48 protein-coding genes, 2 tRNA genes and 1 pseudogene (2 of these 51 only partly in view) are annotated in these 57,671 nt (G+C 62.4%); 26 read left to right on the top strand and 25 right to left on the bottom strand.

What is annotated here, in order from left to right; all coding sequences use genetic code 11:
- From HSR122_RS10640 to HSR122_RS10665, 6 genes are all read left to right on the top strand, one after another.
- On the top strand, positions 1-1,694 hold the 3' portion of the coding sequence (locus HSR122_RS10640) for an ATP-binding protein (RefSeq protein ID WP_229109768.1). Its footprint begins 1,654 nt before the window's first position; 1,694 of the gene's 3,348 nt are visible here — the last part of the coding sequence; the start codon falls outside the window, past its left edge; its stop codon occupies positions 1,692-1,694.
- On the top strand, positions 1,691-2,302 hold the full coding sequence (locus tag HSR122_RS10645; protein WP_229109770.1) for a DUF7680 family protein: 612 nt from the start codon (positions 1,691-1,693) through the stop codon (positions 2,300-2,302). The genes HSR122_RS10640 and HSR122_RS10645 overlap by 4 nt, the downstream gene beginning before the upstream one ends.
- 6 nt (positions 2,303-2,308) lie before the next feature.
- A complete protein-coding gene (locus tag HSR122_RS10650) occupies positions 2,309-5,206 on the top strand; it encodes a DUF1156 domain-containing protein (RefSeq protein WP_229109772.1) in 2,898 nt (965 codons plus the stop codon).
- Positions 5,207-5,218: 12 nt separating this feature from the next.
- Positions 5,219-9,112, top strand: coding sequence for a helicase-related protein (locus tag HSR122_RS10655; protein ID WP_229109773.1), 3,894 nt, complete (start codon positions 5,219-5,221; stop codon positions 9,110-9,112).
- A 168-nt stretch (positions 9,113-9,280) separates the two neighbouring features.
- On the top strand, positions 9,281-10,387 hold the full coding sequence (locus HSR122_RS10660) for a hypothetical protein (protein WP_229109775.1): 1,107 nt from the start codon (positions 9,281-9,283) through the stop codon (positions 10,385-10,387).
- Positions 10,380-11,321 (top strand): hypothetical protein, encoded by a 942-nt coding sequence (locus HSR122_RS10665; protein ID WP_229109777.1) that lies wholly within the window; start codon positions 10,380-10,382, stop codon positions 11,319-11,321. Before HSR122_RS10660 ends, HSR122_RS10665 begins: the two co-directional genes overlap by 8 nt.
- Positions 11,322-11,396: 75 nt before the next feature.
- On the opposite strand, the gene HSR122_RS10670 is transcribed toward HSR122_RS10665, so the two are convergent.
- Positions 11,397-12,455 (bottom strand): competence protein CoiA family protein, encoded by a 1,059-nt coding sequence (locus tag HSR122_RS10670; RefSeq protein ID WP_229109779.1) that lies wholly within the window; start codon positions 12,453-12,455, stop codon positions 11,397-11,399.
- 482 nt (positions 12,456-12,937) lie between these two features.
- On the bottom strand, positions 12,938-14,695 hold the full coding sequence (locus HSR122_RS10675) for a DUF7845 domain-containing protein (RefSeq protein WP_229109782.1): 1,758 nt from the start codon (positions 14,693-14,695) through the stop codon (positions 12,938-12,940).
- Between the two features lie 832 nt (positions 14,696-15,527).
- Between HSR122_RS10675 and HSR122_RS10680 the strand changes: the two genes are divergently transcribed.
- Both HSR122_RS10680 and HSR122_RS10685 read left to right on the top strand, forming a co-directional pair.
- Complete coding sequence (locus tag HSR122_RS10680; RefSeq protein WP_229109784.1) at positions 15,528-16,040, top strand: hypothetical protein; 513 nt, start codon at positions 15,528-15,530, stop codon at positions 16,038-16,040.
- 72 nt (positions 16,041-16,112) lie between these two features.
- A pseudogene (locus tag HSR122_RS10685) lies at positions 16,113-16,224 on the top strand (IS5/IS1182 family transposase); the annotation flags it as partial.
- Between the two features lie 27 nt (positions 16,225-16,251).
- Here HSR122_RS10685 and queC read toward each other — a convergent pair.
- Genes queC through HSR122_RS10705 form a run of 4 tightly spaced genes read right to left on the bottom strand, consistent with a single transcriptional unit; the run spans position 16,252 to position 18,826 of the window.
- Positions 16,252-16,944, bottom strand: a complete 693-nt coding sequence (gene queC / locus HSR122_RS10690; RefSeq protein WP_229109786.1) for a 7-cyano-7-deazaguanine synthase QueC — start codon at positions 16,942-16,944, stop codon at positions 16,252-16,254.
- Entirely contained in the window at positions 16,941-17,579 is a 639-nt protein-coding gene (folE, locus tag HSR122_RS10695; RefSeq protein WP_229109787.1) for a GTP cyclohydrolase I, read from the bottom strand. Before folE ends, queC begins: the two co-directional genes overlap by 4 nt.
- 12 nt (positions 17,580-17,591) lie before the next feature.
- On the bottom strand, positions 17,592-18,362 hold the full coding sequence (locus HSR122_RS10700) for a 7-carboxy-7-deazaguanine synthase QueE (RefSeq protein ID WP_229109789.1): 771 nt from the start codon (positions 18,360-18,362) through the stop codon (positions 17,592-17,594).
- Positions 18,362-18,826: a 6-pyruvoyl trahydropterin synthase family protein gene (locus HSR122_RS10705; RefSeq protein ID WP_229109791.1), complete on the bottom strand. Its 465-nt coding sequence runs from the start codon at positions 18,824-18,826 to the stop codon at positions 18,362-18,364. Before HSR122_RS10705 ends, HSR122_RS10700 begins: the two co-directional genes overlap by 1 nt.
- A 124-nt stretch (positions 18,827-18,950) precedes the next feature.
- On the opposite strand from HSR122_RS10705, the gene HSR122_RS10710 reads away from it, so the two are divergent.
- Positions 18,951-19,682: an aspartate/glutamate racemase family protein gene (locus tag HSR122_RS10710; RefSeq protein ID WP_229109792.1), complete on the top strand. Its 732-nt coding sequence runs from the start codon at positions 18,951-18,953 to the stop codon at positions 19,680-19,682.
- A 162-nt stretch (positions 19,683-19,844) separates the two neighbouring features.
- Complete coding sequence (locus HSR122_RS10715) at positions 19,845-20,198, top strand: hypothetical protein (protein ID WP_229109794.1); 354 nt, start codon at positions 19,845-19,847, stop codon at positions 20,196-20,198.
- An 85-nt stretch (positions 20,199-20,283) separates the two neighbouring features.
- On the opposite strand, the gene HSR122_RS10720 is transcribed toward HSR122_RS10715, so the two are convergent.
- From HSR122_RS10720 to HSR122_RS10745, 6 genes are all read right to left on the bottom strand, one after another.
- The gene (locus HSR122_RS10720) at positions 20,284-22,023 is read right to left on the bottom strand and encodes a sensor histidine kinase (RefSeq protein WP_229109796.1); all 1,740 of its coding nucleotides are present in this window, start codon (positions 22,021-22,023) and stop codon (positions 20,284-20,286) included.
- Positions 22,024-22,099: 76 nt separating this feature from the next.
- Positions 22,100-22,170, bottom strand: a tRNA-Pro gene (locus HSR122_RS10725).
- A gap of 65 nt (positions 22,171-22,235) precedes the next feature.
- Complete coding sequence (locus tag HSR122_RS10730; protein WP_229109797.1) at positions 22,236-23,105, bottom strand: RNA-guided pseudouridylation complex pseudouridine synthase subunit Cbf5; 870 nt, start codon at positions 23,103-23,105, stop codon at positions 22,236-22,238.
- Position 23,106: 1 nt separating this feature from the next.
- Entirely contained in the window at positions 23,107-23,685 is a 579-nt protein-coding gene (gene cmk / locus HSR122_RS10735) for a (d)CMP kinase (RefSeq protein WP_229109799.1), read from the bottom strand.
- 81 nt (positions 23,686-23,766) lie between these two features.
- Positions 23,767-24,651, bottom strand: a complete 885-nt coding sequence (locus tag HSR122_RS10740; protein ID WP_229109800.1) for a DUF106 domain-containing protein — start codon at positions 24,649-24,651, stop codon at positions 23,767-23,769.
- 27 nt (positions 24,652-24,678) lie between these two features.
- Positions 24,679-25,326, bottom strand: a complete 648-nt coding sequence (locus tag HSR122_RS10745) for an adenylate kinase (protein ID WP_229109802.1) — start codon at positions 25,324-25,326, stop codon at positions 24,679-24,681.
- A gap of 124 nt (positions 25,327-25,450) precedes the next feature.
- Here HSR122_RS10745 and hemE point away from each other — a divergent pair, with 124 nt between their 5' ends.
- A complete protein-coding gene (gene hemE / locus HSR122_RS10750) occupies positions 25,451-26,458 on the top strand; it encodes a uroporphyrinogen decarboxylase (protein ID WP_229109804.1) in 1,008 nt (335 codons plus the stop codon).
- Between the two features lie 499 nt (positions 26,459-26,957).
- A complete protein-coding gene (locus tag HSR122_RS10755; protein WP_394355525.1) occupies positions 26,958-28,238 on the top strand; it encodes an NAD(P)/FAD-dependent oxidoreductase in 1,281 nt (426 codons plus the stop codon).
- A gap of 81 nt (positions 28,239-28,319) precedes the next feature.
- On the opposite strand, the gene hemH is transcribed toward HSR122_RS10755, so the two are convergent.
- The 3 genes from hemH to trkA form a co-directional block, all read right to left on the bottom strand.
- Entirely contained in the window at positions 28,320-29,390 is a 1,071-nt protein-coding gene (hemH, locus tag HSR122_RS10760) for a ferrochelatase (RefSeq protein ID WP_229109809.1), read from the bottom strand.
- A gap of 77 nt (positions 29,391-29,467) precedes the next feature.
- The gene (locus HSR122_RS10765; RefSeq protein WP_229109810.1) at positions 29,468-31,006 is read right to left on the bottom strand and encodes a TrkH family potassium uptake protein; all 1,539 of its coding nucleotides are present in this window, start codon (positions 31,004-31,006) and stop codon (positions 29,468-29,470) included.
- An 80-nt stretch (positions 31,007-31,086) separates the two neighbouring features.
- Entirely contained in the window at positions 31,087-32,418 is a 1,332-nt protein-coding gene (gene trkA / locus HSR122_RS10770) for a Trk system potassium transporter TrkA (RefSeq protein ID WP_229109812.1), read from the bottom strand.
- Between the two features lie 250 nt (positions 32,419-32,668).
- Between trkA and HSR122_RS10775 the strand changes: the two genes are divergently transcribed.
- From HSR122_RS10775 to HSR122_RS10795, 5 genes are all read left to right on the top strand, one after another.
- A complete protein-coding gene (locus tag HSR122_RS10775; protein ID WP_229109814.1) occupies positions 32,669-33,115 on the top strand; it encodes a universal stress protein in 447 nt (148 codons plus the stop codon).
- On the top strand, positions 33,112-35,508 hold the full coding sequence (locus tag HSR122_RS10780) for an amino acid permease (RefSeq protein WP_229109815.1): 2,397 nt from the start codon (positions 33,112-33,114) through the stop codon (positions 35,506-35,508). The genes HSR122_RS10775 and HSR122_RS10780 overlap by 4 nt, the downstream gene beginning before the upstream one ends.
- Before the next feature lie 68 nt (positions 35,509-35,576).
- A complete protein-coding gene (locus HSR122_RS10785) occupies positions 35,577-36,263 on the top strand; it encodes a potassium channel family protein (RefSeq protein WP_229109816.1) in 687 nt (228 codons plus the stop codon).
- Positions 36,260-37,813: a TrkH family potassium uptake protein gene (locus HSR122_RS10790; protein ID WP_229109817.1), complete on the top strand. Its 1,554-nt coding sequence runs from the start codon at positions 36,260-36,262 to the stop codon at positions 37,811-37,813. The genes HSR122_RS10785 and HSR122_RS10790 overlap by 4 nt, the downstream gene beginning before the upstream one ends.
- Positions 37,810-38,010 carry a hypothetical protein gene (locus HSR122_RS10795; RefSeq protein ID WP_229109818.1) on the top strand — a complete coding sequence of 67 codons (201 nt, stop codon included), beginning with the start codon at positions 37,810-37,812 and terminating at the stop codon, positions 38,008-38,010. Before HSR122_RS10790 ends, HSR122_RS10795 begins: the two co-directional genes overlap by 4 nt.
- A 25-nt stretch (positions 38,011-38,035) precedes the next feature.
- Here the strand turns inward: HSR122_RS10795 and HSR122_RS10800 are convergent, their stop codons facing one another.
- A complete protein-coding gene (locus tag HSR122_RS10800; RefSeq protein WP_229109819.1) occupies positions 38,036-39,844 on the bottom strand; it encodes a formate/nitrite transporter family protein in 1,809 nt (602 codons plus the stop codon).
- Between the two features lie 302 nt (positions 39,845-40,146).
- Between HSR122_RS10800 and cysE the strand changes: the two genes are divergently transcribed.
- From cysE to HSR122_RS10815, 3 genes are all read left to right on the top strand, one after another.
- Entirely contained in the window at positions 40,147-40,788 is a 642-nt protein-coding gene (gene cysE / locus HSR122_RS10805) for a serine O-acetyltransferase (RefSeq protein ID WP_267491237.1), read from the top strand.
- A 100-nt stretch (positions 40,789-40,888) separates the two neighbouring features.
- Positions 40,889-41,089 (top strand): hypothetical protein, encoded by a 201-nt coding sequence (locus tag HSR122_RS10810; protein WP_229109821.1) that lies wholly within the window; start codon positions 40,889-40,891, stop codon positions 41,087-41,089.
- A gap of 178 nt (positions 41,090-41,267) precedes the next feature.
- Positions 41,268-42,443 (top strand): Cdc6/Cdc18 family protein, encoded by a 1,176-nt coding sequence (locus HSR122_RS10815; protein WP_229109822.1) that lies wholly within the window; start codon positions 41,268-41,270, stop codon positions 42,441-42,443.
- Here the strand turns inward: HSR122_RS10815 and HSR122_RS10820 are convergent, their stop codons facing one another.
- The 3 genes from HSR122_RS10820 to HSR122_RS10830 form a co-directional block, all read right to left on the bottom strand.
- On the bottom strand, positions 42,444-43,418 hold the full coding sequence (locus tag HSR122_RS10820; protein WP_229109823.1) for an ROK family protein: 975 nt from the start codon (positions 43,416-43,418) through the stop codon (positions 42,444-42,446).
- A gap of 136 nt (positions 43,419-43,554) precedes the next feature.
- Positions 43,555-44,763, bottom strand: a complete 1,209-nt coding sequence (gene metX / locus HSR122_RS10825) for a homoserine O-acetyltransferase MetX (protein WP_229109824.1) — start codon at positions 44,761-44,763, stop codon at positions 43,555-43,557.
- A 2-nt stretch (positions 44,764-44,765) separates the two neighbouring features.
- On the bottom strand, positions 44,766-46,055 hold the full coding sequence (locus HSR122_RS10830) for an O-acetylhomoserine aminocarboxypropyltransferase/cysteine synthase family protein (protein WP_229109825.1): 1,290 nt from the start codon (positions 46,053-46,055) through the stop codon (positions 44,766-44,768).
- 183 nt (positions 46,056-46,238) lie between these two features.
- Here HSR122_RS10830 and HSR122_RS10835 point away from each other — a divergent pair, with 183 nt between their 5' ends.
- Positions 46,239-47,804: an Hvo_1808 family surface protein gene (locus tag HSR122_RS10835; protein ID WP_229109826.1), complete on the top strand. Its 1,566-nt coding sequence runs from the start codon at positions 46,239-46,241 to the stop codon at positions 47,802-47,804.
- Here the strand turns inward: HSR122_RS10835 and HSR122_RS10840 are convergent.
- Positions 47,801-48,088, bottom strand: coding sequence for a DUF7545 family protein (locus tag HSR122_RS10840; RefSeq protein ID WP_229109827.1), 288 nt, complete (start codon positions 48,086-48,088; stop codon positions 47,801-47,803). The two genes, HSR122_RS10835 and HSR122_RS10840, sit on opposite strands and share 4 nt — an antisense overlap.
- A gap of 57 nt (positions 48,089-48,145) precedes the next feature.
- On the bottom strand, positions 48,146-49,195 hold the full coding sequence (locus HSR122_RS10845; protein ID WP_229109828.1) for an NAD(P)/FAD-dependent oxidoreductase: 1,050 nt from the start codon (positions 49,193-49,195) through the stop codon (positions 48,146-48,148).
- Between the two features lie 372 nt (positions 49,196-49,567).
- On the opposite strand from HSR122_RS10845, the gene pyk reads away from it, so the two are divergent.
- Positions 49,568-51,319 (top strand): pyruvate kinase, encoded by a 1,752-nt coding sequence (gene pyk, locus HSR122_RS10850; protein ID WP_229109829.1) that lies wholly within the window; start codon positions 49,568-49,570, stop codon positions 51,317-51,319.
- A gap of 227 nt (positions 51,320-51,546) precedes the next feature.
- Here pyk and HSR122_RS10855 read toward each other — a convergent pair.
- Positions 51,547-51,619: transfer RNA gene (locus HSR122_RS10855), tRNA-Pro, on the bottom strand.
- A gap of 73 nt (positions 51,620-51,692) precedes the next feature.
- Here HSR122_RS10855 and HSR122_RS10860 point away from each other — a divergent pair.
- Positions 51,693-52,472: a sugar phosphate isomerase/epimerase family protein gene (locus HSR122_RS10860; RefSeq protein ID WP_229109830.1), complete on the top strand. Its 780-nt coding sequence runs from the start codon at positions 51,693-51,695 to the stop codon at positions 52,470-52,472.
- Between the two features lie 3 nt (positions 52,473-52,475).
- Here HSR122_RS10860 and trmY read toward each other — a convergent pair whose 3' ends face one another.
- On the bottom strand, positions 52,476-53,069 hold the full coding sequence (gene trmY, locus HSR122_RS10865; RefSeq protein ID WP_229109831.1) for a tRNA (pseudouridine(54)-N(1))-methyltransferase TrmY: 594 nt from the start codon (positions 53,067-53,069) through the stop codon (positions 52,476-52,478).
- 68 nt (positions 53,070-53,137) lie between these two features.
- Positions 53,138-53,842, bottom strand: a complete 705-nt coding sequence (locus HSR122_RS10870; protein ID WP_229109832.1) for a TOBE domain-containing protein — start codon at positions 53,840-53,842, stop codon at positions 53,138-53,140.
- Between the two features lie 64 nt (positions 53,843-53,906).
- Here HSR122_RS10870 and HSR122_RS10875 point away from each other — a divergent pair, with 64 nt between their 5' ends.
- Genes HSR122_RS10875 through HSR122_RS10885 form a run of 3 tightly spaced genes read left to right on the top strand, consistent with a single transcriptional unit; the run spans position 53,907 to position 56,750 of the window.
- Positions 53,907-54,836, top strand: a complete 930-nt coding sequence (locus HSR122_RS10875; protein ID WP_229109833.1) for an extracellular solute-binding protein — start codon at positions 53,907-53,909, stop codon at positions 54,834-54,836.
- A 40-nt stretch (positions 54,837-54,876) separates the two neighbouring features.
- Positions 54,877-55,686 (top strand): ABC transporter permease, encoded by an 810-nt coding sequence (locus tag HSR122_RS10880; protein WP_229109834.1) that lies wholly within the window; start codon positions 54,877-54,879, stop codon positions 55,684-55,686.
- Positions 55,683-56,750, top strand: a complete 1,068-nt coding sequence (locus tag HSR122_RS10885; RefSeq protein WP_229109835.1) for an ABC transporter ATP-binding protein — start codon at positions 55,683-55,685, stop codon at positions 56,748-56,750. The genes HSR122_RS10880 and HSR122_RS10885 overlap by 4 nt, the downstream gene beginning before the upstream one ends.
- A 25-nt stretch (positions 56,751-56,775) precedes the next feature.
- On the opposite strand, the gene HSR122_RS10890 is transcribed toward HSR122_RS10885, so the two are convergent.
- Positions 56,776-57,671, bottom strand: the 3' portion of a protein-coding gene (locus HSR122_RS10890; protein WP_229109836.1) for a methyl-accepting chemotaxis protein. 805 nt of this gene lie beyond the right edge of the window; only the last 896 of its 1,701 coding nucleotides appear in the window; its start codon lies off the right edge, out of view; its stop codon occupies positions 56,776-56,778.

Consider the following 57,671-nt stretch of genomic DNA (forward strand, 5'->3'; position numbering starts at 1 on the left):
TCGGTACTGGAGGTTTCGAAACGGTTCCAACCGCAAATCCGGATTCAGCGTTCCCAGAAGAGCCGGCGGACGTACCGGATAGCGCCACGACGCCGACGCTTGCGATTATGCACTTCGATTCGGTCACTGTCGCTGACGGCGGCGAGAAGGTCCCGTCGAAGGTCCAAACCCTCTACGATGAAACAGCGTCCAGCCACAACGCCCCAACACAGTCACGCACATACAAGAACTACGTGCTATTCCTCGTGCCCGATCACGATCTCGTCGAGAACGGCGTCGAGAAAGCTCGGCGATTGGAAGGGCTTGAGCGGATGCGCGAAGACTCCGACCAGATCGCGCAACTGACCGACGAGCAGTTCGACGAGCTCGGAGAGCGGATCGACCGGCACAAGGGGTTACTGGGCGAGCAGGTTCGGAACGTCTACCGTCACCTGTACTATCCGGACAAGGACGGCCTCGAACACGTCTCTATCACGGCGGTCGATGCAAACGGCGATACGACGATGGTTGAAGCGGTCGAGGCGACTCTGGACGACCGCATCCTCAGAGACGACGACTCTGCCCGTGGGGAAGTCTGGTTCAAGAGTCGGCTCTGGCAACAGACGAAATCGCGGATGGACACCGAGCAACTGGCTGCTCAGTTCGCGAAAAAGCCCGGTTTACCGTACCTGTTCAGCACGAAGCCGCTCCGGAAGACGGTCGCCAGGATGGTCGACGAATCCGGCTACGCCTACTGGGACGGCGAGCGTGAGCAGGCATATTGGACCGGCGATGAAGAACCGGACGAGTGGCACTGTGACCATCCCATCAGCGAGTCACCGGACGTAGAAACGTCAATTACTTCGACCGATGTGAAGATCGGCGACGAATACGCTGTCTTTGAGGGGATCGACCCGCTAGTCGACGCCACAGACCTCGCGTGTCGTGAACCGGAGTATCGTGTCTCCATCGAAGAGACTCTTGACGAGGATACCGAATCGTTCGACGTGACCGTCGAAACCGAGTCGGCCACAAGCGGCCATCTCGTCGTGGATACGGGCAACGATACGGTAGTGTTCTCCGATATTAGCGCCGAGACGGTGACTGTGAGCGACTTCAACGACTTGACTGAGGGTGATGTCGTTATGGCGGCGCTGTACGAGTCAGAAGCGCAGGAGTCCGAACTCGCGTCCGAACGCCAGCGCGTCAAGGACGGTGGTGGCCCGCAACCGTCTTGGGAAGAGACATCCAAAACAGCGGCCGCCAAGCGTGCATTCGGATCCGTTCGAGACGATGCGCTGGCCAGTGCGTCCGACGATGCGACGCCAGGAATCGAAACAGTCGAGGTCGAAGTCGCTGGGGATTCGGTCCTCGATCACGGGTTCTTCCTCGCCCAGCGGTCGCTTGACGACTACGCCGAGCAGACGACCGCGTCGATGGACTACCGGGCAAAGGACGGAGACGGATCGACGCAGTTCACGGCCGATTTCAGAGGGGATCTCGAAGACTTCCGCAGCATCAACCAGCACCCAGAGAGTTTCTCCGATAATGACGGCCAGCGAAACGTCAACCTGATCTTCCGGGTCAACTTCGACGTGCCGGAACCGCTGGACGGTGACGATCTCCTCGCGTCGCTTCGAGACGAGCTTGACGGAACGGACATCACGGTCCAGGTCCACGCCCAAGGGCCGGCTGACGTGGAGGGCGATACATGAGTACGCCATCGCCGACTGACGCACCCGTGCCGGAGACGGGATTCGAAGACGGCACGAGCGTTCACGGTGGGCGGCCGACGTTCGGGTTGCGCCGGTACCAGGACGAGGGCCAGCCGGTCGTCGTGTTGTACGAGTTGCTTCCCGCAGAGCAGGCCCACGCACGTCGAGAGCGCCACGAACGCCGGGGTCGGCGCATAACGATCGAGGCGTTCGACGAGGTGTTCGACGACCCACCGACCGTCCACGCTCGCGGTGCGGCGTGGGACGGCTGGGCGGCGGTGAAGATCGCCCGGCTCTCAGGATCGCGACTCCAGTCGGTACTGTCGGTCATCCGTGAGGCACTCGGCGAGGCCGGGATCGAGCACAGCCCAGTGTCGAGCACGGAAGGCGGCGAGGTGTTTCTCCCGGAGCACGTCGGTGTGAAAGTCGCGCTGGCGTTCGTCGGGGTGAAGGACCTCCGACGAGTTGACCGGATGCGCGGGTTAGTTCGGGGTGTTGCGCGGATGAGTACTGAGGAATGCTATTACTGGCACGCGAAAACTCGATCTCCTTCCAGCCCAAACGGCGTCAAGGCACTGCGAACGCTACTAACTGACCACATCAACTAGACGACTATGAGCGATAACGAATCCAATCACGGCGAAGCTGACGAACAGACCCGGCCACGGTTGAAGATCGAGGACAACGTTCCGATTCGAACAGTTGGGATCGAGACTCAGCGCGAACGGAACAACTACAGCGATCTACCTCCGCAAAACTACCTCCACGTTTGGTGGGCTCGGAGGCCAACCCCGGCCTCCCGTCTGGGTATTCTCGCCTCTGTGCTTCCGGATTCCGTCGATGATGATACGCTCCTTCGGTGGATGGGGATTATCCCGGACAATAAAGATCCCGAGAGTAGCATCTCCGAGCACGTTCGACAGAAGCAGAAAACGAAAGACGACCGCGACGGGTTCGTGTACGAACACTACGGCTACCGGAAGTCGTACAAGAACTTGCCAGAAGGTGACGAATTAGAGGAACTCCACGATACTGTCCGAGAAACGTGGGGCGGAGAACTACCTACCATTCTCGATGCGACCGCTGGCGGAGGTTCAATCCCATTCGAGAGCGTCCGATACGAATTCCCTACAATTGCTAATGAACTGAATCCGGTGGCGTCGGTGATTCTTAAAGCCGTACTGGAACATCCTCGGGTTGACGGAAACTTGTCAGATGACATTCGGAAGTGGGGCGAGAGGATCAACGAGCAAGCACGGTCCGAACTAGACGAGTACTTCCCATCGCCCCCTGACGAGAAACCACTTGAATATCTGTGGGTACACACTGCAACCTGTCCAGATTGCGGTCTTGAAGTGCCATTGGCGCCGGATTGGTGGTTAGATAAAGACTCAGGGAGTGAGGGAATTGCTGCAAAGCTGAATACATCTCCTGACTCAAATCAGGTAAATTTCGAGATTGTTGAACTTCCAACCGATATCGAGAAGGCGGATTACAACCCGACAGACGGGACTGTGTCACGAGGATCAGGGACGTGTCCACGTTGTGAGGTAGCAATTGAAGGCGACGAAATCAAAGAACAGGCACAGACAGACGGGCTCGGGCATCAACTGTATGCTATCCATTACGAGAATCTCTCTAAGAACGGTGATCGCCACTTCCGGGCGCCTAGAGACGAGGATGTACAAGGTTTCGAAAAAGCAAGGGAAACCGTTGAGAAAGATCCTGACCTGGCTAACCTATTGAATGAAGAACGTTTTGTCGGGCCTGCGGATCGGTCTGCAAATTATGGCCTCACACAGTGGCGGGATATGTATTCGCCTCGTCAGCTCCTTGTTCATTACACATACTGGCAGGCATTTGAAAAGGTCAAATCAGAGATCCAGACGGAATATTCAGAGTCAATAACTGATGTGATAGTAACCTATCTCGCTATTGCAGCTGACAAGGGTCTTGATTACAATTCAAAGATGTGTAGTTGGCATAATAGCCGAGCACTAATCAGAAATGGTTTTGAGAGGCATGACTTCGCATTTAAGTGGTCGTTTGCAGAGAGTAATTTCCTTAGCGAAGGTTCAGGGTATGATTGGGTTCTTGACTCAATTGTCGAAGTATATGAAGAACTGACAGACCTAGCAGGCCATAGTGGTTCCCCTGTAAAGGTACTACAAGAAGACGCAGCGAAACTTTCTATTGACGACGAAGAAGTGGAGGCCATCGTTCTTGATCCTCCGTACTATGATAACGTAATGTACTCGGAGTTGTCTGATTTCTTTTACGTTTGGCTGAAAAAGTATCTTGATGATGTCTACCCGGGATTCTTCCAACAGGAATTAACCGAGAAACACAACGAAGCTGTGGCGAACCAGGCGAAGTTCGAAGATGTAGCGAGTGGTGATACATCCAAACGAGAGTTGGCTAAGCAGGACTATGAAGGAAAAATGACAGACATATTTGAGGAGATGCATCGCGTTCTCGACGAAGACGGCATCTTCACTCTGATGTTTACTCATAAAAAGACGGAAGCTTGGGATACTCTTACCAAGGCACTCATCAACGCTGGATTTTCTGTCAAATCTACACATCCAATTAGTACCGAAAGCCGTCTAAGCCTTCATCAGGCTGGCAAGAACGCCGCCGAGAGTACAATTCTCCTCAGTAGCGAAAAGCGAGATACTACCGACGAGCAACCCACTCTTTGGGACGATGTAAAGCGAGAGACCCGGCAGGCTGCCCGTGACCGCGCCGAAGAACTTGACGAGCAGGAGTCCGAATTCTCTAAGGTCGATATGGTCTTGGCCTCGTTCGGCCCGACGCTTCGCGTCTTCACCGAATATTACCCCGTCGTTGATGAGGAAGGCAACAAGATAACACCGCAGGTCGCCCTTGATGAAGCACGAGACGCAGTAACGCACTACCTGAACAACAAACACCTCAACGAAGGTATCAACGATTTGGATCCTCAGACAGAGTGGTACGTCCATGCTTGGTTTATGTTCGAAGCCCAGCGGTTCCCCTACGACGAAGCTCGCCGACACGCGATTAACGTCGGTGTTGACCTTGACGACCTGAAGCGATCAAACCGACTATGGCGTAAACGAAGCGGCGACGTAGTCCTCCGGCCCAGTGAAGACCGGGTCCAGAACGTGAACAAGAAGCCCGAAGACCGTTCGTCACGCAAACCAGTCGATCCCGAAGCCTTGTCGTTCACAACAGCCCTAGACAAGGTCCACGCAGCGTTACACATCTACGACAAGCAGGGCGCGACGGAAGCCTGGAACTGGATGGAACAGCGAAGTTGCGGCTCTGACCCCGAGTTCAAAGCCACGCTGGAAGCCCTCCTCCGCGTGCTTCCCCACGATCACGACGACTGGGAAATCGCACAAGACCTTGCTGCCGGCGAGACCGGCGATATGCTCGATCTGGACCTCGACGCCGACATCTTCCGCGACGAAGACGACGAAAGCGAGGACAAGCAGGGGAAGATCACCGACGACTACACGTCCGAGTAACCACCCAAGCTGATGACCTCTCTTCGACACTACGACTGGCGCGCCGTCTACGAGAGCCAGCCTAGCGACGACCGGTCGTACCTCGTCGAGGAGTTCTACCGGCCCGCCCTGGAGCGTGCGACGCAGTACGACCGTATCGCGGGTTACTTCAACAGCGGTGCGCTCGCTGCGGCCGCGAAAGGCATCGAGGCGTTTATCGACAACGACGCGGAGATGCGGCTTATCGTCGGCGCGCAACTTCAGGAACGCGATCGGCCGATACTCGAAGCCCTCGAAGACGAGTTCGACGAGCGATTTACTGACCTCGACGAATCCCAACTGGACGGCCGCCTGGAAATTCTCGCGTGGCTCCTCGAACACGACCGACTGAAGATCAAAGTCGCCCAGCCGAAGCACGGCAAATGGGGAGTCTTCCACCCGAAGGTCGGCATCTTCTACGACAGCGAGGGAAACCGCCTCTCGTTCGAAGGATCGGTCAACGAGACCAAAAGCGGCTGGACAATGAACTACGAGCGATTCAAAGTCCACCGTGACTGGCGACGCGAAGAAGCGACTTACCTTACTGCCGACGTGGAATCGTTCGACCAGCTCTGGAACGACGACCACGAGTACGTCGATGTCTACGACCTCTCGACCGCGATCGAGGAGAACATCATCGAGTGGAAATCACCCGACTCCTTCGACGGCGTCGAGAAAGCCGCCAAACGGGCACAGGGTAAGGACGAACGACCCGAGGAAAGCGAAACGGGTGAGGTGACGGCGTCCGGCGCAGCAGCGGCAACGATCCTCGATAAGGGGCCGAAGATGCCGCAGGGGCTCCATATTGCCGAGGAAGCCAGCACGATCGACCCGTGGCCCCACCAGCGTGTCGTCTCCGACACCGCCGTCAACACGTACCCGCAGGGCTTCCTGTTCTGCGACGAGGTCGGACTGGGCAAGACCATTGAGATCGGGTTCACGCTGTCCCGGCTCGGCCTCACTGACGAGATCCAAAACTCGCTGCTCCTGGTTCCGGCCGGACTGACCCAGCAATGGCAGGAAGAACTCTGGGAGAAGTTCAACCTCAACACCTATCGGTACGACCGCACGACCGGCGGTGACTACGTCTTCTACGACGCATTCGGCAACGCGACTGCGCCCCCTGGAGAAAGCGAACTCGATATCGACGCGGCCCGGCGTGCAGAGGATTGGACTGAGAGCCCGATCTGGCGGTTCGTACACGATCGTCAGGCCGACTCCGACCAGCCCGTCATCGTTATTATGTCGTGGCACACGGCACGTCTCTCCCGCTACTGGGACGATATCGCCCCTGGTGGCAAGGACAATGGCCGACAACGGGGCAACGTCCCGGCAAGCGTCCGTGGCCGCGACGCCAGTGAACGCGAGGGCGTCTGGGATACAGTCGTCGTCGACGAAGCGCACAATGCGCGCCGAACGACCAACCTCTACGGACTCCTCGAAGAGCTCCGGCCACACACTCAAACCTACTACCTGATGACGGCGACGCCGATGCAACTCCACCACGAGGAACTCTACGATCTTCTCACGTTGCTTGAGCTTCCTGACGAGTGGGACAACCGCAACCGGTTCTCGGACTTCTTCCGAACACGCCGGGCGCTCATCGATGCGCTCGACGAGAGCGGATCCGACGAGGCACTGACCGAGATCAGCACACAGCAAACGCTGGATGGGGAGTATCAAGCCGGGATCGACACGTCGCTGTCCACGTCGGAAGAGATCTACCTGAAAGTGAGCGAAGCACTCGGTCTTGAAGACGAAGCAATCGCTCGTCAGCGTCTGCTGACGGCGTGTAAGCTTGCTCGTTCGTACGGAGACTCCTACGACGGATACGTGGAAACGGTAGACGAAGCGATAGCTGCCGCCGATCTCGACACGTTCATGGGCGAAGATCGACAGCTCAAGCAACTCCTCTATCCGGAGAGTGTCGTGGCGACTGAGCCGTTTATCGTTAGTCGGTCGGACCGACGAACCGCGATCGATGAGCTCTCGGAAGACGCCTGGCGCGTCATTCAGGAAGTGCTTGACGAGGCCACACCGGTAAACGCGTTGCTACATCGGAATACTCGGGACACCCTAGAAAAATATAGCGAGGCGGATATCCTGGACGAGTCGGTCGCTGACCGAGATCCCGAGCGGAAAGACATCTCGCTGTCCGACGAAGCCGCTGAAGTGTACGAGCGCATCGACGAGTACACAACGAAGTTCTACAAGAAGGCCCAGGAAGCCGAAGAGCAGCAGACACAGGCGCTCGGGTTCGTTATGACAACCTATCGGGAGCGCCTCACCAGCAGCATCGCAGCGATTCGCAAGAGCCTCTCACACCGACTTGAGACGCTGGAGCGACAGCATAAGGCGCTCGAACGCAAGGCCGCAGTCGAAGAAGACATTGACGCGGAGGCGGCAGCCAGTCTGGCCGAGTTCTCGACAGCGGAGCAGGTCGACTTCGCCGAGTTAGAAGACGGAGGCGAAAGTATGCTCGGTGTCGATATCTCGGAAGTGGTGCCGGGCGATACCGACGAGGGCCTGTCCCTCATCGAAGAGGAGATCACTGAGCTCAGGTCATTTATCCAAGACGTTCGGCAGATCGGGCGTGACCCGAAGATCAACCAGCTGCGCGATGACCTCAGAGAACTCGACAAGCAAGGACACGACCGTGTGCTTGTCTTCACCCAATACACGGATACGCTCGACTACGTCCGGAGCCATTTGACGCAGACGCACGGAGAAAACGTAGCGACGTACTCGGGACGGGGTGGCGAGATGTACGATGCCGACGCCGATGAGTGGTATGGAGTGAGCAAAGAGCAGGTTAAGCGCGCGTTTGCAGCCGAAGAAGACGGCGTCGACGTGCTCGTCGGGACCGAGGCAGCGAGCGAAGGGCTGAACCTCCAGGAGTGTGGCGCGGTCATCAACTACGACCTGCCGTGGAATCCGATGAAAGTCGAGCAGCGGATCGGTCGTGTGGACCGGATTGGCCAGGAACACGACGAGATCACGATTTACCACTACATCTACGAAGACACGATCGAGAACGACATCTACGACGCGTTGGACGACCGGATCAATATGTTCGAAGACGTGGTCGGAGAGCTACAGCCGATCTTGGCCGGCGTGAATCAAAACATCAAGTCGGCAACGCTGGAGGGCGATGGGGACGCAGCTGCGTCTGTAAGCGAGCAGATGCAGGCCACTGGCGACCAAGATACGGTCGACGTTCGAGAGGCGTTGACCGAGGTCGAGTCCGCAACACGCGAGGAGGTCCTTGCGAATGCACGTCTCACAGCGTGGGAATCATACAGCCACCCCGACATCGAATCAGTCGGTGCTGAATCACACGATAACGTACCATTCACTACGGGTAGTGTCGAAGCCGCCTTTACGTCTGTCTTTCCGGGTATCTTGGACTCGCTCACGGTCACTCCTGTGGCAGAGATCGAAGAAGCGAGCGAAATAGACGAGGAGTATCGCGAGGCCGTATATCGGGTTACGCTACCAGATGAAGTCGAAATCTCCTGGCAGTTGGAAGAGGGGACAGTTGCATCACAAATCGCCAATAAGGAAAATACCGTTGCAGTGACGTTCGATCCGGCCTGTGCAGACGAATACCCGTCTCTTCGATTCGCCCTGCCCGGTGAACCGATCTTTGACCAGTTGGTCGATCTAGTCTGTTCTGCGACGGATACGGACAAATATGAATGGGTCCAGCTCGGGTACGACTGGACCGGCGACGACTACAGAACAGGTGGAGAGAGCTGGATTATTGGGCACTTATTTAAGGACGAAGCGGGAGTAGTTCTAGGCCCGGATGGGACGGCAGTCGAGACTCCGACCGATATGGAAAGACTAGAAGAGTGGGTGCATCTGTTTACTCAAAATAGGACGTAGCTGGCTCTACACGGGGTCAGCATAATCTGGTTGTAAGTAAGGCGTATATGCACCACTCACCGATCGGTGATTCTGTGTGGTGGTCCTATCGATCACGTGGGATCATCACACTCACAAAGGGGAAACGACTAACTTTTTGGAAAATCACATTTCACCAGATAGAGTCTCATGGCTACCTCCCAACCAATCACTAGTAGATCGGAGATGCACCGAGTTTTCGAGGATCGTCTCCAGAACGTCCACTCCGATCTGCTGGAGGATACGCGGCTCGATGTCGGGAGGAATATGCTAAAAACCGCCCTTATTGAGACGAATATCTCGCCAGCTGCGTTTCGTGAGAAGCCGGTGCTTGAGGAGGTCATCAAGATTGAAGAGGAACTTCTGATGGTCAAAACCAAGAATCGAGAGGGGGAAGGTTGGTTATTTGTAGACGTTTATGATGACCGGTTATGGTCGATTTACTCCCTAACACCCTCGACATTCTTTAAAATCGCGATCAGCGATCTATTGAACAGCGACGGCGGTGGACTAGATCGCCTCTGGTTGCCGAGCGGCCATATCGAAGAGATCGGCGACATGGGAAAATTTGAGGGAGTGAAGATGAGCTTCGAGGCAGAAAATATCTTCCCAGAAGAGTTCTTAGAGGATAACGATGGCTTGCGCTTTACCGACTTGAATATCAGCGGATCCGGCCGGAACTCACGCGACCTCTACAATATCCTCCGGCAGACGGAAGAGGTTGCCGACTACATCTCGCTTACTCGTGTCCAGATTCGTCGCGAACGAGATGGGCACTTTATCCGCGAGCGGGTAACTAACGATGGGAAGTTTACAACCCGCGGAGGTGACAGCATCAGACTCCACCTCTCTACTGTTGAAGAGATTAAAGCTCGGTATGAGCAACTTCTCACCCGTGTCGAAAATCATCATCGGATTAATGCTACGGAGAGTGACCACGGTGCCCGGGCTAGTGGCGGGCCAGTTGTGATCGAGTTCAGTCACCCAATTAAGGATGTCGAGAGATTTCTTTCACATATAGTAAATTCGAAGGAGCCGTTTCGGCTGACAGGACATATCAGACAGGTCAATGAGAACGCCTGCAAGGTCGACGCCGTCGACGGCCATAATGGCGATCGACTCACGCTTGAGGTTGCCGATGAGTGGCTACGTGTTTACCTTCACGGCGATGCCTGTGGGAATACTGCTCTTCGATTGTTCTCGAACCTTCAGCACTACTACGACCCCGCAGCAGAGTTGGTGATCCGAAATGGCTAGTCTGGATCGATCGCCACACACCCACCAAATCAACCTTTGGATTGCACTCACCCAGTTCGAACCCACATTCACAGCAACCCTCGGTGAGTTAGGCTACGAGTGTGATGTCATCGAAGACCAGTTCTACATTACCGACGCCGACGGTGCCCAGATTATCCACCCTGACGTAATTCTCACCAATATTAATACGGATCACTCACTGGTCATAGACTGTAAAAGTTCCAGTCTAGACCGTGAGCAGTTGATCCGGTACTTGGCGCTCAACGATCACGAAGAACAACTGGTCGTCCAGGATGTAATCGACGGCATTTCAGCCGGGGAGATATCGACGGAAGTCACACTTTCTTCGTTCGACGATCTTACAGACCAAGGTGTGCCGACTGATATCGCGGTCGTACACTTTGATCAAGACCCCTATAGTGGGCTTGCGATCTGGAACCCAGAGCCGCAGGAGTTTAGCCACCCACCAACGGCAGACCTGTTCCCAATTAACGTTGAGCCCGGGGAACCGTTGCCGACTGGGTATTATCCGTTTGATATATACGAGGCAGACAAAGAGGCGATGGTATCGAGCATCCTCAACTCGATTATCTCGCTGGCGATGAAACAGGGCGAATATTCGTTCGAGGAAATTCTTGACCAGGCACATCCATACTGGGATAAGATCGGCTCTGATAAGCAGGCCGAGCTGCTAGAGCGGACTGAACGTATACACGCCGAACTGTTGGATGCCGGCCTTGACGAGTATGTCGAGAAGATTGCCGGCACGAGCGGGCAAGAATGGGGACAGATATCGGCGACGATGCAAGCTATACAGGCTCGAACGGATTATTATGTGGATCGAGCATTAGATCGGCTTCCACAAAGCCGATTAGATAGTGACGCTTGGCAGTCATCCACAGGTAGCGAAGATGATGAAGAGAACCCGGTGTAAGAAGAGAAGAGTTCGTCTGACTCGATATTAAGCGATTACTATCTTGCAACTCGATCTGAAAGTAGCCGTAGACAGTCAACTACGTTCGATCTCGAATGCTCTCTCCAGTAACCTTGCAAGCTCAACCAGCGCGTGGACCGCACGGGGGCCGACAATCAAACTGACGCGGTCCGTCTCCACTTGGTGCTTCTTACCGAGAGAGATGACAAGGTCGTCATCCGGCGAGAATGAAGCGGAAAGCCACGCGGTAACGGTCTCTGTCCCAGAAAACCAGCTGGTTGTTATGTCGTGCCACTCGTCCTCACGTTTGTCACCCGACGGCGGTTCTGACTCGAACCCCTCGCGTCTAAGCCGATCCGCGAATGAACGGAGTACGTCACAGTCTCCAGGAAAGACCTGCACGGTGACGCTCTCAATATCAGCGTTGTATCCACGCCCTCTCTTGCCGAGTTGAAACGTCAGGTCCTCCCACGGAGAACGCGAAATTGTGGCCCAAGCCCGACCACGTCGTCGGAGCGTCTGTTTTGCCACTGTCAGCCATTCATCCGACTGATCGAACGACTGCCAGAACTCGCCTGGGATCGGAATATCGAGCTCAACCGCGGGCTGCTTCTCTTGGCGGAGCCATCGGATGACATCCGGATAGCCCTCTAGTCCGGTACGATCTGGGAGCGCATACGGCCACACTGTCAAAACGCCCGAAAGATCGACATCGTAATTCGAAAAGTCGTCTGGATACAGCCATGCGACGCTGAATCCCTTCTGTAAGTAATGATCGGTTACAGTCTCAATGTCCTTCCCCTCATTTCGGTACTGGACTTCAACTGCGATGCCTTTTCCGTAGGGATATCGGGGCTCGTCAAGCGAAAGGAGGACATCGGCGATACGGTCACCGAGGCGTGATTCGAGTTCCAGTGTGCCATTCTGGAAGTCCTCTGTAAGTCGAGAGTAGGCTATCGACTTCATCCGAAGATGCTGGTCGGACTCACCGGGACATTTCCCCGTCTTGCCGATATCGTCAAGCGTTATCTGGCCGCTTGTTTTCGTGAGTTCGATATCTTCCTCTTGTTTGTGGTGCCGGAAATGACGCGATACAAAGCTATCTCCGCGCTCGAAAGAAGGGATGACACTCATCGGTCCATCGCAGACCGGACAAGTCACGGTTTCATTGTCGTCGACCTGCGGTGGGATCACCCTATCGCCGTTAAGGAGTCCAAGAAACGGCATCTATTGATCTGAGATGAAGATTACTCATCGTCTGTACGATTATTGAATGGGCCGGGGTCGTCCCTGCTGGGTAGACTGGTGCAGCATACTTATCAATCAAAAACAAATACCTGTAAAATATATTTTTTGGACACCTACCGACCCCCGTTTCAAGTGCTTCACCTGGAGTTGCTGCTGAGGTGTGGGCGGTGTATTTTGGTCAGGTGGCCTTAGCCACACGACTAAGGGGGAACCGGAAGCTTGTCTTCCGGATTCCCCCTTGGTCGCGCGGCTGGGCGCGAGCAACGTGAGCGTCCCAGCCGCGCGAAACGCGGGGTTATACCTAATTACGACAAAATAAGCCGAAATAAAGTGAAAATGAGAGTGATGCCTCTAATCAGGGCACGATGCTACCCGGTGTCCCACTCGTCAGCGGGTGGACAGCCGGCGGCTTTCCACTCCTCAAAATCGAACATCTCGCGAGCTTTCTTGTTGTGCCGGGCCTCGCGTTGCTGGCCTTCAACCGACTTCTGGAAAGCCCGGTTCATATCACGGATGCGTAGCCGCTCACCGTCTGCCAGCGTCATCACGACGTGGACACCGGCGATGAACTGCTCGACGTGCTGCTGGTAGGCCGTCTTGATCTCACGAAGGATCGACTGGGCTTCGTCTCGATCTGCCGGCTGGTAGCCGACCTTCAGGAGCTTTCGGCAGTCGTTTCGGTCAACCGTGCTAATCGCATACTCGCGCCGGAGCCGGCTCCACGCGTCGCGAGCGCGCTCCTCAGCGGCGTCAGCCAAGTCCATAGCGGCACTCCCAATCTCCTGCTCGAAGCGATCTCCGGCCGCACGGATCCGTTTCAGGAGCTCCTGCTGGATCTTCTTCGACTCCAGTTCCAACTCGCCGTACGTATGGCGAATTAGCCCTTCCATCCGGCTTGTCACTTCTCGGATCGTCCGGTAGGTGTTGCCCGTCTGCTCGGCGGCCTCTTTCGGCGAGACCTTGCCACCGTCGGTTAGCAGCAACTCCGTCACGTCCCGGTCGGCCTCGGTCATATCGCCCCACAGCTGCATCACGCGGTGCTCTTGCTCGCTTTCGATCTTCGGCAGGGGGCACTGTACGATCTTCCGGGCTTCGTGGGTGTTCTCGACATCCCAGAAGGGATCGAACTCGACGAACGCGTGGCTATCGGCTGTGACCGCTAACCCGGCCCACTCTAGGGCATTCAGGATCGTCTCTTCGAGCTCGCGGTGGGCGTCGTCGAGATCGTCCCATCGGACGGTCTGCTCGGTCCGGCTCGTCTGATAGGCGACCTCGAACTTTGGATGGTAAGGTGCTTGGTCGGGTTCGTACTGTTGCGGTTCATTCGGGTAGTAGTGTTTCAGCTCTTTGCCGAGTTCGTGGCCCCGGATTAGCTCGCCAGCTTTCTCGTCTTCGACGGTGGCTGTGACGTAGTAACCGGGGATCTTCGTGTGGTCTTCGACGTGCTTGCGATAGCCCGAGCGGTCGCCCTGGATAAGCGTGTGCGCCCGTGCAATCGGACCATCAGGTGCGTGCAGTGAGCCGCTCTCGTCGCGATACAGCCGGACATAGTACGCAAGATCGTCGATGTGGCTATCTGGGTGTGGATGGTCGAAATAGCGACTCGCGATCCCGTACGCGCTCATCACGCGCTTTACGAGCGTCAAATACTCCTCGTGGGGGATGTTGGACGCCTGGACCTGGACATCGATATACGGCGCGCCGTAGTCCGGTACGGAAACAGGCTTGCCGTCGGACCGAAGATCTGGCCAGCGCGGCCGGACTGTGATCGTTCCGCCTTTGACACGCTTGTCTCGATCGGCTCGCTTGCCCTCGTAGGTAGGCGAGTCCTTTGAGACGAAGTAAAACTGGAATTCCCGGACTTGCTCAAGCTGGAAGTCCGGATTGTCCCAGGGGTCGAGTCCACTTTTCGAGTAATCGAAGCACGTAGCCCACGTCTCGCCGAGAAGCTGGATCTCTTCGGTGGGCTTGCCTTCGGTTTCCCAGCGGTCGCCCCACTCTTTGATGAGGTTGTCCATCGCGTAGTAGGGCGCGAGTCCGTGGTCAGTCACGTTCGCGCCGGGGTGGACGCCGAATGTGAACCGAACGTCGCCCTCGTGAGGCGCGGCTTTGACGTGCCGGCTCACGCGCGACACCCCATTTTATGAGGGTTGAGACTGTTAGTTTCAGGTAGCTCTCCCCGATGAACGGGAGATATTGAAGGAGTCGTCTCAAGCCTAGGCCGGGATTTGAATCCGGGCTCTCGTCCTTACCAAGGATACTCGGTTAGACGAAATAATCGTCTGAATCGATGTTGTCTGCAAGGCAATTCACCGGGTTTTTATAAGCAATTGCACCCTATATGCGACCGGCACAGGGTAAATCCCCGGAATTTGGAGGAGAAACCGAAGTCCAAGTGGATGCACGTTCGTGCGAAGGGGCGTGGCCTCTCACGGCAATGACCAGGGTTCAAATCCCTGCCGGAGCACTTTTGCGACGAACAAGTCGCGAGTCGCAAATGCGACCCGGGATTTGAGCCACGCGAGTCGCAGCGCGCGAGCGAAGTGAGCGCGACCGTCTCGCCATCGGGTTCAAATCCCTGCCGGAGCACTCCTCGTTTGTGGCGTCTGTGGATTCCCGGGTGCGAGCGACCATACAGAACCCCCTGAACGGGGGCAGCCGACTCACCGTGATCGGGCTATCCCGACTCATACGGACCGGCGTCGCAACGTACCGGTCAGAGCCAACCCCAGAGTCGGCGTTTGCCGAAAATAATCTACAACGGTCCGTGTCATAGTGGTCGCTGTACGTCTGTTCCGGGTTGACCGCACGACGACGCCCGGTCACACCGGTAGATCGTTACAGCAACCACGATCAGTGATGCGATTACAGGGATAACAGGAGGAATCCCACGACTTCAGTCGTGTGGAGGATGTCAAATGGACCAAACAGTAAGGGCCTGCCGAAACAACACCCAGTATGGACCGACAAGACGTTTTCGAGGCACTTCCATCACCAGCCACACACTCGTTTCCGGACTACTCGTTGCCGACGGGCGATCCTGTGTTACCGATCGCGATCACTGCCGACGAGCTGGAGACGCTGTTCGACCTCTACGACCGGTTCGCTGCCGTCGATCCGACCGGAATCGACGACAACCCCGTCCTGAGGGCCTCAACGGAGTTTCTCCAGCAGGCGTTCGGCGCGCCCGCCTATCGACCGGACGACCAGCTCAAAGAGGACATCGCCGCTATGCTCAATGACTTCGCTGACGGGCTCGGCGGTGCGGATATCGGCGTCGTCGACGCGACACCGAAACACCACCAGACGCTGTATTTCTTCCTGACGACGTGCAAAGGGTATCACCTCGCGCCGCATCTCCGGTTTTCGCCATCCGGGGACGGCATCGAGACGCTGTATACCGTCTATCAGCGGGTCGTCGAACAGGACGTGTATCTCAAGCGCCCACAGACAGTCTTCGAGAACGGTTGACCCGGAAGGGACGTACAACGGTCACTATGACGCTTCGACCGGACGAGCCGATGGTCGCGACGGTCAACCATCGCGATCGACACGACGTTCTTCGACCGAACACCAGCAAACCGACTGTCATCGGACGAATTACCGCGTTCAGACGCTCGAAACAACGGCTCTCGTCGATACAGAGACGCAAGCGACCGTCCCGCGTTCGTTCGAAGGGCCGTCAGCGATCGGCGTACGACGGTCGTTGCGCGTATTCGATCGGATCCCGCTCACCGAGATTCTGGAACGCCTGCAGCCGGAGCGCGCACGCGTCGCAGGTGCCACAGGCCGGTTCCTCGTCTCGATAGCAGCTCCACGTGTGCTCGTACGGCACGCCGAGTTCGAGTCCGCGTTCGGCGATGTCCGTCTTCGACCAGTCGACGAACGGCGCGACGATCTCGATCTCGGTTCCGGGCTTCGTCCCGGCGTCGACGACCCCCTGAAACGCCTCGAAGAACGCGGGCCGACAGTCGGGATAGCCGGAGAAGTCCTCGCTGTGGGCACCGATGAAGACAGCCGAACAGTCGTTGGCCTCGGCGTACGAGACGGCCATGGCGAGGAGATTGGCGTTCCGGAACGGCACGTAGGAACTCGGGATCTCGTCGCTATCGAGGTCGGCGTCTTCGACAGCCACCCCCTCGTCGGTGAGGCTGGAGGCCCCGATCGCCGCGAGGTGTTCCGTCTCGACGTGCAAAAAGTCAGCCGCGTCGACGTCTTCGGCCAGCGCCTGCGCACACTCCAGTTCCCTCGTCGCCGTATTCTGCCCGTAGGACGTGTGCAGGAAGTACGGCTCGTAGCCACGGTCGATCGCCTCGTAGACCGCGGTCGCACTGTCCATCCCGCCCGAGACCAGCACGACAGCGCGGTCGCTCATCGCGTCTCACCGTCGGTCCGTGCGATCGCGTCAGTGAACCGCTCTCGCTCCGCAGCGGTCGGCTCACCGACGATTTCCCGGGTCGTCGTGGTCGTTTCCGTCTCGATGCCGCGCATCGCTTCGCACATGTGCGTCGCCGAGATCTCGACCAGTACGGTCCCGGCGTCGAGTTCGTCGGCCAGTCCGCGGGCGATGTCCCGTGTCAGTTCCTCTTGCACCGTCAGTCGCCGGGACTGCCAGCGTACGTACCGGATCAGTTTCGAGAGGCCGACCACCTCGTCGTCCGGCCGGTACGCGACGTGTGCAGTCCCGTGGTACGGTAACATGTGATGTTCACAGAGACTGTAGACCGGAATGCCGGTTTTCACCACGAGATCGCGGTGAGTCGCCTCGAAGGTTCGCATCGTGGGTTTGGCAGCTTGCCGATCGCCTTCGGTCAGCGTTTCGAGCATCTCCGGGATGCGGCGCTGCCAGGTGTCGGTCAATCCGGCCCGGTCCGGGTCCTCGCCGATGGCGTCGAGGACGAGTCTGACGCCGCGCTGGGCTTTCTCGTGGTCGATCCCGGTGGCCGGGTCGGTCTGTATGGGGAGCGATTCGTCAGTCGAGTGGTCGTCGAGTGTCGTGTCGTCACTCATCGGTATGTGCTGTCAGGTTCCGGGGGCGTCGTTCCACAGGTCGACGTGGAGTCGCGGTGTGTAGCGGTAGCCGTACTCCATCGCCAGGTCGGCGACGGTATTTCGCGTCCGATCCAGTTCCGCTCGCGTCGTCCCTTCGGGCATCAGCAACACGTCGTCGTCGGCAACTTCGGTCGTGGTCGTCTCACGGATCCGCGAGAGAAGGCTCTCGATCTCGGCCATGTCCTCCCGATCGGTCACGACGAACTTGAGCTGGTTCGGGTAGGTATCGATCAGCCGGGAGAGTGCGCCGACGTCGATCCGTCGCTGCTCGTGTCGGTCGGCCCACTCGCCGTCGCCCTTCGGATCGCGGCCGACGGTCGGGGTGCTGCTCCGGAGCTTGGGGCTGATGCTTGCAAGGTCGATATGTGCGTCGCGGTAGATCGTGCCGTTGGTCTCGACAGTGGTGTGGTAGCCGCGGTCGCCGAGGCGGTCAAGCAACTCGACGGCCTCGTCGTGGATCATCGGTTCGCCGCCGGTCAACACGACGTGTTCGGCGTCGTAACCCGCGATTTCCTCGAGAATGTCCTCGAGGTCCATCCAGGCGTGGGTGGGCTCCCACGAGGTGTGATACGAGTCGCAGAACCAGCAGCGCAGGTTACAGCCACTGGTCCGGACGAACACCGTCGGGACGCCCGAGAGCTTGCCCTCGCCCTGGAGCGAATAGAACACCTCGTTGATCGGCAACGCGGTGTCGTGCTCGGGGTCAGCCTCGAAGGCGTCGCTGTCGGCGTTGACGGGCATCAGTCGGACGCACAGAGTTCGCTGGTCTCACAGACCTGCACCGAGACGTCGGAGACGGTGTCCGGGAACGCCTCGAGCATCTTCGCCTCCAGTTCGAGGCCCATGACCTCGGCCGTCGGCGGTCGCTCTAGCACGACGACCGCGTCCCCGTCGCCGCTCTGTTCGAAGGCGTCGACCAGCGGGTCGCCCCGCTCGAGCAGGAACTGGTGATCCCACTCGTATAATACCGAAGTAATATCGCCTTTGTCCACGACCCAGCCCTGCTCGGTGAGCTCGCCGGTGACTTCGACGACGAACTCGTAGTTGTGTCCATGGGGGCGTGAACACTTCCCGTCGTGGTCCCGAAGCCGGTGCCCGGTACTGATCCGGATCGGACGGTCCTGTCCGACGACCAGCGTTCGTTCGGCCGTGCTGGTTTCCGTGTCAGACGCAACGTTCTCTTCCGCCAAGACTCCATCAGGCATATCTGGGGATTATCTCGAGAGTACATAAGTCTGTCCAGACCACGCCGAAAGTGGTACGCCGTCAATCGGGTCGATAGCGGATCGGGGAAGGTAAGTCGATCCCGTGTGATGGGGCCACCCATCGATGGACGCGACCGACGACCTTCGGACGATCGGCGTGCTCGGCGGGATGAGCAGCGAATCGACGATTACCTACTACCGTCAGATCGATCAGGGCATCAACGACGCTCTGGGGGGCCACGCGGCGGGCGAGGTGCTGATCCGCAGTGTCAACTTCGGCGAGATCGAGCGCTTCATCCGGACCGAGCAGTGGGACACGGCGGGCGACTATCTCGCACAGGCAGCTCGAGGGCTGGAGGCGGGCGGTGCCGACTTCGTCGTGATGGCGACGAACACGATGCACAGGGTCGCCCCGGCGATCGAACGCGCGATCTCGATTCCGTTCGTGCACATCGTCGACGTGACTGCCGACGCCATCCGTGCGGCGGGCATCGAGACGGTCGGACTCCTTGGGACCCAGCCGACGATGGAGGCGTCGTTCTATCGCGACCGACTGGCCGAGCACGGCATTGACGTCGTCGTCCCGGAACCGACAGATCGGGAGGCAGTCGATACGATCATCTTCGAGGAACTCACCGACGGGATCGTCCGGGACGAATCACGGGAGCGATATCTGGATGTCATCGACGACATGGTGGCTGCGGGCGCGGACGGCGTCGTGCTCGGCTGCACGGAAATCGAATTGCTGATCGAGCAGGCTGATCGGCCGGACGTCCCCCTGTTCGATACGACCGCGCTACACGTCGAGCGGGCGATCGCTCACGGTCTCGGCGAACGGGCCTTTGACGATGAGTGATACTGGTGGCGATACCATTTCGAAATGGCCCGGCACGACGTATGCCGGATATCGTTACGAACGGATAGCCACCAGTATGAAGTGCTGATGCCGGTGGGTGCGTAGCCGGTCGCTCACACGGGCGACCCGACAATTGATGGGTCTCGTCTCCGTAGACGACCCATGGGAATACTGGATCGTCTGCGTCCGGGCAAGCCGGCAGTCCCGGCGGACGCACCCACGCTCTACCGGGCAGACATTGCGACCGACGGCGGAAACGTCCACAGCTTCTCCTACCTGGTCGAAAGCGAGACGGAAATAACGATCGTGTACAACGAGCGGCAGTTCGTCATGCCGAAAGGGGCGACGTTCGTCGTGACCGACACCGGCCAGACCGAGTGGGACGGGCAGCCGATCCACGTGAAATCGATCGCTCCGGTCCGTCCGGAGGAGGTCGCTGACGAATCGACGTACTCGCCCCCAGAGGCACTTCAGGGTGAGTCGATTCCTCCCGTGAACGCGGACGAAGCCCGGTGATGGATAGGACGAGCAGCAGCGAGACAGCAGCGACACCGTTCGCGGCTCTCTCGTTCAGTTGTCAACCTGTCGCGCATACGAGCGTTCAATCGGTTGTCGCCGACGACAGCGTTCGAGGGACCGTCACGGTGACCACGTTCCCGTCGTCGTATTCGAACGTGATCTCTCCGTCGATGAAATTCAGCGACCACGTCACGATCCACAGACCGATCCCCTGACCGTGCTGTAAGGCGGATTCCTCTGTGGACTCGAGCGTGTCGATCTCGATATCCGGGATTCGATCGTTCGTATCTCGCAGTTCGAAACGCACGGTCTCGTCGTCCGTCTCGTGGAGTCGCATCTCCGCGACCGCGTCTCTACTTTCGGTGTGTCTGATCGCGTTGCCGAGCAGGTTCGTCAATACGAGTTCGAGAATTTCCTCGTCTGTTTCGAGGTATCGCTGTGAGACCGTTGCCTCGATATCGACCGTCGCTTCGAGGTGCTGTTCGCGGACGCTGTCCGCGACGCGTTCTGCGAGCGCGACCGGATCGACAGACGACACTGTGAGGTCGCGGTCCTGTACCTGCTGGAAGTCGCGGATCCGCCGGCCGATCGAAAGCAGCTGTTCGTTGGCGTCTCTGATCGTCGCCGCGTGCGACTCGATTGCGGAGTCGGTCGTCTCAGCTTCGATGAGCTCCGCGCGACCCTGTGCCACGTTCAACTGGTTTCGGAGGTTGTGCCTGAGAACACGACCGAGGACGGACAGGCGTTGTTTCTGTCGACGGACAGTCGTGATGTCGTAGAACACGAGCATCTCACCGACGTCGGTGCCGCTGGAGTCGGTGAGCGACGTGAACGAAACGGCATAGACGCTGTTTCGCTTCGCACACTCGAATTCGCCGGTCGACCGAAGCGCGTTCAGATCGGCTCCAGTGAGCGCGTCAACTGACGACGGGAGCGTGACCGCTTCGGCGTCGAACAGCTGTTCGGCCTGCGCGTTCATGTTCACCACCCGTCCGTCCGGATCGACCACGAGCAACGGGTCCTCGAGGTCGTTGAGCGCGCCCCGCTCTGCGGCCCGCTGTGTGGTCGGATTCGTCTCGAACATGTACGTGCCTACGAACGCGTACGCATCGAGCAACACGTGCGGGAGAAACATCGCAGCCGAGAGGTTCAGCGACGGCACCGGGCCGAGTTCGAACATCCACACCCAGAACGCGCCCGCCGGCGGGACGGTACTGAGCGTGACTGCGATCGCTTCTCGCTTGTACAGCGGGCCGTAGGAAACGATCGCGCCGACAAGCAGGAGCACCCCGACGCCCGCGGCGCCGAGCGAGACGATCGCGACGAAATAGCCGATCGGTTGGAGCGTATACTCGACAGTCCGCAGGCCGAACACCGGCGCGAACTGGAACTCCTGCCACAGCAGCGAGTGATACGGACGTGTCACCCCGAGCGCGACCGCCGCGATAGCGGGGACGAACACGCCCGGAAACCACTTCGAGTAAGCGATGTTGGTCCGGCCGGTGTAGACGAGCGCAAACGATAGAAACAGCGGGCCGAGCCACGCGATTCCGATCCACATGAGCGTTTCGGCTGACGCCCGCCAGAGCGGCGCACGCAGGAAGAGTCCGCCCGTATACGCGAACACCCAAAGGGCCTGTGCACCGAGCATCGCCATGAACCACTTCGCGCCGGGTGCGTGACGGTGACGTGACAGGTACCAGATCAGCGCCAGCGTGCCGATACCCGCGGCGAGCGAGAGCAGGACGACGACCCAGCCAGTCTGAGTGATCGAGTCGAGAGGGACAACGGCGCTGGAGACAGCAAGCGCTTGCGTTGGCATCGAAGCGATTGCAATAAGACGCATACTACATAGTAGTTACCGGTCGCCGATCGGACTGGAAAGACGGAACAACTGATGGGACCGCCGTGATTCGAACACGGGTCCGACGCACCCCATGCGCCGAGGATACCGCTACCCTACGGTCCCGCACATGGATCGAATACGGTGTCGTAATTAAGGGTGTCGTTTCGCCCGACGTATGGGCTCCGATCTCAGACCAGTACGCGTTCGAGTTCGACGACGAGACCCGCGTCGGCGTCGGGATCGCCGACGAGACGGCCGAGACACACGGCCGCTCCGTCAGGCGTATAGCAGGCGACCAGTTGTCCGTCGGGAACGTGTGGACAGTCGATCACGCCAGGGGCATACACTGGAGCCCCGGTGGCGACGCTTTCGGCGGCACTCGGGGCGATCGTGACCTCGGGAACGTCCTCGAGCGCCCGCTCGGCCGGCTGGACGACTTCTCGCAGGTGTGTCGGGTCGTCGTCTTCGCGCCACCAGGCCAGCGCGTCGGCCAGGTCGTGCATCGTGACCAGCGAGCGATCGTCGAACGACCCGGTCGCAGTGCGACGGAGATCGCCCATGTGCGCGCCGATACCCAGCGCGAGTCCGATGTCGTGACACAGCTTCCGAACGTAGGTCCCGCTCTCGGACCGCACCCGAAGCAGCGCCTGCCGATCCCGGACTTCGAGGACGGCCAACTCGTGGACCTCGCGGACGCGAAGTCGCCGGGCGACGGCGCTCTTTCGCGGTGGCTTCTGGTAGATCGGAGCCTCGAATTCGGCGACGACCTCGCGCAGATTCTCCGGCGGTTCGCCGTGTAACTCGAGCACCGCAACGTACTCCTTGACGGCGTCGTCGAAGACCTGTGCCATCCGCGTGGCGTCGCCGAGCAACACCGGGAGACAGCCCGTAACCTTCGGGTCGAGCGTGCCGGCGTGGGCCGCCCGATCGAGCTCGGCCATGTCCCGCAGCCAGGCGACGACCTGATGCGCGGAGGGGCCGGGCGGCTTGTCGAGGTTGACGACGCCGAACTCGAGCAGTTCGGCCGGCGAGCGCTCGGACGGTGGGCCACGGGTCATCTCAGAGATCGTACTCGACGTCGGTGATCGGCGTCTTGCCCTCGTCGCCGGTCTCCTTGTACGACTGGACGGCGTGCAGCGTCAGGCTGAGCACGCCTTGGGGATCCCAGCGAGCGGTGTTGATCGACAGGTCGTAGATCGACAGATCGTCGAAGGCGATGTTGTAGTACTCCTTGTACCGATGAGCCTCACTCTCGCCCCGCTCGAGGGTTTCCTCGCGAGCCTGCTCGAAGGGCTTGTTCTCCCGCTGTGAGATCCGTTCGGATCGGACCTCGAGCGGCGCGGACAGCCAGATTTTCAGATCGGCGTAATCGCCGGCCATCCATCCCGCGAGTCTGGATTCGAGGATCACCTCGTCGCGCTCGCGGGCGATCTCGCGCAGTCGCCGGTCGAGATCGCGGTCGATGTCCTCGTCCTCTTCGGCCTGCTTGTTCAGTTCGAGAGGCGTCATGCCGCGCTCTTCGGCGAGATCGCGGAAGATGTCGCCCCCGGAGACGTGCTCGTAATCCAGTGCGTCGGCGAGGCTCGCGGCGAGCGTGCTCTTGCCGCTCCCGGCGGGGCCGGAGACGGTGATCAACATATCCCTACTCGGAGAGTGTGACTCAAAGAGATTGCGTCTCGGCTGCGATGCAACCGTCAAAGGACCGAAACGCGCGCTACGTCAGGTCGGCGACGTCTGGATGTTCAGCGACTTGCGAATGAACTGCGAGAGGCTCATCGAGCAGAGGACGTACCAGAAGATCCACGCCTGCATGGGCCCGATGATACCGGCCTGCCAACTGCTCACCTCGCCGATCAGCGGCATGACGATCACCGTCGAACTCCCGTCGCCGACGCCGACGCCGAGGACTTGCCAGTACACCCACAGGAAGACGGGGATCGTGAACAGCATGATCCAGGGCATCGATCGGAACTGCTGTTTCATCATCCCGAACTGGTCTGTCATCATCTCCATCTGTTCCTCGCGGATCTCATCGAGCGCTTCTTCGTCGTCCTGCTCTTTCGCACGCTGTTCGCGCTCGCGGAGCTCCTGCTGTTTCTCCTGGTAGTCGCTCATCCCGTCGAGGTTCGTCAGCCGATCCTGCAGCAGCGTCGACCAGAGGCCGGTGAGGACCGCCAGCACGAGAATCACGAGATAGAAGGGCATGGCAGCGTCGATCGGCCCGATGACGAGATCGAGGACCCCACCGATCTGGTTGCGGATCGATGGATCCCAGTAACCGACGAAAAACGCAAGCGAGCCGACCAGTGCGATCTTGTCCCAGCTCGACCAGCCGCCGTCGCCCTCTTCGTCGGCCGGTTCGGCGTCCTCGAGCGCGTCTCTGACACCGTCAGGGTCGTCGACGACGAACCCGTCGCCATCGGCGTCGACGAGGATTCCCTTCTCGATGAGACGGCCCCACTGACCGCTCGTCAACTCGTCGCTGACGTCGCTCCATTCGACGACACCCCTGTCCTCGGCGGTTTCGAGGACGGTCTCGATCGCGGCCTCCATGCTGGCGTCCTCCGCGACGAGGGAGTCGATCTTCTGTGCCGTTCGTACCATTGTGGATCTCTAATGTTCCAGCCTAAATCAGGCTTTGCGTTCGATCGCCGTCTCGATGTCGTTCCAGACCCCTTCGAGAGACTGTTCGCCGTCGATCTCGACGAAGTTCTCGCGCTCGCGATAGTGGTCGATCACCGGGGCGGTGTTCTCCTCGAAAACTTCGAGACGGTTGCGCACCGCCTGTTCGGTGTCGTCCTCGCGGTGGATCAGCTCGCCGCCGCACTCGTCGCAGACGCCTTCCTCCTCGGGCGGGTTGAATTCGACGTGATAGTTCGCGCCGCAGTCGTCACAGACGCGCCGACCCGTGAGTCGGTCGACGAGTTCCGCCTCGCCGACTGACAGCGAGATGACGACGTCGAGATCAGTCATGTCCTCGAGCTGTTCGGCCTGTTCGAGGTTGCGCGGGTAGCCGTCGAGCACGAACCCGTCGGCGGACGTGAGCGCCTTTTCGACGATCGCGTTGACGACGGCATCGGGAACGAGCTCGCCCTGATCCATGTACTCGCCGGGCGTGTCGTACTCCGTGTCCATCTCGGAGATGTCCATCTCCTTGTTCGAGCGGAGCGCGTCGCCCGTCGTGACGTGTTCGACGTCGAACTCCTCGGCGATGTTACTCGACTGTGTGCCCTTGCCAGCGCCCGGTGGCCCGAGCAGCAGCACGCGTGGCTTGCTCATGGGCGTCGCTTTCGCGTCGGTGGTTAAAGGGTTGTCCAAACGCGCCCGAAACCGGAGTAGCTGACTGTCCCCGGAAAGGGGACCGTTCGGAACGTCTTAACCGCTCGCCGCCGAATGGCGATCGATGAGTGATCTCCTCGTCCGCGCCGCCCGCGGTGAGCGGACCGAACGGCCCCCAGTCTGGCTGATGCGCCAGGCCGGCCGACACATCCCGGAGTACCGTGAGATCCGCGAGACCCATTCGTTTGTCGAGGCCGTCACCGATCCCGACGTTGCCGAGCGGATCACGCTGTTGCCCTGGGAGCGATATCGGACGGACGGACTGGTCATGTTCTCGGACATCCTGACGATTCTCGAACCGCTGGGCTTTCAGTACCACATCGAATCCGGCGTCGGACCGGTGATAGAAAACCCCGTCTCGGGACCTGACGACCTCGATCGAGCGCGCGAACCGATCGCCGAGCGACTCGACTACGTCGGCGACCTGCTGGACCGTCTCGACGATCGGGTCGGCGATCGGACCTCGCTGATCGGCTTCGCCGGCGGTCCGTTCACCCTGGCCTCGTACGCGATCGCCGGCGAGCCCTCGCGCAACCAGCTCCCCGCGCGCAAGTTCCGTCTCCAGCACCCCGAAGCGTTCGAGCGACTGCTCGATCTGTTCACCGAGGCTGTCGCCGAGTTCCTGCAGTATCAGGTCGCCCACGGGGCGGACGTCGTGCAACTGTTTGACACCTACGCCGGCATCTTGCCGCCGGCCGACTACGAGCGCCACATCGTTCCCCGCCACCGAGAGATCGTCGCGGCCGTCGACGCGCCGACGATCCTGTTCGTCCGGAACATGAACGGGCGCCTCGAGCAGCTGGCCGCGGCCGATCCCGACGTAGCCGGGCTCGACTGGACGGTCGAGATGAGCGACGCCCGCGAGCGACTCGGCGATCTCGGCGTGCAGGGCAATCTCGATCCGTCCGTGCTGTTCGCCGACCGGGAGACGATACGGGAGCGCACCCGGGAGATCATCGAGGCGGCCGGTCCACGGGGTCACGTGCTGAATCTCGGCCACGGCGTTGATCGGGAAACGCCAGTCGAGAGCGTTCAGACGTTCGTCGAGACGGCGAAGAACTTCCAATGGTGACCTGCATACAGCGACCGCAGGGAGCCGTTTCACTCGACCGAACGGTAGCGCGGTCGCTTCGCGACCGCGGAAAGCCGAGCGGCGAAGCCGCGAGGCAGTGAGGTCGAGGTCGTTTTTCCCCACGTTTTTGCGAGGAGAGGTTCCCGCAGGGCCGAAGGCCCGAGGAAACCCGACGAAGTAAAAAGTGGCGTCGAGACGGCGAAGAACTTCCAATGGTGACCTGCATACGGCGACCGCAGGGAGCCGTTTCACTCGACTGGAATGAGGGGCGTCCGAAGTGACGGTTTTGATCCGATTATGAGTGGAAGTGTGTCGGCCTAGTACGGTCTATTCTTATCGTCCGTCCAGAAACGGCCGCCAGACCTTCATCGTAGTAAATTAGTATTCAATTTCACTCCTATTCATTTCACCTGATGCTTAAGTGTATCCAACCCGTAGTCGTTAGTGTGTCAGACAAGACCGGATCGCAACTGACTGCGGATATACAACCCCTCCAATCATGTCTACTATGAACAATCGCCAGGAAAGCGGCCGATCGTACGTTATCATCGGTGATGGAATCGCCGGTAGTTCTGCAGCTGAGATCCTCGCCGAGGAGACTGATAGTGCGTCGATTACAATACTCTCGGCCGAATCCGAGCCGCTCTACAACCGCATTCTTATCAAGGAGTACGCGAAGGGCAAGCTCCCGAGAGACGTCGTCGAGATCCACGACCAGTCCTGGTACGACGAACGCGGGATCGACCTGCGTCTGGACACGCGCGTGCAGACGGTCGAGACGGGCGAGAAAACGGTCGTCACTGCCGACGGCGAGCGCATCGCCTACGACGAACTCATCGTCGCGACGGGCGGAACCCCGCGTCAGCTCCCGGTCCCGAACGGGTCGGCGGACGGCGTCACGACGTTCTGGACCGTCGAGGACGCGGCCCGGATCCGCGAGCAGGCGTCGGAGGCCGAGACCGGGGCGATCGTCGGCGGCGGGCTGCTCGGGATCGACTACGCGGCCGTCGCGGCCGCTCAGGACGTCGAAGCCCACTACCTGATCCGGGAGGACCGGTGGTTCGCGCGTGCGATGTCTCCTGCGGGCGCGGCGATCGTCCACGACGCGTTGCGCGAGCGCGGGGTCGAACCCGTCTTCGAGACGACCGTCGAGGGGTTCGAAACCGATCCGGAGGGTCGCGTGGCCGCGACCGTGACCGAGGACGGCCGCACGTATGACAGCGATTTCGTCGGCGTCGCCATCGGGACGGAGCCGAACACGGCGTTCCTCGAAGACACCCCGGTGACGCTGGACGGTGGCGTCGTGGTCGACAGCCACCTCCGGACAGGTGTTGAGTCCGTCTGGGCGGCGGGCGACGTCACGCGCTATTACGACGAACGGTTCTCGACGCACCTCTCGAATGGGACCTGGGAGAGTGCCGCCACGCAGGGCGAACTCGCGGCCAGAAACGCGCTGGCAGACGACAGTGGCGACCCCTTCGAGACCGTCCCCTCGTACACGGTCAATCACTTCCCGTTCCCGATCGCGTCGTTCGGCCATCCGTCGCTCGGGGACGCCTACGTCGAGCGGACCTACGGCGAGCGGGAGTGGCGGCGACTCGCGTTCAGAGACGGGATGCTCGTCGGCGGCGTGTTGATCGGCGACCTCGCGCCGCTCAAGCCGCTCAAAGAGCTCACTGCAAGCGGCGCACGCGTCCAGCATCGCGCACCCGCGCTGCTCGCCCAGTCGTTCGACGGCCTGACCGTCGAGCAGGCACCGACTCCGGTCTCCTCGGACTGATACAGATCGCTGGACGTCTGTTCCGTTATCGATCGCGCGCTCGGCGCGGTATACGACACTGACAGCGTCCGTTTGTCCGGGTCACTCCCAGTCCGGGTCAGGCGCGTTCAGACACATCGTGCCCGGCTTGTCCCGGCAGTGACACTGCCGGAACTGGAAGTAGCCCGGATCGAAGTCGGCGAGAAACGGCTCGGCGAGGTCCGCAAGCACCGACGGGAATCGGTCGTCGTCGTGGGGAATCGGGACGCGGTAGAACTCCTCGATTCCCGCCTCTTCGGCCTCCTCGCGGAGTTCGATATCGAGTTCCGAAAGGGTCTCGCTCTGCTCGTGCATGAAGCTGACCGGCTCGACGACGACCCGCTCGGCGTCGAGACTCTCGATGGCTTCCTCGACGTCGGGTTCGGTCCAGGCGACCTCGCTGCGGTTGTCGTGGTTCTGGAACCCGAGTTCGTAGTCCTCGAGGCCCAATATTCCGGCCATCCCGGCACACCACTCCTCGACGTACCGATCGTAGCGACTCCCCTCGTCCAGATAGTACCGGGGCGTCCCGTGGGCCGAAAAGAACAGGACAGTGTCCTCGTCGTGGAGATCGACCCCCTCGCGCTCGGCGTACTCGCGGATGTTCTCGGCGCGCAGGCGGTTGTAGGTCGGGTGGCGGTGCCAGCCGCTGACCTCGTGGAGTTCACCGTCGAAGCCGGCCGAATCGAGCCCGTCAGCGAGGTGATCCAGCGAGAGGTTCGTCGTCGAGGGGCCACAGAGGGGATAGATCGGCAGGCCGAGTACCTCGTCATGGCCGTCGGCGACGGCCCGCTCGGCGGCCTCGTCGGTGAACGGCTCGGTGTAGAGCATCCCGGTGTAGGTCGCGACGTCGTAGCCGCGGTCGCGGAGTTCGGTCTCCAGGGCGTCGGCCTGAGCGCTTGCCTGTTCGTTCAGCGGCGACCCGCCGCCAATCTCCTCGTACTCCTCGATCAGCCCGGGCGCGCGACGCTCCGCGAGCTTGCCGGCGCGTTTGCGCGCGGCCTCCGGGGTGAGATCCGGGTCCTCCTCGATGTCCATGTTCGAGTAGAAGATGCGCTCGAGGTAGTCCACGACGGCCTCGCGGTCGGCCGTCGGCGGTTCGCCGAAGTTCAGCAGGACGACGCCTGTCGACATGCCCGATCCTTACGGCCGCTTGTAAATAGACCCCGGGGTTGCGGCGAGCGCGTGGCGCGTTACGCAACCCGTTCCGCTCACTGGTTGCGGTCGAACACCGAGATGAACACCGCGAGCACCGGAACGATCTCGAGTCGGCCGACCCACATCAGAAAGATCATTAGCATTTTCGAGGCATCTGAGAAAAACAAGTAGTTCCCGAACGGTCCCAGTCGACCGAAGCCCGGACCGATGTTCCCGATTGTCGCCAGAGACGCGCTGACCGCCTCCAACGTCGTGAGTTCGATCCCGATCCGGGCCGTATCGAGAGAGATGAACACCGCCGAGAACCCGAACAGAAGGATATAAAGCAGGGTGAACGACGCGATCCCGCGGACCGCGTCCTCGTCGACGACACTCCCGCTGAGCCGGACCGGCTCAACGACGTCCGGATTGGCGGTGGTATACAGCTCGCGTCGAATCGCTTTGAACACGACCAGCCACCGGACGACCTTCACGCCGCCGCCGGTCGAACCCGCCGAGCCGCCGATGAACATCACGAAAAGCAGGAAGACCTGTGCGTGAGTGCCCCACTGAGCGAAATCCGAGGTCGCGTAGCCAGTGGAGTTCAAGAGTGAGGCGATCTGAAAGGCGGCCTGACGGAACGTGTTCTCGGTGACGCCGCCCGTGACGCCGCCGATGTCGAGCGGTGGGGCCGCCCCCCGAACGAGCAACAGCGAGAGCACTGCAGTCGTCACCGCGATCGCCCCGGCATATGCCCGAAACTCCGTGTTCTCAAGCATAACGTCGACTTCCCCTTTCAGGACGTGCCAGAACAGCGCGAAGTTGACTCCCGCGACGACCAGGAATGGGATCGCGGCCCACTGGACGGCCGCAGAGAAGTACGCGATACTTTCCGCCTGCGGGGAGAACCCGCCCGTCGGCAGCGTCGTGAACCCGTGTGCGACAGCGTTGTACAGGTCCATGTTCGGCGCGAACCCAGCCAGATGAAGGCCGTACATCACTGCGATGTACATGAGTGTGAACGCGAAGTAGATCAGCCAGAGGACGCGCGCGGTCTCGGCGATCTTCGGCGTGAGCTTCTGGAGTTCGGGCCCTGGCGCTTCCGAGGCCATCAACTGTGCGCCGTTGACAGCCACCTCGGGGAGAATCGCGATCATCAGGACGATGATCCCCATCCCGCCGAGCCACTGGGTGAGCTGGCGCCAGATGAGCAGAGCGTGGGAGTGTTGTTCCAAGCTGATCTGACCCATTACGGTCGCCCCCGTCGTCGTGAACCCGCTCATCGACTCGAAGAGCGCGTTGACGGGATCGGCGAGCGTCGAACTCGTCCCGAACCCGGCCAGCAGATACGGAATCGTGCCGACGACAGCGGCCGTGAGCCACGCCAGCGACACGAACACCAGCGCCTCCCGGGGACCGATGTCGGGATCCGTATCGATCCGCTCGAGCGCGAACCCAAGCGTCGTGACGAAAACGATAGAGAGCGCGAACACCCAGATGTCCTCCATATACACGACTGCGACGAACAGCGGCACGAACATCGTGACGGCGAGATACTTGAGGCCAGTGCCGAGAAGGCCGACACTCGCCTGCCAGTCCACTCGCCACGACATACGGGGAGGGAATCATTTCTGAGGTATCAAAGTATCGAAACGGTGGCCAGTGATGCGTACGAACTCTATCGCTTCCGGCTTCAGATCAATTCCATCGTCTCCTCGACGATCTCCTGTGCAGCAAAGACCACGATGTGATCGTCCTTCTCGATGACCGTGTCGCCACGCGGAATCACGTATGTTCCATCGCGGGCGATCGCGCCGATTACGACGCCGTCGGGGAGATCTCTGATAGACTGACTGATCGGCCGATCCAGTAGCACGCTGCCGCTATCGACTTCGACTTCGATGACTTCCGCACGGTCGTGCTCGATGATGGCGACGTTCTCGGCGTGTTGCTCTCGGGTGAACCGCGTAATCTCCTCGGCGATGGCTTCGCGGGGATTGACAGCGACGTCCACGCCGACGGCCTCGAAGAGGTCGCTGTAATCGCCGTCTTCGACGACTGCGATAGAACGAGCGGCACCGAGTCGTTTTGAGAGGAGTGCCGAAAGGAGGTTCCGCTCGTCGCTGTCGAGCGTCGCGATGGCGACGTCGACGTCACCGATGTGTTCGCGCAAGAGGAACTCCTGGTCGGTCGGATCGTTCTGTAGCACGGTCGTCTTCGGGAGGGTCTCGGCCAGATACCTGGCTCGTTCCGGGTCGGGCTCAACGAGGCGGTTCGGGGTTCCCTTCTCATCGAGGAGTCTGGCCACCTCAAGCCCGATCTCGTTCCCGCCGACGATCAACACGTCAGAGACGCCGTCGACGTCCGGTTCGATCGTCTGTGCGAAATCGCTGATGCTCCCGGGTGAACCGATCACGACCACGTCATCGTCGGTCTGCAAGCAGGTGTCACCACTCGGGATCACGACCTCGTCGTCTCGGATGATCGCCGCGAACGTTAGTGAATCGAACGTGTCGGCCTCCGCGACGGACATCCCGGTGACCGGCGTCTCGTCGGTGATCCGGAATTCCGCCATCTGGATGAGACCGTCGGCGAACCGATCGACGTCCTCGGCACCGGGGAGCCCGATCACGCGGACGATGCTCTGGGCGGCGAGCAAGTTCGTCCCGACCATGAGGTCGATCCCGAGTGCGCCTTTGGACTGACTCCAGGTGTCCAGAAACTTCGTGTTGCGGATGCGAGCGATCGTGAACGCGTCCGAGATCGTCTTGGCGGTCCCACAGGAAACGATGTTCGTCTCGTCGTCGTCCGTGCAGGCGATGAGGAGATCGGCGTCGTCGATACCGGCCTCACGAAGCGTCTTCACGGACGCTCCGTCGCCTTCGACAGCCAGGACGTCGAGCGAATACGTCAGCGTGTCCACTCGCTCGCTGTCCAGATCGATTACCATGACCTCGTGGTCACCGGCGAGACTCGCGGCGACTGACGAACCGACCTCGCCTGCACCGACGATCACGACGCGCATTGTGGGCCCCCGTATTCAGGCATTGGGTTCGCTGTAGCAGCGGATCTTACAAGTCGATTTCCCTCTCGAACGACACACCGCGATCTAGAACTGGCGCACCGAACAGTCGCGTGTTTCTCCCTACCCCGTGATATTGGGGGAGCAGACCCGGAGCCTAGTCGAACGAATTAAGAACGCCCTCAGGTAGAGTACAGATATGAGCACCGTCCGCAGGCTGCGGCAGTCGGATTCGACACACAGGTGATCTATCGTGTCTGACACACTGTTCAGTCGAGTGATCGTGCCAGTTGCCAGCATAGACGACGCACGCGCGACGACGCGGGCGCTCGCCTCCCACGTCGACAGCGTTGCCGGGACGGTCGTCGCCGTCCACGTCGTCGAGAAGGCCGGCGGTGCGCCGGACAAAGCCTCCGTCGAGCAACGCGAACGCGACACCGAGGAGATGTTCGATATCGTTCGCGCACAGCTTGAGGGATACGACGTGAACCTGGAGACGGAGATCCTGTACGGAACGGACGTCGCGGAGACGATCGTCGAAGCTGCCCACGAGATGGACGCCTCCTCGATCGTCTTCACACCGCGGGGCGGGAGCCGCTGGATTAGGCTGCTCGCCGGGGACGTCGCGCTGTCGCTGATCTCCGAGAGCGACCTCCCAGTCGTCGTCCTTCCCGACGAACCGGAGGTCGAAGACGGATGAGCGCAGGCGATCAGGAACTCGCTCGGGATCTGGGCTTTCTCGAGGCCTACACGATCGGCCTGGGGACGATGATCGGGGCTGGAATCTTCGTGCTCCCGAGCATCGCCGCCAAGCAGGCCGGGCCGGCGAGCATGGTGTCGTTTTTCTTCGGCGGAATGGTTTCGTTGCTCGCGGCGCTGTCGCTGTCGGAACTGGCGACTGGCATGCCCAAAGCCGGCGGGAGCTACTACTACGTCAACCGAGCGCTTGGCCCGTTCTTCGGAAGCATTGTCGGCTGGGGGATGTGGGCCGGGTTGACCTTCGCCAGCGCCTTCTATATGATCGGGTTCGGCCAGTATTTCCTGTCGGGACTCGGGCCCTATATCCCGTTTCTGGCGGAGAGCGAGTTCGGCATCACCGTCGCCGCGCTCGTAATGGCCGCCATGCTGACGGGCGTCAACTACTACGGCGTTAAGGAGACCGGATCGTTACAGAACGTGATCGTCCTCTCGTTGGTCGGGCTCATTCTCGCATTTCTGACGCTGGGCGCGCTCAGCGGTCCGACGATCGGGGAGTTCAATCCCTCGGGCTGGCCCGCAGTGGCCGCGACTATCGGGACGGTATACGTCTCGTTTATCGGATTCGAGGTGATTGCCACCAGCGCCGAGGAGATCAAGAACCCGAGCCGTAACCTCCCACTGGCAATGATCGCCGCCGTCGTGACGCCGACACTGATGTACGTCGGCGTCATGTGGGTCTCGACCGGGACGCTGTCGATCGGCGCGCTCGACGCCTCGAACATTCCGGTCGCTGACGTCGCCGCGGAGTTCCTCCGCGGGTTCGCGTCGGCGATCCCCTTCGTCTCGGTGTCGCCGGGTGCGCTCAGTACGGCCGGGTCGATAGCCATGATCGTCGGCGCAGTGCTGGCGACGATCTCCTCAGCGAACGCGTCGATTCTCTCGGCCGCACGCGTTAACTTCGCGATGGGGCGTGACAAGATCCTCGTCGAATGGCTCAACGAGGTCCACGATCGGTTCCGAACGCCGTACCGGTCGATCACCGCGACGGGGATCATCACGCTGGTCCTCATCGCTGTGGGAGCCGGGATCGGGACGCTCGCGGAGGTGGCGAGTTTCATGTATCTCGTCACGTACGCCCTGGTTCACGTCGCCGTCGTGGTGCTCCGGCGAGCCGAGCCGGCCGACTACGAGCCCACTTTCCAGATCCCGAGCGTCCTGTACCCGTTCGTTCCGATCCTCGGCGCGCTGGCCTGTCTCGCGGTCCTCTTCCAGATGATCGTCACCTTCGAGCCGATGGTGCTTCTCGGCGAGGGGGTTGTCGGCGTCGAGATCGCGCTGCCGTTCACGATCTCGATCGTTGGCATTATCGGTATCGGAATTATCGCCGCCGGGATTGCGTGGTATTACACCTACGCTCGCGATCGCGCACCGAGTCAGAGCCTGGTCGGCGACGCGATCGCTCCGGAGCCAGCCGCAGCCACGGGCAGCGACGGTCGCTATCGGGTCGTCGTCCCGGTCGCGAACCCCGAAACCGAGCGCGATCTCCTTCGGATGGCAGCCGCGAGTGCCCACGCCCACGAGGATGACAACGCCGAACTTATTGCGGTAAACGTCATCGAGGTCCCCCAGCAGACATCGCTCTCCCAAGACGTCGCCTTCGAGGAAGAGCGGGTCGAGCGCCAGCAGGAACTGCTGTCCGCTGCTCGTGACATCGCGGCTGAGTTGGATATCGGCCTGCGAACGCGGGCGATCGTCGGCCGCGACACCGGATCAGTGATCCTCGATGTCATCGAAGAGGAGGACGCAGACCACGTCTTCCTCGGGTGGAAGGGAAGTCGAAGCACCAGAGAGCACGTGCTGGGTTCGACGATCGATCCGGTCGTCGGCAGGGCGTCGTGTGACGCGACGCTGGTAAAACTCGGGCCGGAAGAGACGCCCGGCGAGGGCGACGTTATGGTGCTCGCAGGCGAAGGTCCCCACGCTCCGGTTGCCGCTCGCCGCGCAGCCGAGTTTGTCACCACTGCCGGCGAGGACGCGACGCTCACGCTGTTGAACGTCCAGCAACCGGAAGACGGGGACGAAGACCAGTCCCCCGAAGATCGAGGGGAGGCGTTGATCGACGATCTGGCCGAGCGGGCGGGCATCGAGTACATGCAGTACGACCGCCAGATCGTGGTCGCGGAAGACATCGAGGCGGCGATACTCGAAGCCGCCGACAACTACGACACGATCTGTGTCGGTGCGACGCGGTCCGGCCCGGTCACGCAGGCGGTGTTCGGATCAGTTCCCGAAACCGTCGGCGAAGAGGTCGACCGGACGGTCGTCATGGCTCGCGGTCCCGAGGAGTCGACGATGTCGATCCGCGAGGCGATCGCTCGCCGCCTCTCCGTGTAGTCGGTAACGCGCTCTGAGTCATCTGTGAGTCGATAGTTTTTCTATCCCCTCTCCACGACCAACCGATAATGTATCTCATCATCGTCGGCGCGGGCGACATCGGAACGCCCCTGATCGAGATCGCGACTCGGTCGGGCAACGAGGTTGTCGTCATTGAACGCGACGGCGCGAAGGCCGACCGGATCGCCAGCGAATACGACTGTCTCGTTCTAAACGCAGACGCGACGGTGCGCGAAACGCTCGAGGACGCGGGAGCCGACCGGGCCGACGCGGTCATCTCCACGACTGATCAGGACGCGACGAACGTCATGGTCTGTCTTCTCGCAAAGGAGTTCGACGTGCCGAGCATCCTGTCGGTCGTTCACAACCCCGAGCACATGAGTCTCTTCCGACAGATCGGCGTGAACACGATGGAGAACCCCCAGCAACTTATCGCCGAGCACCTCTATCGGTCCGTCGCCCGTCCCGCTATCGTCGACTACATGCGGATCAGCGAGGAGGCCGAGGTGTTCGAGATCACCGTCACTGAGGACGCACCGATTGCCGGTCGGACACTGCAGGAGGCTGCACAGGAGGGATACCTCACCGGCGACACACTCGTTGTTGCCATCGAACGTGAAGAATCGGACAAGCCGATCACCCCACGCGGGAACACCCGAATCAAAGCCGGTGACCTGCTGACTGTCTACTCGGCGGTCGGCGCGGATCCAGAGATCACCGACATCTTCGGCCATTACGAGGACACCACGGAATGAACGGGACGAAAGCGACGCTCGGACGTGACATCGGCCGGATGCTCGAAGCGCTGGCTGGACTCGTCGGCGTCACGGCGGTCGTCGCACTCGTCTGGGGAGAGTTCTACGTCGTGCCCGCGCTTGCGGTCTCGGCGGCGATCCCGTTCGGCGTCGGGTACGCGCTGACGACGCTGTTCGAAGACGCCGAGGACCCCGGGAAACTCCACGGCATGATGGTCGCGGCCTCGGGCTGGTTCGCGGTCGCGCTGTTCGGCTCGCTGCCCTTCCTGCTGGTCGCCTGGACAGTCGAACTCGATCCGGCGCTGCTCTCAGTCCCATCTTCGGCCCGGACTTCGACGCTCGCGGCGTTCACGGAGCCGCTGAACGCGTTCTTCGAGAGCATGAGCGGCTTCACCGGGACTGGGCTGACCATGACCGACAACGAGGAGGTCCTGCCCCGGACGCTGCAGTGGTGGCGGTCGTTCATCGAGTGGGTCGGCGGCGTCGGCGTGATCGTCCTGACGACGGCGATTCTCGCCCGCCCCGGCAGCGGATCGCTGACGCTCTACGAGAGCGAGGCGCGCTCGGAGAAGATCCATCCCTCCATCGTCTCAACGGTCCGGACGATCTGGTGGATCTTCGTCCTCTTCACGTTCGTCTCGATCACGCTGCTGTGGCTGGCCGGGATGCCGATCTGGGGGGCGATCAACCACGGCATGACCGGGCTGGCGACCGGCGGGTTCTCGATCACCGACAACTCCATCGCGACCTACGACAGCGTCGCGATCGACTTCGCGCTGCTGCCGATTATGACGCTCGGCTCGATCGCGTTTCCGATCCACTTTCTCATCCTCCGGGGCGACCTGAAGAACTTCTACACCGACCTCCAGACGCGGTGGGTACTGGGCGGGTTCACCCTCGGCTCGGCGTTCCTCTGGGCGCTGGTGTACTTCGGCGGCACCTACGGCTCGGCGTTCACGGCGTTGCGTTACGGACTGTTCCAGTTCGTCTCGGCGATGTCCTGTACGGGCTTTCAGACTGCCGTCAGCTCGACGAACGTCGCGCTGGGCAACTGGACGGCCGCCGCACAGCTGACCGTCGCCGGCGGAATGGTGGTCGGCGCAGCCGCGGGGTCGACCGTCGGCGGGATCAAACTGATCCGGCTAGCGACGCTGATCAAGGGTATCCAGCACCGCGTCTCCGACGTGTTCTATCCCGCATCGGCAGTCCGACGGCTTGAGATCGACGGCCGTCGGCTGGACGAGCGCGAGGCCAGACGGGAGTTCGAGGAGGCGGGGATCATCGCCGTCCTCTGGGTCGCGTTCCTCACGGTCGCGATGTTCGTATTGTTGCCCGTCCTGCCGATGAGTGAGTACACCCTCGAGAACGTCATCTTCGAGGTCGCCAGCGCCCAGGGCAACGTGGGCCTGTCCGCGGGGATCACCGGGCCGTCGATGCCCGATCTTGGGAAGGTCATGTTCCTGTTCAATATGTGGATCGGCCGCCTGGAGATCATCCCCGTGCTGGTGTTGCTTCGGGTAATCTTCAGGCGCGGAGGTGTCTACCGATGAACGTCGAACGGATCCCGCTTATCGGACAGGTACTCGAATCGGGTGCCGACGACCGTGTACTCGACGGCCTGTTGCTGTCGGGCCCGATCGTTATCGCGCTCATCGTCCTGCTGGGGCGGAATCTGTTGACCGAAGGGATTGCCGTGACGTATCTGCTCGTGTTCGTCGGCTACGTGGCGTATCTGGGCCTGCAGTAAACGTCGTCCGCGGAGGGACACCCTCCTAGCGTCGCCCGAACAGCCGCCGCCAGAGGCTCCGCCCGTTCGACCGCTCCGCGATGACGACCGAGGCCTCGACCTCATCGAGGATGTCCAGATGGAGCGTGTTCCGGACCAGGCGCGCGAGGACGCCCCGCTCGCTCGCCCCGAGGAACAGCATCGTGTGGTCCTCGGCCTCGCGTTCGATCGCCGCCTCGATCTCACCGGATTCGTCGACGATCATCTCGGCGTCCTCCAGCCCGTGGTCGATCGCCCAGTTCTCGAGGAACTGCTGGCCGTCTTCGGCGTCTTCGGGGCCGTCCGCGACGTACAGCAGCGTCACCTCCGTGTCTCCGACTGACTGCAGCGCGGACGCGACTTCCGCGCTCAACTCGGCGTTGGGGCCGCCGAGGGTCGGGAGCAGGATCCGCGAGGTGTCGATCCCCTGATCGTCGACGATCAGGAAGTCACACGGGAGTCGGTTCGTGAGTTCGCCGATCGGGCGCTCGGCGCGCGCGGCGTCCCACAGACGGTCCTCGCCCCAGCCCATCACGACGAGGTCGGCGTCGTCGCGGTCGGCGATCGTGAACAGCTCCTCGAACGATCGATGGGAGACGACCGTCGAGGTCTCGACGTCGACGTCGTACGCGTCGGCGACGCTGCAAACCTCAGAGAGCAACTGATCCGACTCCTCGACGAGCTCCCGACGGGAGTCGCTGTTGTATCGGCTCCGGGACGGCGTTTGGACGACGTAGACGGCGTGGACGACGGCCTGTTCGTGGGCGCTGGCGATGGCGCTGGCGAACTCGACCAGCGGCTGTTCCGTTCGCGGGTTCGAGATCGGGACGAGGATCCGGTAGGTTCCTTCGTCGGTGCGGGCGTGTTTCGCCGCCGTGTCGATCACGGGGACGTACGAGCGCCCGGCGATCCCGCCGAGGAACCACTCGCGGATCGACAGCCGCCGATTTGCCCCCTCGAAGCGGGCCGACTCCAGCCGGTGTTCGGTCGTCTGGAAGTAGTTGACCACGGTCACGAGCACCACGCCACCAGCAGTATTGCCGAGCAACACCGGAATGACGAAGTCCGTCATCCCGACCAAGATCGCCAGATCGCCCACGAATACCAGATACAGCATTTCAGTGAACGAGACGACGACGTGGAACAGACCGCCGAGCGGGATCGCGAGGAAGGCGAGGTAGACGACGACCAGCCGGGAGATCGTATCTCGCGCGCCGTACTCGACCCAGACGACGCCGGCGACGATCAGCCCGGCGAAGGCGGCCTTGGTAAACAGCACGGCGGGCGCGGTCTCGATACCTTTATGCGCGATGTCGTAGGCCACTGTCGCTTCAGTTCCCGAGAGGACGCCGCCGTACGCCAGCGCGGCTGCTCCGAGTGCGCCTCCCGTGAAGTTCCCGGCCAGCACGACGACCCAGTTGCGCAGCAACGCCGGGACGCTCGCGAGACGCTCGATCGTGAGCGCGACCGGCGGCAGCGTGTTTTCGGTATACAGCTGGTAGCCGCCGATGATGATGTAGATGAACCCCAGCGGATACAGCAGCGCGCTCAAGATCGGATGTCCGTCAGTCGAGGCCGTCAGTGAGACGTACAGCAGGAAGGTGATCGTGATCGCGAACCCGGCCGCCAGCCCGCTGAAGTACAGCTCCCGGCTCCCGGAGGTGATCTCCTCGTCGGCAGCGGCGATGATCCGCTGGAACACCTCGTCGCTCGAGAACCGGTCCCGGATGACTCGACCGGCAGCGGGTGCGCCACTTCGGGAGCGCTCGACGGCTTCCCGGACGCCTTCTTCGGGATCGACTTCGTCGTCGCTCATCGCCCGCAACATACCACGGCAGCGACAAGGGTGTTTCCCCTCCTGACGCAGCCCGGAGTGATACTGTCGGCTGTAACAAACTGAAGGAATTCGCCACCCCGGGTGGCGAATATCGTTACGAACTTACAGCCGACAGTATGAGCCCCCAGTATCCGGCCGGGATCACGTGATTTTTGTTTGTCCCCTCCCTATCGCTCGCTATGCAGGAACTGCGCGCCGTCGCAGTCCGCCCGAGAGTCGACAGCCAGCCGCGCGGTCCGGGCTGTCGTTGTCTGTGACTTCTCGCCCGTTTCGGTTCGACTATCAGACGCTACCAACGCGTTTCCGCAAGCCACCATCCACCAATGTTTGACCGAATCAGAGACGACATCCGAACCGCACGTGCCAAAGACCCGGCGGCGACGGACACTCTCGAGGTTCTACTCACGTACCCCGGGCTGCACGCGATCTGGCTGTATCGTATCGCTCACGCGCTCCACGAGCGCGGCTACCAGTTGATCGCCCGCCTGTTGTCGCACCTCGGACGGTTTCTCACCGGCGTCGAGATCCACCCCGCCGCCGAGATCGGCGACCGCTTCTTTATCGATCACGGCATGGGAACGGTCATCGGTGAGACCGCCGAGATCGGCGACGACGTGCTGATGTACCACGGGGTGACGCTGGGCGGCAAGTCGATGCGCCGGGAGAAGCGCCATCCGACGCTCGAAGACGGCGTCACGATCGGCGCGGACGCGACGCTTCTCGGCGACATCACGATCGGCGAGAACGCCAGCGTCGGTGCCGGATCGGTCGTCGTCGAGGACGTGCCACCGAAGACGACCGCCGCCGGCAACCCCGCCCACCCGGTAGGCGACAAGGAAGTCCCGCTGACCGAGGACACCCTCGCGAACGGCGACGCACTTCTCGGAGCGGACTGCTGTGACGACAACAGTGGTCTCGAGTGAGCCGTAAGCGGCAGGAGTCACCCGCTGAATCAAGATAGCGCGCGGCTTCGAGCCAACCCGTCGGACAAAGACTATGTCGGTCCCCCGAGTCACGGTCGGTATGTCCCAACGGTTACCGATCGAGGAACGCGACCAGCGAAACGTCCTCGTCGTCGCGGCGATCATGGCAGTGGTCATCGCCCTCACTCTCAACGAGCCGGCACAAGTCCGCGTCGTTGTTGGGGCGATGATGGGTGTGTTCAGCGGTCTCGTCTACCTGGTCGTGACGCTCGTCCTCAGGCGCTTCATCGATGCGTACTGATACCGGTGGCTATACCATTTCGAAATGATTCACCACGCCGTCGTGCAAGAGATATTTACGAACGTATAACTCCCTGTATGATCCTCGCCGCGACTCTTCCCACAGAACCTGTTGAACTGGGATCAAATCATTTTTTATTCCCGGCGGGCCAGTAGTAGTTAGAGAATAACGATTAACGATGGACCTCGCACAGCGGATCAGGCGTCGGCGGCGGCGAGGAGCCGACCGGCCGATCGTTCTCGATTACGAGCCGTTGAATCCGGTCGCACACGTGCAGGAGCCGGTCGGTCGCGGGCCGATCTTCGAGCGACTGCTCGATCACCTGGACCCGGTTTTCGACGGGACGCTCCCCCCGAACGTGTACGTCTGGGGGCCGCCGGGCAGCGGCAAGTCGGCGATCGTCACGGCGCTGTTCGATCGGCTCAAGTCGATGACGGTCCAGCCACACGCGGTGATACACACCTCGACGCGCGCTCAGACGACCGAGTTACCGACGTTCGTCTACGTCGATACCCGGACTGCGAACAGCGAGTTCCAGCTGTATCACCGGGCGCTGCAGGCCGTCTCGAAGGGGGACGTCCCACGACAGGGCGTGAGCACGGCCGAACTCCAGTCGCGGCTGAACGAAGCGATCAGTGGGGGGCCAGGGGTCGTACTGGCCGTCGACCACGTCGGCGAGTCCGAATCGCTCTTGATCGAAGACGTGACCGGCTGGTTCGAGCCGTTCGGCCGGTCCGTCTCGCTCGTGCTCGTCGGCCGGCCACCGGACAGCGACGGCGAGAAGTGGACGGACGCAGAGATCGAGATCCCTGGCTACGGACAGCAGGTGCTGATCGACATCCTGATGACTCGCGGGTCGGACGCACTCGCGCGGGACGCGCTGCAACACTCGCAGGCACGACAGATCGCGTCCTGGGCGGGCGGGGACGCACACGACGCGCTAGCGGCACTGTTCGGAGGGGCCGATCAGGCCGACGCCGCCGGCGTCGAGCACGTCCGCGACAAGGACATACAGGCCGGGATCGACGCAGTCCCCACGCCGTGTGTCCCGCTCGGTGTCGTCCTCTCGCTGCGAGACAATCGCCAGCGCGTGCTACGTGAACTGCTCAATCTCGGTTCCGAAGACCGGGGGTCCGTCACCGCGACGACGGAAGCGATCGCCGCGACCGACGACATCGACCTCTCGCCGGGGACCGTCAAGCGGTTCCTCTACGAACTGGCGGAACGTGGGGTCGTCGAGCGGGTCTCTTCGTCACGCACGAAGGGTCACGGACGACCGCCCAGCAGGGTCGAACCCAGATTTCCGACGCTGGTGTTCCGGCGGCTGTACGACCTGCAGACCAGCCAGCGATAGTCACTCGGGGACGCGACTCCGATCGCCGGTTCCCTGGGTGAGACCGCTCGCGAGTGCGCCTTTCAGCACCACGTCGTCACCGAGATTGGTCAACGTGATGTCGGGAATGTTGATGAACACGTGGTCTTCGAGCCGTTCGCGGATGGGGTCGAGGACGAGTTCCTCGTTGTTGAGCGCGACGCTCCCGCCGACGTAGATGACCAGCGGCGCGTAGGAGTGGATGAGGTTCGCAAAGCCCTGAACGTTCCAGTCGGTCACTCGCTCGATGACGTGATCGGCGAACGCGTCCTCGCCGGCGTGTTCGTAGATGTCGATCGCGGAGAAGTCGTCGTCCAGCACGTCCATCTCCGTCTCCCAGTCTTCGGTCTCGTAGAGCCGTCTGGCGTATCGGGGAATGTTCTGCCCCGACGCGTAGGCCTCCCAGTGGCCGGGTTTCCCACAGCCACACTCCATGAACCCGTCCGGATCGAGCGTGATGTGTCCGACCTCGCCCGCGTTGCCGTCCCAGCCGCTCAGGACGTTCCCGTCGACGCAGACGCCGGCACCGATCCCCGTGGAGATCGTCAGATAGATCATGCTGGTGGGGTTGCGCTCGCTGTAGAACCGCTCGCCGATCACGCCAGCGACCGTGTCGTTGTGAAGGTGGACGTTGTCGGTCTCGACGAGGTTCCGAATCGGCCCGACCAGCGGGATCCGGTCGATGCTGTCGGGCAAGTTCGACGGGTTCTCGACGATCCCCTCCGACAGGTTGAGCGGACCGATCGATCCGATCCCGACCCCTCGAAGGTCAGTCGGATCGACGCCTGCGTCGTCGCACGCGAGTCGAAGGGTTTCGAGGACGCCCTCGGTGACCGTGACTCCGGTCGGCCCCTGCGGCGTCCGCTGTTTGTGTGAGCCCAGTTCCGCGCCAGTCTCGTCGCCGACGATGGCGCGCACGTTCGTCGCGCCCAGGTCGACCCCTGCGTATGTACCCATACTATCGGCGTATCGTCCTTGCCACACTTAACTGCACATATTTACTCGCCAGAGGGTGTGAATTTGTACTGACAGGTCCGGCAGACTGAGGTGTATCCCTCAGATATCGAATCGCGTGACGAGCGCCGGGGGCCGATCAGGTGGAAAAGAGGCTGTTGTGGACAGGTGCGAACTCGCGGCTCTCCTCGGTCTCGTCGTCGACAGTGTCGGAGACTGCCGTGCCGTCGACGCCGTCCGCGAGGAAGTCCGACAGCGGCGGGCCGACGTTGCCGGGCTCGACCAGAAAGGCGTCGTGGCCGTGGTCGGACTCGACGACGTGGTGGGCCGTCTCGACGTCGGCGTCTCTGAGTGACTCGGCCAGCGTTTCGGCCTGGTCGACGGTGAAGTGCCAGTCGGCGGTAAACGACATCACCAGGGCCTCGCCGTCGAACGCGGCGAGCGCGTCGCTGTCCGATTCGAAGCCCGAAGCGAGGTCGTAGTTGTCCATCGCGCGGGTCAGATAAAGGTAGCTGTTGGCATCGAACCGCTCGACGAACCGTTCGGCCTGATAATCAAGATAGGACTCGACGTCCCTGTAGGGGAAAAACGACGCCGCAGGGTCGGCCGGGAACGAGCGCATGGCGTCCCGGCCGGCCGCTCGACGGCCGAACTTCTTCTCCATGCTGGCTTTCGAGAGGTACATGACGTGGCCGATCTGGCGGGCGAGCGCGAGTCCGTCGTCGGGGTCTGGGCCGGCGTAGTAGTCGCCGCCGTTCCAGTCGGGATCGGTCGTGATCGCCCGGCGTGCGATCGCGTCGAACGCGAGACACTGCGAGTCGACCCGTGCGGCGGCCGCGATCGGGGCGATCCGATCGACGTGGTCGGGGTGGCGTTTGGCCCACTCGAGGACGTTCATCCCGCCGACGCTGCCGCCAACGACGGCGTGCAGTGCGGGGATCCCGAGTTCGTCCAGCAGTTCACGCTGGGCGTCCGTCCAGTCGCCGATCGTCACCGGCGGGAAGTCCGTCCCGTAGGGCTCGCCCGTCTCGGGGTTCTCGCTCGCGGGGCCGGTCGTCCCGTAGCAGGAGCCGGGGACGTTCGCACAGACGACGTAGTACTCGTTGGTGTCGATCGCCTTCCCGGGGCCGACGATGTCGTCCCACCAGGCCCGGGCCTGGCCGCTCGTCTCGGTCGCGTCCCGGTGGCTGGCGACGTGGGCACTGCCGGTCAGGGCGTGACAGACGAGCACCGCGTTGTCGCCGGTGAACTCCCCGTAGGCCTCGTAGGCGACCTCCAGTTCGGGGATCGACTCTCCGCACTCGAACTCGAACTCGCCCAGCGAGACCGTCCCGCGCTCGACCTCCATGCTTACTCGATGCCCGCTTGGAGGTCCGCAATGATGTCTCTGGCGTCTTCGATCCCGACCGACAGGCGAACGAGGTCGGGCGTGACCCCGCTCGCGCGCTGCTCGCTCTCGCTCAACTGGGCGTGGGTCGTCGAGGCCGGATGGATGATCAGCGTCTTCGCGTCGCCGACGTTGGCCAGGAACTGCGCGAGTTCGGTCTCTTCACAGAGCCGTTTGCCCGCCTCGTAGCCGCCGTCCAGTCCGAACGCGATCATGCCGCCGAACCCACCCTCGAGGTATTCGGTCGCGTTGTCGTGGGTCTCGTGGCTCGCCAGTCCGGGGTAACTGACCCAGTCGACTTGCTCGTGGTCCGCGAGCCACGCCGCGACGCGGGCGGCGTTCTCACAGTGGCGTTCCATCCGCACGGAAAGCGTCTCGAGGCCCTGCAGCGTCTGCCAGGCGTCGAACGGCGTCTGGCCGTCGCCCAGACTCCTGACCGCGCGCTGTCGGGCGGCCACGCTGAAGGCCCGATCGCCGAACCGTTCGACGAAGTTCACCCCGAACGCCGGGTTTTCGCCCCCGATTTCCGGATATTTCTCCGCGTGTTCCTGCCAGGGAAAGGAGCCACCGTCGACGAGCACGCCGCCAATCGTCGTCCCCGACCCGTGGATCCACTTGGTCGTCGACTCCCAGACCAGATCGGCACCGCGTTCGAGCGGCCGCGCGAGCGCGGGCGTCGCGAACGTGTTGTCGACCAACAGCGGGACGCCGTGCTCGTGAGCGACCGCGGCGACGCGTTCGATGTCCGGCGTCACCAGCGACGGGTTGGCGATCGTCTCGACGTGGACGTACGCCGTCCGATTGTCGATCGCCTCGGCGTAGGCGTCGTACTCGAGCGTGTTGACGAAGCGAGCCTCGATGCCACGACGACTCGCCGTCTTCGTGAAGTAACTGTGGGTCCCCCCGTAGATCGAGGACGCGGAGACGATATTGTCGCCCGCCTCGGCCAGCAGGAACGTGGCTGCGTCCAGCGCGGCCATCCCGGACCCGGTCGCGACGGCGTCGACCCCGCCTTCGAGATCGGCCAGCCGCGTTTCGAGGAGCCGAACGGTCGGATTGTCGAACCGCGAGTAGATGTTCCCCTCGGCCTGTAGCGCGTACTGCTCCGCCGCGCGATCGGCGTCTTCGAACGCGTAGGACGTCGTCTGGTAGATCGGTGGAGCGACCGCCCCCGTCTCCGGGTCCGGTCGCTGACCCGCGTGGACACAGCGCGTTCCGAACCGCTGTGGCCCCGTCGAATCCTGATCAGTCATGTACTATACTCATATCTCTTTAGACTTCTATAACTGCCAGTTACGGCAATATTCGCAGCGGCCCCGAGCAGGTGAACCGACTGACCGGTTGGTCACGTTGCTGATAGCGAACATCGCCGGCTAGGACAGGAGCCATCGCTGTCAGCGAAAGCGTTATTCGAGCGATACGCGTTGCGGGAAACGATGGGATTCTCACGGCTCGCGCTCGCTCTCGCGATAGCGAGTCTCGCTGTCATCGCCGGAGGGACGGTCGGTTCGGCGACTCTCGGCGATACCGTGATGGCCTCACCCACGTCGAACACGGCTGTCGAGAACAGCACCGGCGAAGCGGCGACGACGAGCATGGACCGTGGCACTCTGCCGGACCCGCCCGAAGACAGGATCGGCTGGGAGGGCGGCTACTGGTACAACGAGTCCATCAATGTCGAGCAGTCGGACGGGCTCTCGGCGGCCGAACTCCAGCGATACAAGTACCGGACGATGGCCCGACTGGAGGAGATCCGCGGGCTGGAGTTCACCGACGACGTCGAGATCGAGTTCATCGGGACGGAGGCGGTCGCCGATCGCACCGAGAACGATATTTCCCAGTTTCGCGGCTCCGACCGGCAGTGGGAGGCGCTGTTCGTCGTCGGTGAGGACCGCGAGGCCGACCGGGTCGTCTTCGAGACCCTCGTCGGACGGGTTGCCGGCTGGGCCGCCGAGGAAGGGTCGGAGTCGGTCGTCCTGATCACCGACGACCCCGACGAGCCGACGGCCCCGCCGAGGCTGCTGGCCCACGAGCTGGCACACGTCCTGCAACACCAGCAGTTCGACCTCGACGCCGACCGCTACCGACGGGAGACGCTGGACGGCGAACACGCAAAAGACGCTCTGGTCGAGGGCGAGGCGAGCTATCTGGACGGCGTCTACCAACAGTACTGCGCCAACGGATCGTGGGACTGTGTCGGCGGTGGGTCGTTCGCGACCGCTCGCGGCGACGTCGAGCGAGATCTGCTTCCCTATCTCGGAGCGCCGTACACGCTCGGGAGCCAGTACGTCGGCCACCTGATCGATCGAGGCGGGTTCGACGCCGTCGACGACGCCCACCGGAACCCGCCGGAATACAGCGTCACCGCGCTCCACCGCGAGCGGACAGAGCGCGCACGTCGGGCCGGGATCTCGCCGGCGGCGACGTTGACCGTGCCCGACAGGTCGAACGACGAGTGGACGCGCCGGGAGGGTCCCGACCGCGTCGGTGCGATGGCACTGACGGCCTCGATCGGCGACGACGCGCTCGCCTGGCGCAACGGGGTGCTCTATTCGTATACCGACGGATCGGCCGGCGGCTACGTCTGGGCGACCCGCTGGTCGAACGAGACGACCGCGGAGGCGTTCGCCGAGGCGTACCGTCAGCGAGTCCGATCCCACGGCGGTACACAGCGCACGGCGGCAGTCTGGGAGATCACGACCGGGCCGTTCGCCGACGCGTTTTCGATCGGGCGAACGGGAGCCACAGTTCGAATCGTAAACGCGCCGTCCATCGAGGGTCTCGACGCGATTCACGCCGGAGCCGGGCCGTCGGAGCAGGACGGTTCGACGCCTCAAAACACCGCGTCAGCGACGTCGGCAGGCGATACGGGATCACCGACGTCGGCCGACCCGACGACGACGAGCCCCGCGACAGCCGACGGCGACGGTCCCGGGTTCGGGGTCGTCGCGTCGCTGGTCGCGCTGTTCGCTGTCGGAGTTGCGAGACGAAAAACGACCTAGTGGTCGTGACCAGTGAGCTCGCCGTAGCTCGCGCCGAACCGTTCCTCGAACAGCTCCATCGTCAGTTCCTCCGCGTCTTTGACCTCCTGTGGCGGTTCGCCCTGTCCGTGGTGGATCGCGCCGTGGATCCGCTGGGCGAGTCCGAACATGGCGATGTCGCCGATGATCTCGGCGGGCGTCTCACCCTCCTCCTCGCGGAGCATCTCGATCATCGCGATCGGCACGGTAAGTTCGTCGGTCGTATCGTCGTCTTCGATCGTCAACGTGACGGTCTCTTCGGCCATACGCCGCTTTCGACGAGCGTACTCAAGGGTCTTCGGGTCTGGAACGGGACAGCGCGGTCAGTCGTCAGTCTGTGCCGTCTCGACGCCTGCCTCGCCGACCGGCTCGATCGATTCGAGGTACTCGTCGGCGTCGAGCGCCGCCTTACAGCCCATCCCGGCGGCCGTCACGGCCTGCTGGTAGTGATAATCGACGACGTCGCCAGCGCCGAAGATCCCGTCGACGCCGGTCCGGGTCTGGCCGCCGCCGGTCCCACCTTCGGTCTGAACGTAGCCTGCATCGTCCAGTTCGACGCCCGTCGCTTCGAGATAGCTCGTGTTCGGCGTGTGTCCGATCGCCAGAAAGACCGCGCCGACGTCCAGCTCGAAGCGTTCGACGTCCTCGCTCCGTCCGGCGTCGAGTTTCTCCGTCGGGTGACCGTCCGGGTGGCGGACCAGCGAGACGTGGTCGACGCCGTCGGCCTGCGTGCCGTGGATCTCGGTCGCCTCGGTGTTTCTCAGCAACTCGACGTCGCCCTCGTCGACTTTCTCCATAATGCGGTCGACCCAGTAATCCTCCGCCCGGAAGTTCTCGCGCCGATGCGCGATGTAGACGGTATCGGCGAACTTCGTCAGGAAGTTGGCCTCTTCCATTGCCGCGTCGCCGCCGCCGATTACGAGCATATCCTTCCCGCGGAAGAATGCCCCGTCACAGGTCGCACACGTCGAGACGCCGTAGCCCATCAACTCGTCCTCGCCGGGGATGCCGAGCGTCCGCGCGCTCGCGCCGGACGCCGCGATGAACGCGTCGGCGAAAAGCGTCTCCCCGTTCGTGAGTTCGATCTGGATCGGATCACCCGCCTCCACCGTCTCGACGACGCCGTTGCGTACCTCAGCCCCGAACCGCTTGGCCTGCGCTTTCATGTTGTTGATGAGGTCGGGACCGCCGATCCCCTCCGGGAACCCGGGGTAGTTCTCGACGTCAGTGGTCAGTGTCAGTTGTCCGCCCGGTTCGTCGCCTTCCAGGACGAGCGGGTCGTTGTTCGCGCGCGCTGCGTAGATCCCGGCCGTCAGACCGGCGATGCCCGTGCCGGCGATGACGAGCCGGCGACGGTTGGCCTCCCCAGACATGACCGGAGGTACTGCCGGCCGCGATTTGTACCTTGTGTTGCCGGCACGCTGCAAGCGAAAACAGCCGAACGCCGGCTCCGAACGGCCGACCTCGTCGTCGCGCGGCGGGTGAAGTGGGACGGGAGCCACCTGCATCGAATCCCGTACTTGTCGGTGTGTTCGACGAGACGTTCGACATGCTGGGGTACCGAATCGTTTCGAGGTGCGTGGCCACTCCGCGATATCGGCACCAATTGCCGGAGCCATGGGAGACGGTCACCTGCCGCAGACCGAGGACGGTCTAACAAGCTTGATATTCCCCGAGAGTCCAGTTTCGAGGTATGCCCAACGGACACGGCAGCGACTTTTCGGCAGCCCTGGAGGGGAACAGCGATGCGTAACGCCAAGATCGTCTGTACGCTCGGCCCGGCCTCGGATTCGCTGGCGGGGATCACCGACCTCGCAGAGGCCGGCATGTCGGTCGCCCGACTCAACGCCAGCCACGGCTCGCCCGAGGAACGCCGGGAGACCATCGCCCGGGTTCGCGAGGTCGACCAGCAGGTCGACCACCCCGTCGCCGTCATGCACGACATCCCCGGCCCCGAAGTCCGGACCGCCGACATCGACGAACCCATCCACCTGGCAGCCGATTCCCGCGTCCGCTTCTACCAGGGCGACGACGCCACCCCCGACGCGGTCGGGCTCTCGCTCGACATCTCCGCCGTCGAACCGGGCGACCGCGTCCTGCTCGACGACGGCCGCATCGAAACCACCGTCGAGGACGTCGACGGCTCGGACGTCTACGCCCGCGTCGAAAACGGCGGTGACCTGCAAGCCCGCAAGGGCGTCAACATCCCCGGCGTCGAACTCGGCCTCCCCACCGTCACCGAAAAGGACCGCCAGGAACTCAAAGTCGCCGCCGAAGAACAAGTCGATCTTGTCGCCGCCTCGTTCGTCCGGGACGGCGCCGACATCCGCGAAATCGCCGACACCCTCAACGAGTTCGGCGCCGACATCCCCATCGTCGCCAAGATCGAACGCGCCGGCGCCGTCCAAAACCTCGACAGCATCATCGACGAAGCCTACGGCATCATGGTCGCCCGCGGCGACCTCGGCGTCGAACTTCCCCTTGAGGTCGTTCCACTCTATCAAAAGCGGATCATCCGCAAGTGCAACGAGGCGGGCGTGCCCGTCATCACCGCCACCGAAATGCTCGACTCGATGGTCGAGGCCCGCCGCCCCACCCGCGCCGAAGCCTCCGACGTCGCCAACGCCGTCCTCGACGGCACCGACGCGGTCATGCTCTCGGGCGAAACCGCCATCGGCGACCACCCCGCCCGCGTCGTCGACACCATGGCCAGCATCGTCGAAGAGGTCGAACACAGCGAGGAGTACGAAACCGTCCGCGAACAGCGGATTCCAAAAGCGGAAGACACTCGGGCCGACGCGCTGGCCCACGCCGCGCGCTTCCTCGCCGAGGACGTCGACGCCGCCGCGATCGTCGCCGCCAGCGAGTCGGGCCACTCCGCGCTGAAAATGGCCAAGTTCCGCCCCGGTGTCCCCATCATCGCCTCGACGCCCAACGATCGCGTCCGACGGCGACTCGCCCTCTCCTGGGGTATCCACCCGACCTCCACTCCCTACACCACCGAAGGGGCCGACGCCATCATCCAGAACTCTGTCCAGTCGGCGCTCGAAACCGATATCGCGCGAAGCGGTGACACGCTCATCGTCGTGTCGGGCATGATGACCGAACTCGACGGGATCGGAACGTCGAACATGCTCAAGATCCACGTCGCGGCCGAAACCATCGTCTCGGGGACCGCCATCGTCAGCGGCCTCGTCACGGGCGAACTCCACCGCGTCGAGGACGGCGATTTCTCGACCGTGCCCGAGGGAGCGATCGCAGTGATCGCAGAAGAATACGACGGCGAATTGACCGGTGACGCCGAACACGTCCGCGGTATCGTCAGCGGCGAAAGCGACGTGACCAGCAGTCACGGTGCCGTCATGGCACGCGAACTGGATCTCCCGATGATCGGTGAAGCCGATGTCCCCGACGACATCGACGACGGAACCGTCGTCACGCTCGACGCCGAGCGCGCCGTCCTCTACCGCGACGCCGTCGGCGATCGCGACGAATAGCTGTCGGCCGGCGATCGCTCCGGACACGAATCCGATTTCGGCCGAACCCAACCACAACCTCACGGCGACGACGCCTGACGAAGCGCTCGACCTGTACCTGCGAGAACGGAATACTGAACCACTTTGTCGCTGGTGCAACGGGGTAGTCAAATCATCAGTCAGGTATCCGGGAGAATTTATAAGGAACGTACTCACGTCTTGCGAATCCAAAACGACTGTGGGAGAAGTGGGCCGGCGCAGATTCGAACTGCGGTTACGGCCACCCGAAGGCCGAAGGATACCAAGCTACCCCACCGGCCCGCACGTGGACGAAAGAGAGTGGACCCTTTAACGATTGCGAAAAGCCCTCCACGCGGGCCCGTCTTGTCGAGGTATGGGACTCGAACTCGGCTTCGTCACGCAGACGACGATGCACTACACCGACGCGCTCCCGGCCGCGACGGCGATGAACGCCGACTACGTCGAACTGCTGCTCGACGGCCACCACGAACGGTCGACGCTCGATGCGGACGCCATCGCCGAAACCGCCACGGAACACGAACTCGACCTGCTCGTCCACCTCCCGTTCGGCTTCGACGTCGGCTCGCCGTACGAGCACGTCCGCGAGGGGGCGATCCGCGAGCTCTCGGCCGCCCTGGAGACGGCGGCCGCATTCGACGCACGGAAAGCGGTCGTCCACGCGAGCAGCGACGCCTGGAGCCCGGCCTGGGAGGCCGAGTCCGTCCAGGGCACGATCGTCGACGCGCTCGCGGAACTGGAGGTCGTGGCCGGAGAGTACGGGATCGAACTCTGCGTCGAGAACGTCCCCGGTGAGTGGTTCGGCCTCGCGGAGTTCCCTCGACTGTTCGAGGCGACCGACGTCTCGATGACCTTCGACACGGGCCACGCGTACGTCGAGGGCTACGACGCGGCCGAGCAGGCGGCGTTCGTCGCCGAGCACGCCGATCGGATCAGCCACGTCCACGTCAACGACGTTCGCACCCGGACCGACGATCACGTCCCGATCGGCTCGGGCGTGCTCGATTTCGGCCGGATCGTCCGACCGCTGGCGACGGCGACGCTCTCGGCGGAGGTGTTCACCCCCTCCTACGAGTACGTCGCCACGAGCCTGAACAACCTCCGCCGGCAGGTCGAGGCGCTCGACAGTCCATAGGGGTCAATACTGGGTGTAGCCGTCGGTGTCGAGCCAGTTGTGCGCGACGGAAATCGCGTGGTCGGCGTGCAGCGGCCGCGGACCGAGCCGGACTCGGGCGTCGGCCCGTTCGGCGATCAGATCGACCTCCTCGTCGGTGAAATTACGGTGATCCGAGAGGACGAACACCGGGTCCTCCGGGACGGATACCTCGACCGCCGGAGCGCCGCCCTCGTGGAGCTGGACGATCGGCCCCTCACGTGCGAGGCGGTCGAGCGTCGCTTCGAGGTCCATTCGGTAGACCGCGACGCCAGGCGAAGGCTCGGCCGGCTGGTGGCCGATCGCGTCGTCCCGACTGTCCAGTGCCGATCGGAGCAGTGCGGCGATCGAGCGCTCGTCGGGGTGGAGGTTCCTGACAGTCGCGCCGTCGACGCTGACGGTCACGCCGTCGATGACCAGGTGGACTCGGGTGTCCTCGCGGATCCCGTGGCTCTGTAGCAGTGCTGCGTTGAGCGCGCGAGCGAGCAGGTCCATTCGGCCGGCCTCGCTGGCGAGCGCGTCCAGCGGGAAGTCGGCACTCGCGGGCGCGTCGTGGGCGACGACGAGAAACTGACGCATACCCGAACCACGCGTCGGGAGGGTTTTTGGCTGTCGGTCCCGGATACCGCTCGATCGCCGGCCCGGCTTCACCGCGGAATCGCCCGGATCGTCATCGCCTTCAGCGATGCGACGACCGGATCGCCGACGGCCAGATCGAGTAGCTCGAGACTCCGGCAGGTCACGAGCGCCGCCAGCGGTCGTTCCGCACCCACGTCGACGGTGACGGTCGCGACCGCCTCGCCCGCGTCGATATCGGTCACGGTCCCCGAGAGGCGGTTTCGGGCGCTGGTTTCGGCAGCCATCGGTGCGGCGTCCGGCGACTGCAAGGTCACCGCGTCGGCCCTGATCGATACCTGGACTGTCTCGGCGTCGGCCTCGACCAGCGCCCGGAGTTCGCCCGCGTCGGTCTCGACGACGCCGAGTTCGCCAGTCCGCTCGACGACGCGCCCCTCCAGAACGGTCTCGTCGGTCTCGGCGACGCCCGAATACTCCGCTCGCAGGCGATCGAATCGCGCCAGCAGCGTCTCCGCGAGGTCGGTCAACTCGCTGCCGCCGCCGCTGGCCCCGCCGCGCTGGCGATCGAGCAGCGGGCCGAACGCGTCCTCGAGCGTCGAGAGCCGCTTGTGTGCCCGGGAATAGGACCGGCCCAGCGACTGAGCGGCGGCGTTCAGCGATCCGGCCTCGGCGACGGCCCGAAGTAGCGCCGCGTCCCTGTCCTCGAACGCCACTCCGTCGGCGTACAGCCGCGCCGCGAAATCCGCGCTCGGGGACTCGCCGCCGTAACGACTCATGGCTAGAGGTTCGTTGGTGACCCCATAACGGTTATGTCCGGGTTAGCGAAAGAGCGATATGTCTATGCCGAAACAACGGTCGCGTCGGGCTCTCCTCAAATCGATGACCGGTGGTATGGTGGTCGGCCTCGCGGGCTGTCTCGGGCCTGAGTCGTCGGTCAGTGTTCTCTCCGCGGGCAGTCTCGCGGCGACGTTCGAGGATCACGTGGGGCCGGCCTTCAAGTCCGAGACCGATATCACCGTTCAGGGCGAGTATTTCGGCTCGAACGCCGTCATGCGGATGGTCGAAGACGAGACGAAACACCCCGACGTGGTCGTCAGCGCGGACGCGACGCTGCTGCGTGATCGACTCGTCGGAACACACACAGACTGGGACGTCGAGTTCGCGACGAACGTCCTCGGTATCGGCTACAACACCGACACGGAGTTCGGGTCGGGAATGGCCGCAGGCGAACATGAGTGGTACGATCTCATTCGCGAAACTGACCAAGGGGACATTGCCATCAGTAACCCCAAACAGGACCCGCTGGGATATCGCGCCTGGCAGGCGTTTGGCCTCGCCGAACGCGAGCACGACATCGAGGGGTTTCGAGAAGAGGTGTGGGACCTCGTCGAACAGGTGGCCGAAGAACCACAGGTGCTCGGCGGTGTCGAGGGGGGCTCCAGAGCGGGTGCAGTCGTCTACGGGAATATGGCCCGCGATCACGACATTCCCTTCGAGCCGTTCCCGGCGGCGTACAACTTCGCCGACCCGTCGCTCGCCGATCACTACGCGACCGCCGAGTATACGTTCGAAGACGGGACGACTGTCGAGGGGCGACCGATACTGTACAACGCGACAGTGCTCGACCGCGCGGACGCGCCCGAGAACGGCCGCAGGCTGGTCGAATTTCTCGCAAACAATCCCGACGACGTGCTCGGGGCGGCAGGACTCGCGACGGCAGATAGCCTCCCCCGCGCTCACGGAACTCTCCCGGATGGACTGACAATATGAGACTGATCCGACGGACAACAATGCCCGACGGCCAAGAACTATGAGTACGTACACGCGGACAACCTGGACAGCGCGCTCGACACTACTCGTGCCGGCGCTTCTGGGCGGGTTGTTGCTGGTCTACGTGGCTGTGCCGTTCGTGGCGTTTCTCGCTCGGACCGGAACGGCGGACGTCTTCGCCAGATTAGTCGAACCACAGGCACGAATAGCGATCCGAAACTCACTCCTGACGGCGACGACCTCGACGATAGTGGCAACGGTGCTGGGCGTCCCGCTGGCGTACGTCCTCGCCCGCCGATCGTTCCCCGGGAAGCGCCTGCTCGAGGGACTGATCATCCTGCCGCTGGTGTTGCCCCCGGTGGTCGCCGGCGCGATGCTCCTGACGGCGTTCGGCCGGTTCACACCGATCGGCGCGACAGCCTACGCAGTCGGGATCGAACTGACTGGCAGTTTCATCGGGATCGTCCTGGCACAGACGTTCGTCGCCGCCCCCTTCGTCGTCGTCACCGCCAGGGCCGGGTTCGGCGCGATCGACGAGCGGCTCGAACGCGCCTCGCGCTCGCTGGGGTACACGGCGCTCGGCACGTTCAGACACGTCGCGCTCCCGCTGGCCCGCGGGGCGATCCTCGCGGGAGTCACGCTCACGTTCGCCCGTGCGATGGGCGAGTTCGGCGCGACGTACATGGTCGCGTCGAACCCCCGGACGATGCCGACGCGCATCTGGGTCGACTTCATCAACGGCGGGATCGACGCCGTCGTCCCGGTCGGGCTGGCACTGCTGGCCGTGACGCTGGCGGTTCTGGCCGTCGTTCAACGAGTCGGGCGGGTTCCGACGGTGATCGATCGATGACGCTCGAAGTGACCGGTCTCACGCACCGATACGGGGACGAACTCGCCCTCGAAGACGTCTCTTTCGAGGTCGGTGCCGGCGAGATGGTCGGACTGCTCGGCCCGAGTGGCTGTGGCAAGACGACGACCGTCCAGACCATCGCCGGCCACGTGAACCCGACTGCTGGGGAGATACACCTGCGTGGTGCGGACATCACGGCCGACCCGCCCGAGCGAAGAGACGTGGGCATCGTCTTCCAGGAGCCGACGCTGTTTCCCCACATGACCGTCGCCGAAAACGTCGCCTACGGGCTTCGTCCGGCCGGGGTCGATCCGGACGAGCGGGCGGCGATCGTCGATAGCTATCTCGAACTCGTATCGCTGTCCGAACAGCGCGAGGCGATGCCGGCGGCGCTGTCCGGCGGGCAGAAACGACGTGTCGAACTCGCGCGGGCGCTGGCACCGCAGCCGGACGTCCTGTTGCTCGACGAGCCGCTGTCCGCACTCGATCGGGGGCTTCGAGACCGGTTGCGCGAGGAGATCGCACGGATCCAGCGCGAGACCAACGTCACGACGCTGTACGTCACGCACGATCAGGAAACGGCGATGGCGCTGTCCGACCGACTCGTCGTGATGAGCGATGGACAGGTCGACGGCGTCGGCGAACCACGGGAACTGTACGAGTCACCGCCGACGCCGTTTGTGGCCTCATTTCTCGGCCGGTCGACGCGGCTTCCGGTCACGCCGCCCGGCAACCCGGGGCTCACGCTCGAGAGCCGAGCGCTGGCCGGCGACGGTGGCACTCCTGCCGACACGGGTCTCATCTGTCTCGCCCGTCCGAACGATCTCACGCTCCTCGACAGCGAGCGGACGGAAACCGAACACACACTGGCCGGCGTCGTCGATCGCGTCACCGACCTCGGCACGCGTTACGAGGTCGTCCTCGTGCTGGATGCCGGCGGTGAGCTGGTCGTCGAAACCCAGCGCGTGCAGCTGGAGCCGGGTGAGCGGGCGCGCTGTACAATCGACAGGACGGATCTGCTGCTGTTCGAGGAGTCGTCCGGGCGTGTCGGCCCCGTGAGCTGACCTCAGGAGCGTGATGGCGAACGACTCAGTCGTCGGGACTCGCCACAGACCGCGTCGGTGCCCCGCGGCGACTGGGGTCCGAATCGACGGTGAACGATTCGAGGCGCTCGGCGAGCGTGGCGGCGTCGGCCGACAGGTCCTCGACAGCGCCGGTGACCGTCTCGATGGTCGCCGTCTGCTGTTGGGCCGCCGCCGCGCCGTCCTCTGCTTCAGCGGCTGTCTGCTCGCTGATCGAAGCGACCTCGTCGACCAGATCGACGACCTCGGTCGCCGTCTCAGCCTGATCGTCCGTCGCCGCACTGATCTCCTGGAGACCGCCGTCGATCTCCTCGACGAGCGAGACGATGTCCTCGAAGTCCCCGACAGCGTCCTCGACAGAACGGGCCGTCGTATCGACCTGCTCAGTCATATCCTCGACATCGCTGACAGTCGATTCGGAGGTCGCCTGAACGGTCTCGATCCGATCGGAGATGTCGCTCGCCGCGTCAGCCGTCTCCCCGGCGAGGCCCTTGATCTCCTCGGCGACGACGCCGAATCCCTCCCCAGCCTCGCCCGCGCGTGCGGCCTCGATCGAGGCGTTGAGCGCGAGCATGTTCGTCTCGGCGGCGATCTCGTCGATAAAGGAGACGATCTCGTCGATCTCGCGGATCTCCTCGGCCAACTGTTCGACGGCGCTGGCCGTCTCGTCGATCCGCGTTTCGAGGACGCGCAACTCCTCGATGGCCTCGCTTGCGGCGTCCTGACCGGACTGACCGCGCTCGGCGGCCGTACTCGCGGTGCCGGCAACCTCATCAGCGGAGGCCGCGATCTCTTCGACGGTCGCCGAGAGGTCGTTCATCGCTTCCGAGACAGTACGCAGCTGGTCCGTTTGATCAGCGGCTCCATCGCTGATTTCTTGGACGGAGCGGGCGACCTCGTCGC

The sequence above is a fragment of the Halapricum desulfuricans genome (assembly GCF_017094525.1).
Classification (GTDB): domain Archaea; phylum Halobacteriota; class Halobacteria; order Halobacteriales; family Haloarculaceae; genus Halapricum; species Halapricum desulfuricans.

Excerpts from the sequence above, each read along its gene's own strand:
- HSR122_RS10645 (WP_229109770.1), top strand. The coding sequence starts at position 1,691 with ATGAGTACGCCATCGCCGACTGACGCACCCGTGCCGGAGACGGGATTC.
- HSR122_RS10650 (WP_229109772.1), top strand. The coding sequence starts at position 2,309 with ATGAGCGATAACGAATCCAATCACGGCGAAGCTGACGAACAGACCCGG.
- HSR122_RS10655 (WP_229109773.1), top strand. The coding sequence starts at position 5,219 with ATGACCTCTCTTCGACACTACGACTGGCGCGCCGTCTACGAGAGCCAG.
- HSR122_RS10660 (WP_229109775.1), top strand. The coding sequence starts at position 9,281 with ATGGCTACCTCCCAACCAATCACTAGTAGATCGGAGATGCACCGAGTT.
- HSR122_RS10665 (WP_229109777.1), top strand. The coding sequence starts at position 10,380 with ATGGCTAGTCTGGATCGATCGCCACACACCCACCAAATCAACCTTTGG.
- HSR122_RS10670 (WP_229109779.1), bottom strand. The coding sequence starts at position 12,455 with ATGAGTGTCATCCCTTCTTTCGAGCGCGGAGATAGCTTTGTATCGCGT.
- HSR122_RS10680 (WP_229109784.1), top strand. The coding sequence starts at position 15,528 with ATGGACCGACAAGACGTTTTCGAGGCACTTCCATCACCAGCCACACAC.
- queC (WP_229109786.1), bottom strand. The coding sequence starts at position 16,944 with ATGAGCGACCGCGCTGTCGTGCTGGTCTCGGGCGGGATGGACAGTGCG.
- folE (WP_229109787.1), bottom strand. The coding sequence starts at position 17,579 with ATGAGTGACGACACGACACTCGACGACCACTCGACTGACGAATCGCTC.
- HSR122_RS10700 (WP_229109789.1), bottom strand. The coding sequence starts at position 18,362 with ATGCCCGTCAACGCCGACAGCGACGCCTTCGAGGCTGACCCCGAGCAC.
- HSR122_RS10705 (WP_229109791.1), bottom strand. The coding sequence starts at position 18,826 with ATGCCTGATGGAGTCTTGGCGGAAGAGAACGTTGCGTCTGACACGGAA.
- HSR122_RS10710 (WP_229109792.1), top strand. The coding sequence starts at position 18,951 with ATGGACGCGACCGACGACCTTCGGACGATCGGCGTGCTCGGCGGGATG.
- HSR122_RS10715 (WP_229109794.1), top strand. The coding sequence starts at position 19,845 with ATGGGAATACTGGATCGTCTGCGTCCGGGCAAGCCGGCAGTCCCGGCG.
- HSR122_RS10720 (WP_229109796.1), bottom strand. The coding sequence starts at position 22,023 with ATGCCAACGCAAGCGCTTGCTGTCTCCAGCGCCGTTGTCCCTCTCGAC.
- HSR122_RS10730 (WP_229109797.1), bottom strand. The coding sequence starts at position 23,105 with ATGACCCGTGGCCCACCGTCCGAGCGCTCGCCGGCCGAACTGCTCGAG.
- cmk (WP_229109799.1), bottom strand. The coding sequence starts at position 23,685 with ATGTTGATCACCGTCTCCGGCCCCGCCGGGAGCGGCAAGAGCACGCTC.
- HSR122_RS10740 (WP_229109800.1), bottom strand. The coding sequence starts at position 24,651 with ATGGTACGAACGGCACAGAAGATCGACTCCCTCGTCGCGGAGGACGCC.
- HSR122_RS10745 (WP_229109802.1), bottom strand. The coding sequence starts at position 25,326 with ATGAGCAAGCCACGCGTGCTGCTGCTCGGGCCACCGGGCGCTGGCAAG.
- hemE (WP_229109804.1), top strand. The coding sequence starts at position 25,451 with ATGAGTGATCTCCTCGTCCGCGCCGCCCGCGGTGAGCGGACCGAACGG.
- HSR122_RS10755 (WP_394355525.1), top strand. The coding sequence starts at position 26,958 with ATGTCTACTATGAACAATCGCCAGGAAAGCGGCCGATCGTACGTTATC.
- hemH (WP_229109809.1), bottom strand. The coding sequence starts at position 29,390 with ATGTCGACAGGCGTCGTCCTGCTGAACTTCGGCGAACCGCCGACGGCC.
- HSR122_RS10765 (WP_229109810.1), bottom strand. The coding sequence starts at position 31,006 with ATGTCGTGGCGAGTGGACTGGCAGGCGAGTGTCGGCCTTCTCGGCACT.
- trkA (WP_229109812.1), bottom strand. The coding sequence starts at position 32,418 with ATGCGCGTCGTGATCGTCGGTGCAGGCGAGGTCGGTTCGTCAGTCGCC.
- HSR122_RS10780 (WP_229109815.1), top strand. The coding sequence starts at position 33,112 with ATGAGCGCAGGCGATCAGGAACTCGCTCGGGATCTGGGCTTTCTCGAG.
- HSR122_RS10785 (WP_229109816.1), top strand. The coding sequence starts at position 35,577 with ATGTATCTCATCATCGTCGGCGCGGGCGACATCGGAACGCCCCTGATC.
- HSR122_RS10790 (WP_229109817.1), top strand. The coding sequence starts at position 36,260 with ATGAACGGGACGAAAGCGACGCTCGGACGTGACATCGGCCGGATGCTC.
- HSR122_RS10795 (WP_229109818.1), top strand. The coding sequence starts at position 37,810 with ATGAACGTCGAACGGATCCCGCTTATCGGACAGGTACTCGAATCGGGT.
- HSR122_RS10800 (WP_229109819.1), bottom strand. The coding sequence starts at position 39,844 with ATGAGCGACGACGAAGTCGATCCCGAAGAAGGCGTCCGGGAAGCCGTC.
- HSR122_RS10810 (WP_229109821.1), top strand. The coding sequence starts at position 40,889 with ATGTCCCAACGGTTACCGATCGAGGAACGCGACCAGCGAAACGTCCTC.
- HSR122_RS10815 (WP_229109822.1), top strand. The coding sequence starts at position 41,268 with ATGGACCTCGCACAGCGGATCAGGCGTCGGCGGCGGCGAGGAGCCGAC.
- HSR122_RS10820 (WP_229109823.1), bottom strand. The coding sequence starts at position 43,418 with ATGGGTACATACGCAGGGGTCGACCTGGGCGCGACGAACGTGCGCGCC.
- metX (WP_229109824.1), bottom strand. The coding sequence starts at position 44,763 with ATGGAGGTCGAGCGCGGGACGGTCTCGCTGGGCGAGTTCGAGTTCGAG.
- HSR122_RS10830 (WP_229109825.1), bottom strand. The coding sequence starts at position 46,055 with ATGACTGATCAGGATTCGACGGGGCCACAGCGGTTCGGAACGCGCTGT.
- HSR122_RS10835 (WP_229109826.1), top strand. The coding sequence starts at position 46,239 with ATGGGATTCTCACGGCTCGCGCTCGCTCTCGCGATAGCGAGTCTCGCT.
- HSR122_RS10840 (WP_229109827.1), bottom strand. The coding sequence starts at position 48,088 with ATGGCCGAAGAGACCGTCACGTTGACGATCGAAGACGACGATACGACC.
- HSR122_RS10845 (WP_229109828.1), bottom strand. The coding sequence starts at position 49,195 with ATGTCTGGGGAGGCCAACCGTCGCCGGCTCGTCATCGCCGGCACGGGC.
- pyk (WP_229109829.1), top strand. The coding sequence starts at position 49,568 with ATGCGTAACGCCAAGATCGTCTGTACGCTCGGCCCGGCCTCGGATTCG.
- HSR122_RS10860 (WP_229109830.1), top strand. The coding sequence starts at position 51,693 with ATGGGACTCGAACTCGGCTTCGTCACGCAGACGACGATGCACTACACC.
- trmY (WP_229109831.1), bottom strand. The coding sequence starts at position 53,069 with ATGCGTCAGTTTCTCGTCGTCGCCCACGACGCGCCCGCGAGTGCCGAC.
- HSR122_RS10870 (WP_229109832.1), bottom strand. The coding sequence starts at position 53,842 with ATGAGTCGTTACGGCGGCGAGTCCCCGAGCGCGGATTTCGCGGCGCGG.
- HSR122_RS10875 (WP_229109833.1), top strand. The coding sequence starts at position 53,907 with ATGCCGAAACAACGGTCGCGTCGGGCTCTCCTCAAATCGATGACCGGT.
- HSR122_RS10880 (WP_229109834.1), top strand. The coding sequence starts at position 54,877 with ATGAGTACGTACACGCGGACAACCTGGACAGCGCGCTCGACACTACTC.
- HSR122_RS10885 (WP_229109835.1), top strand. The coding sequence starts at position 55,683 with ATGACGCTCGAAGTGACCGGTCTCACGCACCGATACGGGGACGAACTC.